Origin of the sequence: Sheuella amnicola, from assembly GCF_010499255.1 — a bacterium.
Classification (GTDB): domain Bacteria; phylum Pseudomonadota; class Gammaproteobacteria; order Burkholderiales; family Burkholderiaceae_B; genus Zwartia; species Zwartia amnicola.
In genome coordinates, this window is sequence record NZ_JAAGRN010000003.1 from 1 (window position 1) to 57,671 (window position 57,671).

Here is a 57,671-nt window from a genome sequence, read left to right on the forward strand (position 1 = left end):
CATTGGGTAGAAAGAATCGGGGCTTGCTGAGTTTGATGCGTCGACATCAATGGAAATTGACTGATCAACAGCAAGACAATCTTGCAAAGTATCTGGAGCAGTACCCTGTGCTCGAATCACTTTATCGCGCCAAACAGCGGTTAAACAAAATGCTCTTGATTAAAAATCTTCAGGCTAAACACGCTAAGAGAATTCTGCCCAAACTATTAACGCTCATCGGGCAATTGGCACATAGCCCAGCCAAATCTCTGGCTGCCACCTTGACCTCATGGATTGAGCCCATTGTGCGAATGTGGCGCTTCTCCAAATCGAATGGAATCACCGAAGGATTCCACACTAAAATGGAAATGATGTCCCGTAGGGCCTATGGCTTTAGGAATTTTGAAAATTACCGCTTGAGAGTCTTGGCTCACTGCGGTTGGAACGGCGTTTTTTACCGTGTTTGATGAGTACCCTTCCCCCGATAATGGGGAAGAGCCAGGAAAATGCCTGATTTAAAAAACACCAACTAGTTTCTCGAATTTCATTATCAGCATGAGAATAATTCTCAAATTATTAAAATTATATAGTTGAATTGTACGTTGAGTGCCCTGAGAAACCTAATACATGCTGAGGTTAATTCACAAATTGATTCCAATAGGAACAAATAACCAATTCATCTGCATCTTCAAATATCAAATTAACACTTAAATCCATTAACAAAGGGTTAACCCTAGTAATTAAAAAGGTACAACCCGTTTACATTGATTGCGAATTAATCCCTTTAAAGGATGTGCCGTGATCGAAGAAAGTTCGTCCACAAAACGATTAAGCCTAGGACGTTGGCCGTTGCGGATTTTCGTCATGTTGGTATATGCAATCATGCTGTGCCCCCTCTTCTTCGTCATCGCTTTGAGTTTTTTCAAGGACTCGATCCTGTTCTTTCCCCCCTCCGGTTATACGCTTTCCTGGTATCAAAACGCATGGGAAAATCAATCATTCATCAATGGCTTTATTTTTAGTCTTCAGATCGCATTGATCTCGGCCCTGATTGGCGTCAGCTTAGGGGTCATGGCTGCGCTTGGAATCGTCAGATTCAAATTCTCAGGGGCGCAATACATCAATACGCTACTCCTCTCCCCCCTGTTGATGCCTGGAATCGTTACGGGCATCGCTATATATCTCTTTTATCTGCGGACAGAAAATTTTCTGGATCAGGATATTGTCGGCACTATAGGCGGCTTGGTTTTAGCGCATATTTGCCTGACCATCCCTTGGACGGTCAGGCTGGTTTCTGCCAGCATGCATGGATTGGACGGCTCGATTGAAGAAGCTGCGAGAAATCTGGGGGCGAATAGTCGCGTTGCATTTTTCAGAGTCACGCTTCCGATGTTGCGTCCGGCTATTGTTGCTGCTGCTTTATTCAGTTTCATCGTTTCTTTCGAAAATCTTGAAGTTTCCCTGTCCCTTGTCGGTCCGGGCAATACGACACTTCCGATCGCAATCATGCAATATCTGGAATTCAATCTGGATCCGACGATTGCAGCTGTGTCGACAGTGCAGATACTTTTGCTCGGCGTCATCATGCTGGTGACCGACCGGTTCGTAAAACTCAGTCAGGTGGTTTGATCATGGCGAACGTTTCGTTACTCAATCTCAAGAAACAATTCGGCGGATCAGTCGCTGTATCTGATTTTTCGCTAGAAATCGCAGATGGAGAACTAGTCGCATTTCTAGGTCCAAGCGGATGCGGTAAAACAACAACGCTCAGAATGATCGCAGGCTTTATCGAACCGACCTCCGGACGAATTCTCATCGGCGAAGCAGACGTGACAAACACCCCTGTCCATAAGCGCAATACGGGTATGGTATTTCAACGATATGCATTATTTCCGCATATGACTGTTGCACAAAATGTTTCGTTTGGCCTTGAAATGCACAAAATCGCTGCAACCGAACGAGATAAGCGTATTCGGAATGCGCTCGACATGGTTCGAATGAGTGAACTTAAAGATCGCTACCCCAGGCAACTCTCCGGAGGACAGCAACAACGTGTTGCGATCGCGCGCGCTTTGGCTATAGAACCAAAAGTATTTTTACTGGATGAACCCTTATCCAATTTGGACGCGAAGCTTAGGCTTGAAGTTCGCGAAGAGATCAGAACGCTGCAAAAACGCTTGGGGTTGACGACGATATTTGTCACGCATGACCAGGAGGAAGCTTTAGCCATCTCGGATCGGATGGCCATCATGCACGATGGCAAAGTCCAGCAAATCGGTACACCGCAATCAGTTTATGAACAACCAACCAATCTGTTTGTGGCTGACTTTTTAGGAAAAATGAATTTCTTCAATGGCGCCCCGACAGGTGATCGACAATTCTTGACAGAACATGGCGTGACCCTCAAGGTCGGGCATCTCAAGCCCGACACCACCATCATCGGCATCAGACCGGAGAGGACAGAACTCTGGTCCGAACCCAATGCCGGTAATCATGTACCCGTATCCGTTCAAAACATCTCATATCTTGGCGCACATATTCATGTCCAACTGGAAGGTCCGGGCAGACAGCGTCTCACTTGCCAGATTCCAAACACAAGGGAACAGCGCAAAGATACGCTTCTAAAAACCGGCGCCAATCTTTACCTTGGATTCAAGGACACGGACTGCGCAATTTTCAACGAGCGGAGCCATCGATGAGATCGCTCAAAAGCGCAGACACCAATCAGTCAGGAAGCCGGCTTGGAATACTGCTGGCATTTCCATCATCGCTAGTCGTCTTTATCATCATCATGATTCCGATCTTGCTGATGTTTCGCTACAGCTTTAATCACCATGACCCTGTAGATATAATGCGCGAAGGATTTACGCTTGACAATTACATCAAATTCTTCAGTGATGCGTATTACAGAGGTGTTTTCTTAGACACACTGAAAATTGCAGCCATTTGCACATTTCTGGCTCTAGTGATGGGTTTTCCGGTTGCGTATTTTCTGGCCAAAACCCAAACCAAGCATAAAAGCCTGCTCATTATTCTGCTTGTGTTTCCGCTCATGGTCGGCAACGTGGTACGTGCAGCGGGATGGATGGTTGTGCTTGGAAACGCCGGGGTGGCTAATTCAATCCTGATATGGACTGGTTTGATTGATCAGCCGATCAAACTGCTTTACACCCCATTGGCCGTCGTCATTGGAACAACCGCGGTTGTTCTTCCGTACATGATCCTCACCTTGCAAAGTGTTCTAGAAGGAATCGACTTCACTGTTGAAGAGGCCGCTCAAAACCTTGGGGCAAATTTTTTCACTACTTTTTTCCGAATTGTCCTGCCGATCGCTGCACCCGGAGTGGCTGCCGGCACTATGCTTGTATTCATTCTTTGCATGAATGCATACGCTACTCCCGTCCTGCTGGGCGGCAGCGGCATCACCATGATGGCGCCATCCTTATACGGACAAATCGCCAAAGCCTCAAACTGGGCGTTTGGCTCAAGCCTAGCTCTGATTCTAGTGATCGCAACCATGATGATGGCACTATTTTCCAGCTGGATGATTCACAGACGGTATGTCAAAACCATGGCCTCCTGATACAGCGTTCAGGCGGCAACACTTCGAACCCACATAATCTGACAGAAAGGCAACCATCGATGGCTACCACAACCCTCGGAGTCAAAGTCGAAGATTCATTGCGTGAAAGACTTAGACTGGCTGCCTCGCGTATCGGAAAAACACCTCATTGGCTTCATAAACAGGCACTTCAAGCCTACATTGAAAGAATCGAGCGAGGAGAGATCCCTCCGGAATTGAATCATGCTCTTGAAGATCGTTCGCACCATTTTTCAGACGGCAACTTTACGGAAACAACTCATGCTATTCCATTCATGGAGTTTGCCCAAGACATTCAGCCTCAATCGGTTCTGCGCGCGGCCATCACTGCCGCTTATCGTCGTCCGGAACAAGATGCATTGCCACAATTACTTGAGGCGGCTCGCTACCCTGATCAAAACCGAGTGCAGGAATTAGCAGCAACCTTAGTAGCATCGCTGCGGAAAAAAAGAAGCAAAGGCGGCGTTGAAGTTCTTTTGCAAGAGTTCTCGCTTTCTTCGCAAGAGGGTATCGCTTTGATGTGTCTTGCCGAAGCCCTACTCCGGATACCGGACATCGCGACACGCGATGCATTGATTCGAGACAAAATTTCCCGAGGCGACTGGAAGTCCCACATGGGTGGTTCGCCATCGCTGTTCGTCAACGCCGCGACTTGGGGCCTCATGCTGACGGGCAAACTGGTATCGGTGAGCAGCGAAAAGTCCTTATCCAACGCGATTACGCGACTGATTTCCAAGGGAGGAGAGCCTTTGGTGCGCAAAGGCGTGAATATGGCCATGCGCTTAATGGGCGAACAATTCGTTTCCGGACAAAGCATTACAGAGGCTCTTGCAAATAGCGCAAAAAGCGAGGCTAAAGGCTTCGGACACTCGTACGATATGCTTGGCGAGGCGGCGATGGACGCCGCAAGCGCGAAGTTCTATTACTCTCTTTACGAGCAAGCGATTCACGCAATCGGTAAACATGCCGCCAAACGCGGAATTTATGAGGGACCGGGAATTTCGATCAAACTTTCGGCACTGCACCCACGATACAGTCGCGCCCAACGCGAGCGGGTCATGTCGGAGTTGCTTCCTGATTTATTGTCACTTGCACGATTGGCCCGAAGCTATGACATCGGTTTGAATATCGATGCTGAAGAGGCCGACAGGCTTGAGCTGTCCCTTGATCTTCTCGAAGCACTGTGTTTCGATCCCTCGCTTGCTTCCTGGCACGGCATAGGTTTTGTCGTTCAAGCTTATCAAAAGCGCGCACCATTCGTCATAGACTATCTGATAGATCTTGGGCGGCGCAGCCAGCATCGACTCATGATCCGACTTGTCAAAGGCGCATACTGGGATTCGGAAATCAAACGCGCCCAACTGGATGGCCTTGAGGGCTATCCGGTCTTTACAAGAAAGGTCTATACGGATGTTTCTTATCTGGCATGCGCTCGAAAATTGCTCGGATCCCCCGACGCTATCTTTCCTCAATTTGCGACGCATAATGCCCATACAGTCGCATCAATATTTCACATGGCAGGCGAAAACTTTTACAAAGGTCAGTATGAGTTCCAATGTCTGCATGGAATGGGCGAACCCTTGTATGAAGAAGTCACTGGCCCCATATCTGAGGGTAAGCTCAATCGTCCTTGCAGGATTTACGCGCCTGTGGGCACACATCAAACGCTCTTGGCGTACTTAGTCAGGCGATTACTTGAAAATGGCGCGAATACGTCTTTCGTTCATCGCATCAACGATGAAACCATTCCGATTTCGGCGTTAATTGAAGATCCCGTCGATCAGGCTAAAAAAATCCTTCCGCCTGGTCAGCCTCATGAGCAAATTCCGCTGCCGCGTGAACTATTTGGATCAGCATCCTCGGGGGCGAGAAAAAACTCCTACGGATTTGATCTGAGCAATGAGCATAGGCTGGGATCACTAGCAGCTGCCTTGCTACAAAGTACTGAAAACAACTGGAAGGCTGCACCAATCATCTCTGAACAAGACGATTTACTAGCGTCTGAACGGTTCATGCCTGTACATAATCCAGCCGATAGGCGTGATATTGTCGGGTATGTTGCATACGCCAGTCCTAACGAATTGGCTATCGCCCTCAAAATCGCCAAACGGACCTTTCCAATCTGGCAAGCGACACCCGCAGAGGAAAGAGCGCAATATTTACAGCACAGCGCAGAACTACTTGAGTCAGAAATGCAATCGATCATCGGCCTCATTGTGCGTGAGGCAGGAAAAACACTACCTAATGCCATAGCTGAAATCAGGGAAGCGATAGATTTTTTGCGCTATTACGCCGATCAGGCTAAAGAGCACATCAATAATGCAACTCATAGGGCGATCGGACCTGTCCTTTGCATAAGTCCTTGGAACTTTCCACTTGCCATTTTTATCGGGCAGATCGCTGCGGCGCTTGCCGCAGGCAACGTGGTTCTGGCGAAACCTGCCGAACAAACATCCTTGATCGCAGCTCAAGCGGTCCGGATTCTGCACGAAGCCGGCATTCCAAGAAATGTTCTGCAACTGTTGACAGGCCCGGGAGAAACCGTCGGTGCTGAACTCGTTGCGGCACCTGAAATCTGTGGCGTGATTTTCACCGGATCGACTGATGTTGCCAAAATCATCGCGCGGAAACTTGCGTTGCGTCTGAACGAAGATGGTCAGCCCATCACATTCATTGCGGAAACAGGTGGCATCAACGCAATGATCGTTGACTCCTCCGCCTTGCCGGAACAGGTTGTTGCCGACACGTTGACGTCAGCGTTCGATTCAGCCGGTCAGAGATGCTCCGCGTTACGTTTGTTGTGCCTGCAGGAAGATAGCGCGGATCATGTTCTGGAAATGCTGCACGGCGCCATGCGAGAGCTCACTATGGGAAATTGTGATCGCTTGGCTACAGATATTGGACCGATCATTGACGCCGATTCACAAAAATCAATCGCTCATTACATTGACCAGATGCGCTCAAACGGACATGTAGTCACTCAAATCAATCTTGGTGACCAGTGTGCGAATGGATACTTCATTGCACCCACTGTGATCGAACTCAACTCGATCGATCAATTGAAAAAGGAAATCTTCGGACCCGTTCTGCATGTTGTGCGCTACAAACGACAAAATCTTGACCATGTGATCGAATCGATCAACCTACTCGGTTATGGATTGACGTTCGGCATTCACTCTAGGATAGACGAAACCGTGAAGCATGTCCTGTCAAGTATCGAGGCAGGCAACATCTATGTGAATCGAAACATTGTTGGAGCTGTTGTTGGCGTGCAGCCTTTTGGCGGATCTCGTCTATCCGGCACAGGCCCTAAAGCCGGTGGGCCAATTTATTTGTATAGATTACTAAGCAATTACCCGGCCAATTTGCCGATTTCGGTGAACAGTCATTTTCAAGGATCGGTTGAAACAATACTTGCCGGACCGACTGGAGAGCGCAACACTTATAGGTTGAGCCCGCAAGGCCATATATTGTGCATCGCATCAACAGAAATCGGATTTGAATCGCAAATGAAACTTGTACTCGAATCAGGCAATCGACCGATCTGGATCGAAAGCGAAAAAGTCTCGATGTGGATGAGGAATAATCATATCGATCAATCTTCGTGCCAGCTCATCGCCGATCAGGCGCTTGAACAAACCAATTTCCAGTCAGTATTATTTGAAGGCGATACTGATGAGTTAAAAAATTTAAATTTCCGAATTGCAAATCGATCGGGACCGATCGTCACTGTGCAAAGCAAGTCCTCCGATGCATTAGCCTTGGGCGAACACTACAGGATTGATTTATTACTACGCGAACAATCCATCAGTACGAATACAGCGGCTGCCGGTGGCAACGCTTCACTGATGACGATTGGTTAAGTAAGTCCTAGATAAAAAAATAAGCGAATTTTCGAATACTCAAAACCTGGAGAAAATATGGCGAACTCAAGCATGACTGACAACATCGATGTCGGTGAAGAAATTACCAAATTGATGTTCGAGCCTAAAGGCATGAACCCCGCAATACCTGCCACTAGTCGGGACCGGGGTATGGGACCATACAATCGCCTGGTATTACGTGGCGCAACAGTGATTGATGGCACAGGTGCCCCACCTTCAGGGCCCGTTGATATAGTGGTCGAGGGTGGTCGAATCACTGAACTAAAAATCGTCGGCTCTCCAAATAAGGCAATCAATCCGGCAAATAGGCCTGCACCAGGCGATCATGAAATCGATTGCCATGGTAAATGGGTTACTCCGGGGTTAATTGATTGTCACGCCCACGTTGGTACGCCTTGGCATGGCATGAGCGGTCAAGTTCCAACAGCAGACTATGTCTATAAACTCTGGCTGGCACATGGCGTAACTACCGTTCGCGAGATGGGATCAATGAACGGAATGGGCTATATGCTTGCTCAACGTGAAGCATCCGAAAAAAATGAGATCGCAGCACCCAGATTGATACTGCACGCCTACTTTCCAGCAGTCAATGAAAGAATCAAGACTATCTATACGCCGGAACAAGCTAAGGAATGGGTGCGACGCATTAAAGACCGCGGCGCCGATGGCATCAAGTTCTTTGGCGCACCTCCGGCAATCATGAAGGCGGCGTTGGAAGAGGCTACAAAACAAGGCCTTAGGACGGGATGCCATCATGCCCAAATGGCCGTCACGCGCGTAAACGCGTTAAAGTCAGCTCAATGGGGTTTAAACAGTTCTGAACATTATTACGGAATTCCAGAGGCGTTATTCGAGAACAGGATCGTTCAGAATTTTCCTGCTGACTACAACTACGGAGACGAATATTTCCGCTTCTCCGTCTCCGGACAAATGTTTATGCAGGCCGCACAACCCGGTAGCAGAAAATGGAATGATGTTCTGGAACAATTTCTGGAAACCGGACATACCTTCGTTCCAACATTCGGAATATATGACGCCAACCGCGATCTCATGCGTGCCCGAAGAGCCGATTGGCATGGCGACTATACCGTGAAGACCATCTGGAAATATTTCCAACCCCAACGTGGCGGTCACGGAGCATACTGGTACCGATGGAGTACCACAAATGAAGTGGAATGGAAGCAAAACTATCGCTTATGGATGCAATTCGTCAATGAATACAAAAATTTAGGAGGCCGGGTTTGCACGGGCAGTGACTCCGGATTTATTTATCAAATTTTTGGGTTTGGCTTGATACGCGAACTCGAATTGCTTCAAGAGGCTGGATTTCATCCTATCGAAGTCATGCGATCTGCTACATCAATGGGAGCGGAACTTCTCGGCATTGACGATGACACAGGATCAATCGATTTAGGTAAACGCGCAGATTTACTTGTACATGATCTAAATCCACTCGAAGACTTCAAACTGATGTATGGCACAGGAGCGATTCGTCTAAATGATGAGACAGGTAAAGCCGAATGGAAGAGATCCTTACGTTACACGATTAAAGCGGGTCTGATCTTCGACACTGAGCAATTGCTTGCCGATGTCCGTGATATTGTGAATCAAAGTTGGAGCGATGACGACCATGACCGACCGCCAAAGCGTTGATTTAATCGTCTTGTGCGGTTTTCTAGGAAGCGGCAAAACAACTTTGCTTGTTGATTTTTTACGACAAGACCATTTACACGATACGGCAATCATCGTAAATGAGTCGGGTGAAATCGGCATTGATGGCGCATTGGTCAACGAAAGCACCAATGATTCCAGCATGACTCTTCTGGCAAATGGTTGTGTTTGCTGCTCATTACGCAGCAATTTAGTCGATACAGTTATCGAATTACTTGAGACTCCTCGTCCTGAAGGCGCGCCTCCGTTATCGCGCATCATACTGGAGACCAGCGGAATTTCGCGTCCGGGTCCTATTCTGGCATCGCTTTCCGACGAATACTTGGCGCAACGTGGATTGAGAGTCAGCGTAATTTCGACTTTTGACGCCGAATTCGGTGAAATCAGACATGATCAATTCGACGAGGCCGCCGCGCAACTCGCAGCTGCACAAAAAATCGTTTTCACCAAACTGGACAAGGTTAATGACGATACGATAAGTAAACTGCATGCACGAGTCGCGCAGATTAATCCATTAGCCGAGTTGATTTATGACAGAAATCGCGCAAAACTTGTTCAAAATGCATTCCTAAACAAACCTGAATTCGAACGCAGTCTTACCGACATGGCTGTCATTGCGATGACATCTGCATCAATCGATAAAGGGCACTCACGTATTCATGTCTTGAAAGGAGTTGCAACGAGTGAGCTCGATTGGGATGACTTGTCCTGTTGGCTGGATGACCTTGCTGGCATTTGCGGTGAAAAACTATTGCGCGTGAAAGCACTCGTGCACGTTTCGGACTGCGAGGAACCCATCCTGATTCAAGGAGTTGGGACGACTTACGGTATGCCAAGACGCATGACACAACAGCGATCCACTCCCGATATCATCGTTGTTATCACCCGCGACATCCACTGCGACGAAATCATGAGCCTTTTACCAGAGACGAAAATATTTTTAACTTCCTTAAACGTATCATCCGGTAATCAAACCAAGGACAACCGTCCGCTTTTTTCCAAAGAGGTTTCGCATGCAATCAACTAATATGAAGCGACGTTCTTTTCTGCAATCTTCATCCGCATTACTAGCTGCTTCGGGATTACCTCTGCTATCAGGCAACGTTCTTGCACAAGAAAGCAATGTAATCGTCGGAACTTGGGGGGGAGACTATCAGAATTTATTGCAAAAAATCGTCAACCCCATTTCGGGATCAAGTATTGTTTTCGATACAGGCAACGCTGTCGCCCGTGCAACAAAAATCCGTGCAGAAAAAAACTCTCGTCGAGGATCAATGGATGTCGCCCTTTTACAGGATATCGACATGTACGATTTATCCCTTGGCGGCCTGCTCGAACCTGTCACGGAAAAAAATACTCCTAACATTGCGAACGCGTACGATCAATTCAAAACCGGGTACTCCATTCCCCATATTTTCAGCGCGATGGTTCTTGTCTACAACAAGGAAAAAATCCCCACACCTCCAGACTCGTTCGCTGCCGCAATCGATCCTAAATTCAAGGGACGTGTCGGATTCTCGGACATTCTTCATATTGCCAACACATTATTCGTTGGGTTAGCCAATGGTGGCAATACCTCAAGCTTTAATGCCGGAATGAAATTTCTTGCCGAAATCCGGAAAAACGATCCAAAAGTTTTTCCTTCAAACGAAGCAGTGGCGGCGGCACTCAAATCCGGCGAAATTTGGATGACCTGCATGTGGAAGGCTCGTGCACTTCAATGGCAAGATGCAGGTTTGCCGTTAGGATTTGTCCTTCCAAAAGAAGGCGCTGTCGCGGTCACATTTGAAGGTGGCGTACCGAAAAATGCTCGAAACAAACCTGGTGCATGGAAATACCTTAACGCCATGATGGATCCCAAAGGACAGGTTGAATTTGCCAAAGCAATGGGATATGCCCCCACAGTTCGCAATGCCGATTTACCTGCTGATTTAAGGGCACGTGTCAGCTTCACCGATAGCGAACTCAAGCGTGTGTTCGCTTACGATTCTAAAAACTTGATTGCTCAAAAATCAGAAGTGCTTGAGTATTGGAACAAATCATTCAAGGCAGGAATGTAATAGGAATCCTCATGTCTGATCACGATCTGGCCGGCACTGCCTGGCAAATTAGTCCAAGCCAATATTTGAGCTCGCGGCCTGAAGAGTTCGGCCTGCCGGATCGTCCGGATTCGCTTTACATCACTATGCGGGATGGATGTCGCATTGCGATCGATGTCTACCTGCCACAAGGGATAAATCCAGGTGCGACGTTTCCCGCAATTACCATTTTCACACCCTATTTTCGCCGCTTCAAAACGATTGAAAAAAGTGTGGAACCGAGTCCGAATGCCGCGAAATATCGTGACTTCTTTGTCCCGAGAGGGTACGCATTAGTCGTGATTGATGTCAGAGGAACGGGGGCAAGCTTTGGTGTTCGAGAATCCCTTCGTTCACCAAAAGAGCGAGAGGATTCCCGTGAAATCGCCGACTGGATTATTGCGCAACCTTGGTCCAATGGCATAATCGGTTCGACTGGAATTTCATATCTGGGCGCAGCAGCATGCTTTCTGGCAAGTACTGGACACCCGGCAATTAAAGCAATTGCCCCACTCTTTTCGGTTTCCGACATATACAACGAGCAATTATTTCCAGGGGGGATGCTGTCTCGCGTCTGGAGCAAAAGTTATGATGAATTGATGGTAGCACTCGATCATAATGATGCCGAAAAAATTTCGCACTTTCCGTACTTCAATGATCCAAGGCTTAATGGTCCCCAACCAGTCGACGACGATATAGATGGTATTGAACTGCAAGCTGCAATCCGGGAGCATAAAGATAATTTCAGACTTCATGACATGATGCCAGAGCTCGCCTTTCGCGACGAAGGCCCTATTCATGCCCCTGAGCTCAATACGGATGCCTGCAGTCCTTTTTACTATCAAAAAAAGGGCACTATAAGCGGTGTACCAATATATTCAATATCGGGATGGATGGACGGCGGCGGTTACGCTAATGGGTCAATCACTCGCTTTCTAACTATGGCGGGTCCTCATGATCGTTTATTACTTGGCCCTTGGGATCATGGGGCACGCACAAATGTATCGCCATTCAGAGAACAAATTGCACCACAATTTTCAATACTTGCTGAAGTACTGCGCTTTTTCGACGAACATTTGCTGGGTATGAATACCGGAATCGACAAAGAGGATAAGGTGCACTACTTCAGCATGCATGAAGAAGCATGGCGCGGAACCAACCACTGGCCTCCTAGAGCGAGCAAGCGTCTTTACCTGACGCATGACGACTCCCTATCAAATCAGCAACCTACTCATGCAAGTCTAAAGTCATATCAGGTGCATTTTGAAACTACGACCGGTAGTCAAACTCGTTGGGAAAGATTAGGGGCCGCCAATGTCACTGATTATTTCTTCGACTGGAGTGGTCGCGATCAGTCACATCTGAAATTCACTTCGACACCTCTTGATCATGACATCGAATTAAGCGGACACATCATAGCCAGCATTAATCTTTCCAGTTCCGAGCGGGATGCTGCCTTGTTCGTCTACGCATCCGAGGTAAAACCTGACGGCACAACCATTTATATTACCGAGGGAATGCTGCGCGCCCTGCATAGAGCACAATCCAAGTGTCCCGAAGAGTACATCACTACTTGGCCGTATCGCCGATTCTTCAGATCCGATGCAAAATTACTGCAACCGGACAGGGCGGAAAGATTGGAGTTTGCTCTTTTACCAACCTCCTGGACTCTAAAAAAGGGAAATCGGCTCAGAATTTCCATAGCAGGCGCGGATGCGGATCATTTCCCTCAAATACCGAATGGAATGCCTCCTTGTCTAAACCTGATACTAGGAGGTGAAAACGGCTCTTTTGTTGAGGTACCGATACTTTAATAAGCACCCTCCACCAAAGAGATTTTCGATCTATGCTTGCGTGCAATCCTGCTCGTGGAGCGTATACATGCTTATCCAACGTTTTTTCCAACATATCCCTTGCGCAATTGCATTGATCCTGACGGTCTTTGTCTTGCCGGCCTCTTATGCCGCTTACCCTGAAAAACCTATCCGCCTTATAGTTCCATTCGCTCCGGGGGGCGGCACAGACCAAATATCCCGTGCCCTGGGTGCCGGCCTTGCTCAGCAACTTGGCCAACCCGTCGTGATCGAAAACAAGCCAGGTGCCGGCACCATCATCGGGATGGATACGGTTGCCAAAGCTACGCCCGATGGTTACACCATCGTCATGGCAACTTTCGCGCATGCAGTCAATCCAAGCCTGCAAACCAACCTTCCTTATTACAATGATTTTTCCTTTTCCCCTATCGCGCTGATTGCACGGGGTCCGAATGTACTTGTGGTGCGATCGGACAGCCCCTTCAAAAGCGTGAATGAAATCATTAATGCAGCCAAGGCGTCCCCCGGAAAATTAACATACGCATCACAAGGCAAAGGGACCTCAGCACATTTGGCCGGTGAAATGTTCAACAATCTGGCGAAAATCGATATGACACATGTTCCATATCGTGGTGCAGGACCGGCAATGACTGATGTTCTCGGTGGTCAGGTCGATATGATTTTTGGTACAGCAGCTGCAGTCGCACCTTTACTGGCAAGCGGAAAATTACGAGCTCTGGGAATCACGAGTGCCACGCCGTCTCCGAAATTTCCCGGCATGCCTGCCATTTCCGAAATCATTCCCGGCTACGCTGTCGAAAGTTGGTACGGGCTATATGCTCCTGCGAACACCCCAGTCAATGTAATTGATGCCCTCAATACAGCTACCAAAAATGCCGCCGCAAATCCAGAGTTCATCAAAAAAATTGAGCAGGAAGGCCTAACGATTAAAGCCACTACACCCGAAGAACTCGAGGAATATGTATTAGGCGAGCAAAATCGCTGGCAAAGAATCATTCACGAAAACAAAATTCAACTCAATTGAAATACAGCGATCAATTCAATCTTCTGGAGTGCCGTATGGAATACAAACTGCTTACTATGCAAGTGCAAGCCGCCATTGCCACAATCACGTTCAATCGTCCTGAAAAACGTAATGCCATGAGTGACGATATGCGCACCGAATTCATTCATGCTCTCGAACATGTAACCGCAGACAAGGGCATTCGAGCGTTGATCATCACCGGAGCCGGCAAAGGATTTTGTGCTGGCGGCGATGTTGCCGGAATGCAGAGGCGAATGAGTGCACCAACCGGAGAAATCGGATTCAATGGCTGGCATCGTCAACAACGAGTTCATCACACTCAAAGCCTCCTACACGACATGCCCAAACCAACCATTGCGGCAGTCAATGGTGCAGCATCCGGACTTGGCGCAGATACAGCACTGGCATGCGATTTCATCATCGGCAGCGAATACGCCAATTTCACCTGGTCCTACATCAATCGCGGCATTATTCCGGATGGGGGCGGGATGTACTTTCTGCCGCGTCGAGTTAGCCTGTCTATTGCCAAACAACTTATATTCTCCGGTCGTAAAGTCGATGCGCAAGAAGCACTTTCGCTTGGCATCATGGATCGGATGACAACCTCAACGAATTTGTTGACTGATGCTCAATCCTGGGCTGAGGAATTGAGTCAAGGATCCGGCACGGCTCTCGCTCTAAGCAAATCCATCCTGAATCAGACTTACGAGTCATCGGCGCACCAAGTGTTCGCTCAAGGCAGCCAAGCTCAGGGAATCTGCTATACCAGCACCGAGCATCGGACGGCCGTACTTGCCTTTCTTGCCAAAAACAATCCAAAAATCTGAATTCAAATGAATCAAATCTCCCGCCTGATGAATCCTCGCAGGGTCGCCGTGATCGGCGCATCCGCAGACACTTCCAAAACAGCCGGACGCCCTGTGTCCTACCTGCTCAAACATGGATTTGCGGGTGAGATTTATCCGGTCAACCCGAAAACGACTGAAATATGCGGCTTACCTTGCTATGCAGATATCGCATCCATACCGGAAGTGCCTGATGTGGGTGTCGTCTTATTAGGTGCAGAACGAGCGCATCAGGCGGTGCGTGAATTATCCGAAAAAGGATGTGCAGCAGCGATTGTGCTTGCAAGCGGCTACACGGAAGTCGGTGAAGACGGCGCGAAACGACAGCAACAATTGCGTCAAGCTGCAGGCCGTATGCGTATTCTGGGGCCAAATACGATCGGCCTGGTCAACATCACGGATAACGTAGTGCTATCGGCATCAGGTGCGCTTGAGATGGATCGTTTTCCGTCGGGATCCGTTGGGGTCGTTTCTCAAAGCGGCGGTATTCTGGGAGCGCTGCTTTCACGTGCCGCAGCTCGCGGAATCGGCTTATCCAAACTGATATCGACCAGCAATGAAGTGGACCTGGAACTCGCCGACTTCATTGACTGGCTTGTCGAAGATCCCGCCACTAAAGTTATCGCCCTGTATGTCGAATCGATTCGCGATACAAATCGATTTCGTTCGGCGGCGCTGCGAGCACTGCACGCCGGTAAGCCAATCATCGCATTCAAGATCGGACGCTCCGAGGCGGGCGCGAAGGCAGCTATCTCTCATACCGGTGCCCTCGCCGGAGCCGACAGCATGTACGACGCACTGTTCAGGCAAATCGGCGTGATTCGCGCGCATCGTTTTGATGATTTGCTCGATATTCCCTCGGCCTTGGTAACAGGTCGCAAGCTTTACGGCAAACGCATTGCTATCCTGACCTCAACAGGCGGGGCCGGTACGTTGGTATCCGACGACTTGGGGGTAAGAGGTTTCGAGACACCCGCTCCGGATCCGGAAACCGCCGACAAGCTGCGCGCATTGCAAACCGGAGACCATGCCGCGCTGGATCGCAATCCTATCGATGTCACACTTGCCGGCCTGAAACCCGATTTATTACGCGGGGCCATCCGAGCGCTACAAAGCAGTCCGACCTATGATGCGCTTGTGATCATCGTCGGATCCTCCGCCCTAGCCATGCCAGAATTAATGTCTAATGCGATCAAGAGTTGCCTGTCGGATTCCGACAAGCCTGTGCTTGCCTATGTCAGCCCCTACGCGCCTCACGTCGCGTCGATCTTGACTCAAAATGGAGTCCCGGCGTTTTCATCACCAGAAAGCTGCAGCACGGCACTCACAGCATTACTACACGCCACAAACATACCGAAAAGTACATTACCGAGCATATCGATCAAGACAATCGCTTTACCCGAATTGCCAAAGGGCGCACTTAATGAAGAAGAAGCCAAACGCCTCTTTGCGACATTTGGCATCCCCTGTACGCGTGAAATGATTGTCCGGGATTTGACTCAGGCGCAAAATGCCGCAAAGCAAATCAATGAAAGTGTTGCCCTTAAGATACTCTCATCCGAAATTCTGCATAAAAGCGATGTAGGTGGCGTCGCCATCAATTTATCTGCCGATGAAATCGGCAAAAAACTGACCGAAATGACTAAAACAGTCGAATCAAAAACCGGAATCACGCCGGATCGGTTTCTCATTCAGGAAATGGTACGCGGCGGAACCGAAATGATTCTGGGCATGCATCGCGATTCTCTAGGATGTGCAATTTTATTGGGCATGGGGGGAGTTGCTGCAGAACTCTTCAAGGACACGACCATGAGATTGCTGCCGATTGCCGGAGGCCTGACACGCGAAGAAGCTCATGCCATGATTAAAGAACTCAAAACATGGCCATTGCTGGATGGATACCGTGGTCGGCTTAAAGCAGATATCGAAGCGTTGATCGATGCCATCATGGCATTTTCGGAAATGGTGGCACAACTCGGAGAAAAACTCGTCGAGGCCGAAATCAACCCTCTGTTCGTGCTTGATAAGGGGCAAGGTGTCAAGGCGGCCGACGGCATTGCCATCCTGGCCTGATCCTCAAGCAGAAAAGTCGCAACACATCTGACTGAGCATGACGATTGATGCGAGAAAATTACTGGGCTGATGACGTCGATACATGGCGACATAAGTTGTCGCAGGCAATGCCGGTGTGACTTGCAGTTCTTGCAATTGCTCCGGACCGGACCACAACCGCATGCATTTCCTCGGCAAATAACTGATACCGATTCCCGAGCGGGTCAGCCCCATCAGCGCGATCATGCTGTTGGTTTCGATAAATTGCGTGGAAGAAATGCCCTTGGCCTTAAGCCAGCGATCATAGATAAGCCCTGTTCCCGATCGCGCGCCTTGCGTCAGCAGATTGTAGTTTGCTAGATCAAGTAATCTGATGGGACCGGATTCTTTAACATAGCCCGGCTTGCACATCCATGCGTTTTCAACCTGACCTATTCGGGTCGCTACCGCATTATCGCGCTCGAAAGCATCGGGCACGAATATCAAATCCGTTTCATCGGACATCAGTTTGTCTCGCAGCGTGACGCTCGACTCAACCTCCGGTTCAAGCGTGACGCGCGGATAATTTATACGAATTAATTCGATCAACTTCGGCAGCCAGGTCATCGCAGTCAACTCTGTGACCCCAAGCCTTAATCTTCTTTCGATCACACTCGGATTCAGTAACTGCTCGATTGCCGCATCGCGCTGCGCCAAAAGTTTTTTGGCCAACACAAACATTTCTTCCCCCTTTTCGGTCAAAGTCGCTTTGCGTGAATGCCTTTCGAACAATGGAATGCCAAATGCTTCCTCCAGTTCATGAATCCGCTTTGAGATGGCCGATTGAGTGGTGTTCAGCTTTTTCGCTGCTTGAGCAAAACCGCCAAGTTCAGCGATCCAATAGATCGCGTCGAGCTGTTTAAAGGTCAACATTGCTAATTACCTAGTACTAACCCTAGTCTATACATGAATTTTTAGAATCAATAATCATACAAAAAAATCACTTTTTTTAATCTGATAATGTCACGATACTTTCATCTTTCCGAATAAATAAGATTAAAAATGACTTTTCCAATCGCGGATCGACTTCAGGTCGTCAAACCCTCACCAAGCATGGCGGCAAAAGTCAGAGTAGATGCCTTGCGCGCAGCGGGTGTTGAAGTGATCGACTTCACGATCGGCGAACCCGACTTTCCGACCCCCGATCACATTGCTCAAGCCGGAATTACTGCAATCAATCAAGGCGTGACTCGATACACGGCATCAACCGGAACATTGGCTTTACGCCAGGCAATCGTTGATAAATTACGCAACGAAAACGGTCTGGACTACACAGTCGCAAATATCATCGTGGGTGGCGGTGCAAAACAGGTGATATTCAGTGCATTTGCCGCGACAATTAATCCTGGTGATGAAGTCATCGTGCCCGCGCCTTACTGGGTTTCCTATCCGGACATGGCGCTTCTGCATGGCGGACGTCCGGTCTTTGTAACGTGCCATCCTGCAAACGGATTCAAGCTCACCGCTCAAGCGCTCGAAAACGCAATCACGCCTCGCACACGCTGGCTTGTTCTGAACACGCCAAACAATCCGACCGGTGCGGTTTACACGCATGACGAACTCGTCGCCTTGGCCAAGGTTCTCGAAAAACACCCGAATGTTTTGCTCATGACCGACGAAATATACGAGCATTTCGTCTATGAAGGCGTCAAGCACGCCTGTCCTGCTGCGGTAAGCAATGTTTTGCGCGACCGAACCCTGCTGATCAATGGATTATCGAAGTCATATGCTTTCACTGGCTGGCGAATCGGATATGGCGCAGGTCCCGCCGATTTGATTAAGGCGATTAACCTACTGTTGTCACAAAGCACCTCGTGCGCCAGCGCCATCAGTCAAGCTGCGGCAGTTGTTGCTTTGAGCGGCCCCCAGGAGTGCGTAAGTCAAAACGTTTCGAACTATGAGATCAGGCGCAACCTAATCGTTAAACTTCTGAATGACATCCCCGGAATATCCTGCCTGAAACCGGATGGCGCATTTTATGTATTTCCCTCTGTGGAAGGTTTACTGGGACGCAAAACACCGGACGGCAAAAAATTGACCTCCGATATCGATGTGATGAATTATTTTCTGGATTCAGCCAAAGTAGCCACCATCGACGGCACCTCCTATGGCTTATCGCCATATTTGAGACTCTCTTTTGCCACAAGCATCGAGACGATCGAAAGGGGCTGTCGTGCAATGGCTCAAGCGGTTCAATGTTGTACCGATTAACATTTGCAATTACCAAAGGAAAGGAGCATTAGATGCGTAAATATGTACTTACGGCGGTCGCAGCCGTCACGATGTCTTTGATCAGCCATGCCGCATTAGCTGATCAACTTGCTGATATCAAAAAGAAAGGCACTCTGGTCTGTGGCGTACTCGGCACGTCCGAACCTTTCAGCTTCCCAAATCCGCAAACCCGTGAAATCCAAGGTTACGACGTTGATTTCTGTGCCGCCATCGCAAAAAGCCTGGGCGTCAAACTCGAGATCAAACCTGTCGCTGTCGCTGCACGCATACCTGAACTAGTCCAAGGGCGTATCGATGTGATTGCTGCCAACCTGGGTTGGACACCAGAGCGTGCAGAACAGATCGTTTACAGCGACTCCTACTACGCCGCGCTTCAAAAAGCCGCTTCCAAGCGCAGTTCGAACTTCAAGTCCGCGGATGACCTGGCTGGAAAGCGCATCAGCTCGACCAAGGGATCCACGTCAGAAGCAGCGATCAAAACAAAATACCCCACCGCCATTTCGGTCACATTCCAGGATCCACCCACCGCATTCCTGGCCATGCAACAAGGTAAAGCCGATGCATTCGTCGTTTCCGAGATGATGCTGCTCAAGCTCAAACAGCAATCCGAGGCCACATCACCGATTGAAATCCTTGAACCGCAACTGGCCGACGAGAAATGGGGCATCGGCATGCGTAAAGGCGAGACCGCACTGATCAACCATGTCAATAGCGTGTTGCAAAAGATGGAAGCTTCGCAAGAAGCGACAGAAATTTTCAACAAGTGGATGGGTGACAAGACCGAGTTCAAAATGAAGCGCGGCTTCAAAATCGAACCGATCAAAGGCTAAATCCTTTCACGGTGATTCAAGTATATGAATGCTTCACTCTTCAGCATGAAACGACGCTATGAGCATTAATTTAGATTTTGGAATGCTGATGCGTTCGGACCACATCTCGGCAATTCTGTCCGGGGTGCGGGTCATGCTGGAGATGACGCTTCTGACGTGGTTGATCGCAATGGTTGTCGGCGTACTGTTGGCAACCTTGCGCATGACTAACTCTAAAATATTGCAATTCATTGTTGCATCGTACGTCGAGTTTCATCAAAACGTACCCATGCTTGTGCATATTTTTCTCTGGTATTTCGGATTTCCTGCATTGCTGCCGATCGTGGCCCAACAGTGGATCAACGGACACGACAGTGGCTTTTACTTTGCTTGCATCGCTGTCGGACTGGTCATGGCCGCCTACATTTCAGAGGCCCTGCGTGGTGGCATCCGATCGATTCCACACGCGCAATACGAGGCTTCTCGCGCGCTTGGCTTAAGCTACCTGCAAACAGCACGCAAGGTGATTTTTCCTCAAGCGTTTCGAATCGCTCTGCCACCAATGGTCAGCCATACGGTCTTACTGTTTAAAAATACCAGTTTAGCCATGGCAATCGGGGTAGCCGAACTGACTTATGTGACACGGGAAATCGAAAACACGACATTCAAGACTTTTGAAATTTACCTGCTGTCCACCATGATTTACCTGGCCATATCACTCATGATCCTGGCTACCGGCAGTTGGCTCGAAGCGCGTTGGCGCCTGATTGAAAGGTGATCTGATGCAAGATATCTTTACAATCCTGAAAGACAATGGCCTGCTGCTTTTAATCGGGCAATATCCTAATGGCCCTCTCGGCGGACTTGCCATCACCTTTCTGGTCTCGGTCCTCGGAATCAGCCTAGCGTTTCCTCTTAGCGTCTTAATGGCACTGGCCCTCACCAGCCCAATCAAATGGGTTCGCAGACCTATTGTCACGATCGTATATTTCCTGCGAGGCGTCCCTCTGGTGATGCTGATTTTCTGGGTATATTTTCTTGTCCCGCTCATCATCAAGCAACCGATCAGCGGTGTTGCGACAATGTTGATTACCCTGGTTTTCTATCAGGCGGCGTATCTTGCCGAAATCGTTCGCGCGGGCATTCAGGGTTTGCCGCGCGGGCAAACCGAGGCCGCTCGTGCCTGCGGTTTGTCTTATATGCAGACGATGCGCAAAGTGATTTTGCCCCAGGCGATCTACAACATGATTCCATCAATGATCAGCCAGTTTGTCTCCACCATTAAGGAAACATCGCTTGGCTATGTCATTAGCATGAATGAGCTGACTTTTGCAGCAAGCCAAGTTAACAACACTTTACTGACCAAGCCATTTCAAGTGTTCTTAATTTTGGCGATGATTTATTTCGTTCTGTGCTTTTCGCTCACGACACTGGCTCGATATGTCGAAAAGCGGATTGCCCAAAAGCGTAAAGGCATCCGCCCAACCACGGCTCGGACTGATTCTCTCGCGACGGCAAACTAACCTACTCCTTCTTCATCCATATACCGGAATACACCATGTCGGCTTCGGACACCTTGATTAAATTTTCTGACGTCAATAAATGGTACGGGGAATACCATGCTTTGGCCGACATCAACGCCCATGTGCGTCGTGGTGAAGTCGTCGTCATTTGCGGTCCATCCGGTTCGGGCAAATCAACGCTGATCCGCACGGTCAACAGATTGGAAGAAATCCAGAAAGGAACCATCGAAATCGATGGCGAAGATATCCACCGCCCCGGTCTGGACATCAATAAATTCCGAAGCAAAATCGGATTTGTCTTCCAAAGTTTTAATCTTTTCCCTCATTTATCTGTTGCCGAAAACATCATGCTGGCCCCAACGACGGTATTGAAACTGGGTAAAGCGCAATCACGTCAAAAAGCGCAGGAACTGCTTGAACGAGTAGGTCTTGGCAATAAAATCGATGCTTACCCTGGTCAATTATCCGGTGGGCAGCAACAGCGCGTGGCTATCGCGCGCGCTTTGGCCATGAATCCTCCTGCGATGCTGTTTGACGAACCCACCAGTGCACTTGATCCTGAAATGGTCGGAGAGGTCCTGCAAGTGATGAAAAGCTTAGCTCGAGAAGGCATGACCATGATGTGCGTCACACATGAAATGGGGTTTGCCCGGGAAGTTGCCGATCGAGTCTGGTTCATGGACCACGGCAAATTGGTCGAAGAAGGGACCCCTGAGTCGTTCTTTTCCAATCCAATAAGCGATCGAGCAAAGAAGTTTCTATCCGATCTACGATCCCACTGAAACGAATTCACCTCCTTCATCATCCCTTAAAATATCCACGAAAATTGCCCGGCAATATCTATTGTCACGGGCGAAATGGATTTTTTGAGAACGCCTACGATGATGAACCTCCCACCGCATCAACTCACGATGACCGTGTTGATGACCCCCGATACCGCCAACTTCTCCGGCAATGTCCACGGGGGTACGATTCTTAAATTGCTCGACCAGGTTGCGTATGCCTGTGCCAGTCGTTACGCACGCAAATATGTCGTCACGATGAGTGTGGATCAGGTGATTTTCAAGCAACCGATTCATGTCGGTGAGATGGTGCACTTTCTGGCTTCGGTGAATTACACCGGCAAGTCATCAATGGAGATCGGCATCAAAGTCATTGCCGAAAATATTCAGGATCAGGTGGTTCGCCACGTCAACAGCTGTTTTTTCACTATGGTTGCAGTGGACGATAATCGCCAACCTGTAGAAGTTCCCGCGCTTAAACCATCGACTCCCGAAGAAATCAAACGCTTCGAGGCTGCGAAAGCGCGCAAGGCCTCCAGGCTAGCCTTACAAAACAAGACTGAAGATATTTTCAAACCAATTGACAAAACATAAATAAAGAAAAGTTCGCTTATCCGACAGAATAAAAATTAAGGCGCAAATTGAGTAACTTAAATCGCGACATAAGAGAAAATAAAAAGCGAGCACTTACATCTGTTGTCGGTCTGACAACCCCTGTAGCCATGGGCTACATTCCACTAGGCGCCGTGTTCGGTTTTTTGTTCGTTCAGGCTGGCGGGGATGGCTGGATGGCCATTCTGGCAAGCATCATCGTCTATGCCGGCGCAACGCAATACATGATGATCCCCATGCTCGCTGCAGGCATGTCCGTAGCGACCATAGCTTTCGCGACACTCATCGTGAACTCCCGTCATATGTTCTATGGCCTGTCTTTGCTCAACAAGTTGCCTGAGCAACGATCACTGCGCTGGTATCTGATTTTTGCTCTTACAGACGAAACATATTCCGTTCTGACCACATTGCCAGAGGACACTCAACGCAAGCTCATGGCACTGATTGCGATGCTGAACCAGGCCTGGTGGATCATCGGAACGACCATTGGCGTCATCCTGGGCGCACAATCGCGCATATCACTGTCCGGACTTGACTTTTGTCTGACGGCTCTTTTTGCAGTGCTCACCGTAGAACAATGGCGAAAACGCACAAATAGCAGCCCCTTATGGATCGCACTGGGATCATATGCCATAGCTTACGCACTCGCTCCAAAGCACGCACTTGTCATTTCCATCGGATTGAGCATAAGCGTCAATTTACTGATTCAGGCAAGAGTTGCACCCAATGCGGCAGGGTCGAAATAATGGATCATTTTTACGTTGTTACCGTCATCTTCGCAATGGGTCTGGTTACATTCGCCCTACGTGCACTTCCGTTCATTGCGGCTCAATGGTTGCAAAAACACCCCATGATAGAACGCCTCGGGCAATCACTGCCCCTGGCGATCATGTCGCTTTTACTCATTCATTCCGTGATCGGGTCATCAAGCGAACATGATGCCGGTCCGTGGTTCGAGCTGATCGCGATTACTTTGGTTGTACTTCTGCAGTGGTTTAGCAAAAACCCCTTGCTCAGCATTCTTGCGGGGACCGCCTTGTATGTGTTACTAAGAAATCTCGGCGTCCACTAAGGAGACAACAAATTGAAAAAAATAATCGGAAGTCTGATCGGCGTTTTAACTCTGAGTTCGAGCTTGACTGTGCAAGCACAGCAGCCCACGGGACAGCAACCGGCAAAACAACAACAACCCCCCTTACCTATCGCTACACCTCAATCACAGGGATTTTCAGCCGAAGGAATCAAGCGAATCGATGCATTCATGAAGCAGGAGATTGCTAACAATCAGATGCCTGGTGCAGTATTGGCCGTAGCCAAAAACGGCAAACTCGTCATTTATGAAGCTTACGGTTATCGAAACAAAGCGACGAGCACGCCGATGACCAAGGACACAATTTTTGAGTTGGCGTCCATGACAAAAATAATGACCGCCGTCAGCGCACTCACTTTTTATGAAGAAGGTAGCCTGACTCTAAAAAGTCCGGTCTCGCGTTGGTTTCCTCAATTCAAAAACATGAAAGTGGCCAAGGTTGCTGCCGATGGAACCATGACAACCGAAAATGCGAAAAATCAAATCACCATCCAGGATTTGATGCGCCACACAACGGGCCTAACCTATGGCGGTCGGGGCGACACGCCTGTTCATAAACAATTTCCGGCTGGTTCGGTTGTATCTGCATTGACACTGACCGGTCCGGAATTCATGGAAAAGCTCTCCTCCGCCGCTCTACTTCACGAACCCGGAACAGTCTGGAATTACGGTTTCGGGCTCGATGTGCTGGGCCTGATCCAAGAGAAAATGACCGGCAAGCCACTAGGTCAAATCATGCGTGAACGCATATGGGACAAAGTAGGCATGGTCGACTCCGGCTTTGCCATTAACGATAAGAACCGAGACCGCTTCGCTCACCCATTGCCAACCGACCCCATTACAGGCAAGCCTCAGTCTATGGACATTTTGTCCAAGCCTCTTAAGTTCGATTGTGGGGGCGGTTGTGCATACGGAACTGCTGCCGACTATCTTCGTTTCGGTCAAATGCTGATCAACGGCGGGACGATCGATGGAAAACGAGTCTTAGGGCCTCAGACCGTCGCGTTCATGACATCAAACCACCTTGGTAAAGACATCAAAAACGAGTTGACCGCCACGGAAGCCGGGCGCGCGGGTTACGGGTTCGGTCTAAGTGTCGCGGTTCGAATGGACAGAGGCATTGCGGCGATTAACGGCAACGTCGGTGACTACACCTGGAACGGAGCTTATGGCACGACCTTCTGGGCTGATCCGAAAGAGAAAATGGTTGTCGTGATGATGGCAGCGACCCCCGGCGAAATCCGCAAAGAATATCGTGAGCGGATTAATGCCTTGATCTACGGAGCGCTCGAAAAATAATCCTGTCTGTTTTCGAACGACTCAACTCAATCCTGTGTGCAACATTCATGTCGCATACAGGGTTGAACTTTTAGCGCATTTCGAATAATTCCTGATGAAACCGATTAGCCGGCAAGCCCGCAGCATTAAAATCAAGTCGTAGCGATCGACCAAATTCAGATGGGCCACAAAACCAGACATCGGCCTGATTCCATTGGGCAACAAGTTCCATGATCCGATTCGCGTCCAAACGACCATCGCGCTGACTAGTGATCACGTGCAATGTAACTCCTGCGACTTGGGCTTCGTTTTCGATCAGCTTAACTGCCTGGTCATCGAGCATCGAAGTGACGTAAAAAAGGTCGATTTGTTTGCCATCCGGATTGCTCTGCAAATGTTGCAGTCTTGAAATAAAAGGCGTGATTCCGATACCCGCCCCAACCCAGATTTGCCTGGGTTGATTTCCGCGAAACGTGAATTGACCATAGGGGCCTTCGACTTTGACAACATCTCCAATATGAACCGATTTGGACAAGTTGCGCGTGTAATCGCCCAATGCCTTGATAATGAACGTAATCTTCCCATCGTTCGCCCAAGCCGATGCAATGGTAAATGGATGCGCACCTTCTTGTTCATGTAGAGTCAGAAAAGCGAACTGTCCGGACCGATGGCCCGGCCAGCGATCCCTGAACTGAATATTGATCTCGGTCGTTTTCAACGCGTCGAAAGATCTGATTGAAGCCACTTCTCCAATCCGTTGACGATGTATGGCCACTTTTCGAAATAAAACCATAACCGCCCCATACACACCCGAAGCGAGCAAGACAGCCAACATGAGACCAACAGGGCTTTTCCAGTCGGAATAATTCAGCAGAACAACCGAATGCCATGCCAATAATAGATAAACCAATGCAAGCAATCGATGTGTTTTAAAAAAATAGCGATAAGGGAACCACTTTACGAGCGCAATCACAATCAATATGATCGCGGCGTAAAACGACCACTCGCCCAAATCTTTTGCCAATCCCCGCTGTCCGGAAAAGAATTGCTGTAATAAATCCGGATCTGGGATCTTGCTCTTAGGCCCCTTAGGTTGCCGTTCGAGCAATCCAAGATTAGTTAACCATTTTGGACCTTTGATAATCAGCCAATGAGTGATCGCCAAAGTCAGTCCGGCGATACCCATCCATTTATGCAAGCGATACATCTTGTCCAAGCCGCCCAACGTCGATTCGAGCCAGCTTGGCCGCAGAGCCAACACCATCCCGACACTCATGACGCCAATGCCAAGCAATCCACTGTACTGGATCAGCAAGTCACGCCAAGCTCTGAAGTTATTTGTTTGATTAAAAGCATTCCAGTCCGTGACAATCCAAAATGCGCTAATGACAAACAGGACAAAAAATAAGCTGAGTTTGATATTTTTCAAAATAAAAATGCAGAAATTCCATCGGCTTTGTTTTATGCCGAATCATTAAAAAAAAATCCACCGGATTGGAATTAATCCTATCCACTGAATTTCCATCGATTTTTCCCTTCTTTTTTGGCTTCATACATCATATGGTCAGCCTGATTCAACACTGCGGTTGCGTTGACATCGTTAAGCGGACACAGAACTACTCCGATTGTCGCGCCGACATGTCGCCTCAAATCACCCAGATTCAAAGGCGCATTGATCGCACCGATGACACGATCCAACAAGCGCTGAATTTCTTCGCGCGTTTTAATGCCAGTCAAAATCAAGATGAATTCATCTCCGCCAAGTCTGATAACGGTATCATATTCGCGAAGCATCATACGCAAGCGTTCCGCGATTTTCACCAGCACAACATCTCCGACATCGTGACCTAGCTCGTCGTTAATCGCCTTGAATCCATCCAGATCGATAAAACAAACTGCCACAAGCGTGCTATCTGTTTCGGCAATAGCGATTGCATTTTTAAGCGATATTTCATACATCAATCGATTCGGCAATTTAGTCAACGAGTCATGAAACGCCGCGTTGGACAAGTCGTTGTTTTGTTTCTCAAGAGCGGTTTCCCGCGCACGCATTCGACGAAAGGATCGACCGAGCACGACTGAAAGCACAGCCATTCCCAATATAAAAATAACGGTCGTAAAGATCAGGGCATTTCTTTTGAGCGAGTAAAGAATCTGTTCGCTCACCCTATCCGAAATCTCAAGATACAGCCATCCTGCGCGCACACCCGGGTTGATCGCGTACCAAACTTTGGCCCTGGAGTCTTCTTCGAACTGAATGTAGGGATCGACTCCGACATGCTTCGGCATGCTTAAAGTCGCTTGGCTAAAGTTGATAACAACTTTGTTCTTTTCGTTACGTCTCATCGAAGCGAGAACTTTGCCGTTCAAATCAGCAACGCTCGCCTGGACAATGCTGGTGTTGGAGAGGACTTGACGCAAACTTGTCTCAAGCTCGCCATAATCCCTGGTGACGATCGAATCAGAAACGGCAATGGCGAGTCCCTTGGCCAACTCTCCGTATGAATATTCCTGCGATTGTTTAACTAATGCGCTGATATTCGTATATGTCCATGCACTATTCACAAGCATAAGCATTGCCACAACGCTAACTGCCCAGGCGATCAACTTGGGCAGCTCGTTGGGATGCGTTAACTTTCTTCGGTCAGTTTGTGCCATTTACAACGAACTTTTCAACGCCGATTTTCTCAAGCGGCAGATAATCGTCTTTGTAATTCACTTTTACGGGTTCGGGAATTTGAATTTCATCGAGCATCTTGCGACCGGCATCGGTTTGAGCCAAGTCGAGAAAGGCCTGAATCACCTGATCCCTTAATCTTTGCGAAATGCGAGGATTGGCCGAAAAGGGATGGGGCATAAACACGGGAGTCCTGTAAAGAATCTTTACTTCATTCTTTATTTCTACCGGTTCGCGATTGTATGTGTTATTAACTCCACCACCAGCAACGACGTCCCCAATAATAATTGAGCGGTATACATTGTTATGGGATTTAACATAAATCGGCTCAATTTCAATTCCTTCTTTAGCCAATATGCTGCGCACGAGCAAGGAAGCTGCAAATGCATTCGGGGAAGGAAAAGCTACCTTTTCGCCCTTCAATTGTGAAAGCTTGGTCAAGGTACTGTCAGCCTTCACCAAAACGATTCCTTCAAGTTTTATTTTCGAGTCGGCGATAAGCGGAATATAGCCCTGTGACTTATATGCCATGACTTGATGGTAGGGATTCATGAAAGCAAAATCAGGCGTGCCTTTAATGAACTCAGACTCAAATTCAGGGATCGTCGCGGGAACAAACAAATCAAAGCAAAGTCCAGTCATTTTGCCGATCTGCTGAAGAACGGGAGCCCATTTCGTATACATTTGCGCTGCCGGCAGCTGCGGTACCACGTAGACCGTATAGGTATTCTCGACCTTGACTTGATCTTTATTACAAGCCTGGGCCACTGACAACGAAATCGAAGCCAGAGTGACGAATAAAATCTTTTTGATAACCATGCGGTAGGTTAAATCATTTTGCGCCCCCGTTCATCGCATGGAAATACAAATTCCTATTTATTTTTGAGTCCCTTATGGTCAAATTCCAAATAATGGGAGAAATAAATGCTCATTAGAAAAAAAACATCCCAGAGAGCCAGGTGATTTAACTCCCAAGTACCTGATGCCCTACCAAGCTTGTTTTAGCAATTCGACATAATCCTGATGGGTCAAAACAAATGGATTGGTCTTATGCGCATTATCGGCAAGAGCAGCTGTGGCGATATCGTTAAAAATCTCCTGTTTAACTCCTAAATCACTTAAGCCTTCGGGCAAACCAAGACGTTGATTCAGTCTGGCAAAAACAAGAGGTAGCTGAACGTCCACGGGCAAGCCCATGGCAGCCGACATGATAGACATTTTGTCCAGAATATAAGGGGCGTTCATACGCAACACATGAGGCAACATAATCGCATTGAGCGTTCCATGGTGATAGCCAAGCGCCCCCAATGCGTGAGACACAGAGTGCACGGCACCTAACCCCTTTTGAAAACAGATTGCCCCCTCAAGTGCACCCATCATCATGTTCCATCGCGCATCGCGATCGCCACCCTCATAGGTTGCCCGTTCAATCGATGAGAACATCCGCTTGATTCCATCAATCGCAATCGCATCTGCCGGTGGATTCACCATAGGCGAACAAAATGTTTCGACGCAATGCGACATTGCATCCATTCCGGTTGCAGCCGTCATGTATTGAGGCAGTGTCAAAGTGAGTTCAGGATCACATATCGCAGCAGTGACAATTTGCGGGCAACCAATTCCGGCCTTGACTCCATTACGAAAAACAATGACAGCGGAACGACCGACTTCACTGCCGCTTCCTGCTGTCGTAGGCATCAATAACAAGGGAGGAGGCTGGTGAATCGGACGCGGGGCAGGATGACGATTGCAGTATTCCCACAACGGCGCAGCTTGCCCGGCGAGCACAGCAACAGCCTTGGCTAGATCCATGGTCGCGCCACCACCGATTCCGATCACGCCATCGCATTTTTCTGCATGAAACATTGCTGTCGCCAATTCGACCGCATCTTCCGTTGGATTGGGCGGCGTGCGATCGAAAATTACTTTAGTTAAGTCATCAGTCAAACTTTCTGTCGCCATTGCAAAAACACCGGCGTCAATCACACCTCGATCCGTAACGAATAATGGACGCGACATTCGGTTGGCCTGCGTTTCGGCAAGCAACTTCGATCGCTCGCCATGACCGAAATGAACCTTGGTGTTGAAAGACAAAATGGACATGCGGATTAACTCACTGTGATGTTTGAAGTTCGAATCAAGTTTTGCAAAAGTTCTCGTTGACGATCCAGCCATACGACAAAATCCTGCGTATTGTTTGCGACCGGAACCTGTCCTGCCTGTTCCATCGCTGATATCAAGGCGGGATGGTTCGCTGCGCGCACAATTGCCTGTTGCATTTTAGGCAAAATTAAATCAGGCGTACCCGCAGCAGCGAACAACCCATACCAATCATCCATGTCATAGCCCGGAAAGCCACTCTCGGCCAGCGTGGGCACATCAGGATAGACCGGACTGCGATTGGCGCTTGTCACCGCCAACAAGCGGACCTTTCCTGCGCGATAGGGCCCACGGGCTGAAGAAGCGGTAATTAATATCGAGTCGATCTGCCCGCCCATAATGTCCCTGGCTGCGTCGGCGCCACCTCGATATGGTGTATGAATAAACTTGACGTCCGCCCTTTGTTGCAGCAGAGCCAACGCCAGATGGGCCATGCCCCCTGAGGGAGGCGTTCCGCAGGATACTTTACCGGGATTAGCTCGTACGTATGCCAGAAACTCCCGGATGTTTTGCGCAGGAAAGTCTTGTCGCACCGCAATCACCTGAGGGGCCCTAGCTCCCATCGTGATAGGCAAAAATGACTTTCGGTAATCGAAGGCCAAATCCTTGACAAGCAAGGGATTCGTCAGGCAATTTGCCGCATCCCAAATAAACGTATAGCCATCCTTTGGCGCTTGAAGCACAGCACTAGCCGCAACGACGGCATTGCCACCCGTACGGTTTTCGATTACGACATTCTGACCAAGAATTTCGGTCAGTTGCACGGCAAAGGCGCGCGCGGATGTATCGGCCGCTCCCCCTGCAGAAAATGGCACCACGATATGTATAGCCCGGTTAGGCCATGCAGATTGCGCATAACCTGATCGCCCGATCAGAAAAGCGGCAGCACCAAACATCAACGCAGTTCTGCGAGCAGGCTGAAAATCGCTCAAGCCCGGATCGCGTTTTTTACTTAGCCTAGATTGCATCATGTCCCTCCATCCCGTATGAATATGTTTTTGGAAAATTGCTTCAGCCCGCGTAACTGCGATGATGCTAAATACGCTCATTCGCTTTATGATCTGCCAACAACTTCATTTAAAACAAAGAGACGACCGTCATGACCATCCTGACACCCTTTATCCGAAAAGTTGCCATGCTACTCATGCTCGGCATCTTGCCATGGAGTTCGGCACTTGCACAGACGTTTCCGTCCAAACCCATCCGTCTAGTCGTACCCTACCCGCCGGGTGGTGGAGCCGATGGCAATGCCAGACTGCTCTCCCAACCGATGGCGACTATTTTGGGTCAACCGATTGTTGTCGAGAACAAGCCAGGCGCCAGCGGCATTCTTGCCGCAACCAACGTGCTTCAATCCCCTGCCGATGGATACACATTGCTATTCGACACCTTTCCTTATGTCGTTAACGCGGTGATGCACAAGTTATCTTTTGACCCTGTAAAGGATCTCATTCCGGTATCACAGGCGATCAACATGCCCTTGATCCTCGTGGTGCCCTCCGATACGCCTTTCAAGACTCTCCAAGAGTTGATGACCTATGCTAAAGCCAATCCGGGCAAACTGAACTATGCCTCTTACGGCGCGGGGGGTGCCGCCCACCTGGCAGCAGAGATGCTCGGGCGCGATGCGGGCATTGACTGGGTGCACGTTCCTTACAAAGGAGGTGCGCCTGCCATGGCAGACGTGCTGGCCGGTCGTGTTTCGGCATATTTCACCAACCCGATCACGGGACTGGCACATATCAAGTCAGGCAAAATCAGACCACTTGCCACAACAGGACTTCAACGCATGCAAGTGTTACCTGACGTTCCGACCATTGCGGAAAGCGGATATAAGGATTTCGACGTTGTAGAGTGGAACGGCTTTTTCGTACCCAAGGGGACGCCAGAGGACGTCATTCAGAAGTTAGCTCAAGCAATCAAGGCAGCGACGCAAGCGCCCGAAGTCCGTAAACGCATGATCGATACCGGAGTCGAGCCTGTAGGAAACAGTCCTAAAGAATTCGCGGCCTTTTTGCAAGCCCAGATCACAAAATGGGGAGCATTGGTCAAGACCAACAATATCAAGGCAGACTAAAACTCAACCCAGAGAAAATCACGACTAATTCACGCTGTCTAAAACCCTTATTGCTTCAAGGAATATTGAGCGTCATATCCGATAAAATATCAAAACAATATTGAAACAATTTCACTAATAGCAATCGTTGTCGTTATGCGCAACTTAAATGCATTACTCGTTTTCACAAAAGTAGCGGAAACGTGCAATTTCACCATCGCGGCACAAAGGCTTGGCCTGACCGCGTCAGCTGTCAGTAAATCGATCGCGAGACTGGAAGAGGAACTTGGCGTGAAGTTGCTGAACCGATCCACAAGATTGGTTAGCCTCACGGATGAAGGTGCTACTTTTTTCGAACGTTGTCGCAGCATTCTCGCCGAGGTAGATGACGCGGAAAGCGCCATCATGAGAAGCAATGCCACGCCTAAAGGCGTGCTCAATGTTCAAATGCCGGTCGCACTGGGGCGCAGACTCATCGCGCCCAAATTGCTCAGTTTTACCCGACAATATCCCGAGCTTGTTCTGAACGTCGAGATGAGCGATCGCCTGGTCGATCTGCAATATGAAGGGATCGATGCGGTTGTACATGTGGGGCCGGTAGCCGATACACGCGTCAACGTCAAAAAACTCTGTAACTTGCGCTTTGCCGCCTTCGCTTCACCCCAGTACTTGAAAAAACATGGCACACCCACCACCCCGGGAGACTTGGACAAACATCAATGCATGGCATATCTGATTCCCCGCTCCGGTCAGCATCGTCCATGGCTGTTCTCGAAAAACGGGCAAATATTCGAACAGTCCGTTGTCGGTGCTTTGAACATCAACAATGCAGAATCATTGCTTGAGGCAGCCATCGCTGGCGGGGGCATCACAATGATCAGTCACTTCATTGCCGCTGAAGCCTGGAAATCCGGCCAGTTGACGCGCATTCTGGGAGACTATGTCGTTGAAGGCCCCGAAGTCAGCGTACTTTATCAAGCACGCCACAATACGCCGGCAAAAATCAAAGCCTTCATCGACTTTCTAACCGGCGTCGTACAAGATATCGAATCACAACAATCGCAACATCTTTCCTGAAGCTTCACTTCATCTCACAACAAACATAAAAGGCAAGAAATGAAAACATATCGCATCGCGACCATCCCCGGTGATGGCATCGGCAAGGAAGTCATCCCGGAAGGACGAAAAGTGCTCGAAGCCCTAGCCGCGCGAAATCCGTCTTTGAAATTCGATTTCGAAGATTTCGATTGGGGTGGCGACTATTATCGGGCGCATGGTGTGATGATGCCGGAAAACGGCTTGGATGCCTTGCGCAATAAAGACGCTATCCTGTTCGGATCCGCCGGTGATCCCCACATTCCCGATCACATCACATTGTGGGGCCTTCGCCTGAAAATTTGCCAAGGCTTTGACCAGTATGCAAACGTACGTCCCACCCGCATTCTTCCAGGCATTGATGCCCCACTGAAGCGCTGCTCTCCCGAGCAACTGAACTGGGTCATCGTTCGCGAGAACTCTGAAGGTGAATATTCCGGTGTCGGCGGTCGGGCCCACCAAGGCCATCCGATCGAAGTCGCCACCGATGTCAGCATGATGACCCGAGCCGGTGTGGAACGCATCATGCGTTATGCATTCAAATTAGCACAATCGCGGCCCCGCAAGCTTTTAACCGTGATCACCAAATCCAATGCCCAGCGTCACGCTATGGTGATGTGGGATGAAATCGCCGTTCAAATCGCGAAAGAGTATCCGGACGTCACATGGGACAAAGAGCTGGTGGATGCCGCGACTGCCAGAATGGTGAACCGTCCCGCGACGATGGACACGATCGTTGCGACAAATTTGCATGCGGATATTCTAAGTGACCTGGCCGCGGCCCTTGCCGGCAGCCTGGGCATCGCCCCAACCGGCAACATTGATCCTGAGCGCCGTTATCCCTCGATGTTCGAGCCGATCCACGGATCCGCTTTCGATATCATGGGCAAAGGCCTGGCCAATCCAATCGGCACCTTCTGGTCGGTGGTAATGCTGCTGGAGCACATAGGAGAACAAGCCGCTGCCGATAAGCTCATGAATGCCATCGAGTCCGTCACAGCGAATCCGCGCCTTCATACCCGTGACCTGGGTGGCTTGGCTACCACTTCTCAGGTCACTGCAGCAGTCATCGAGAAGCTTGGCTAACTAAATAGCCAAGCTTGAGTCCTACTTGTCCTTGCCCATGACAAGGTCAGGTAGGATGGTGACGACGTCTGGAAAAATCGTAATGATCAGAATACAAACGACCAGACACATAAAGAAAGGAATAGACGCTTTTGCGATCGTATTGCTGTCCTTTCCGGTCATATTCTGCAAAACAAAGAGATTGAATCCGACAGGTGGAGTGACTTCTGCGATCTCCACCAACAGTACGATAAAGATACCGAACCAGATCAGATCGAAACCCGCTTTTTGAATCATGGGCAACACAACCGCGGCAGTTAGCACGATCATGCTGATACCATCCAAAGCAGTGCCAAGGATCAGATAAACCACCACCAGACAACCGATCAAAGCGTAAGGCGACAGGTTCATGCCATTGACCCACTCAGCCAGCTCGCGTGGCACTCCGGTAAACGCCATTGTTTTAGTCAGGAACGCGGCGCCCGCAAGGATGATCATGATCATGCAGCTGGTGCGCGTCGTGCCCATCAGGCCTTCCCAGAAATTTTTCCAGGTTAGTGAACGACTATATGCTGCGATCGCTAAAGATCCGAACACTCCATAGGCTGCGCATTCGGTCGCAGTGGCATAGCCGGCAACCAACACCCAGACGATAAAAATGATCAAAGCGCTGCAAGGTATCAGGTTTCCGCTTTTCTTGATCTTTTGCCAGAACGTCGAGGGCGGATCGGCGGCTGGGACTTGCGAAGGGTTGCGTATGGACCACCAGGCGATATAGCCCATGAACAAAGCCATCAGAATCGCAGAAGGAATGAAGCCTGCCAGGAAGATACGGATTATCGACGCATCAGCGGCTACTGCGTATACAACCATCGTAATCGATGGAGGAATCAAAATCCCAAGCGTACCGGAAGTCGCCAACGCGCCAAGGGCAAGGTTTTCGTTGTAACCGCGTTTTTTGAGCTCGGGTAAAGCCACCTTGGAAATCGTGGCGCAGGTTGCCGCGGACGAACCGCTGACCGAACCGAAAATACCGCAACCCAAAACAGTGGTATGCATCAATCGACCAGGTACGCGATTGAGCCAAGGTCGCAACCCTTCGAACATTTCTTCGCTCAATTTCGTTCGGAACAGAATTTCTCCCATCCAGATAAAAAGCGGCAAAGCAGCGAGCTCCCAGGAAGCATTCGTTTCCCAGAAAGCGGAAAAAAGGTTTTTGCCGGGCTGGGTGCTCACAAACAGAGCCTGCCCTACCCAACCGCAGATAGCCAAAGTCATCGCGATCCAGATTCCGCCAGAAAGCAAAATCAACATCACGATCAATAAAAACAAACCAACGCCTAATGTATCCATAATGATCTCTGATTCGTGAGCTTAAACATCGGACGAAAAATCGCCTTGAGCGTGCCTCTGCTCGACTGCAACGACGTATGTAGGTCGATTTCCTCTTGCGACGATGACAAGTTCATCTATCACCGCAATAAAAAACAACCAGGCTCCGATCAAAAACGACAGCTGAGGGATCCACATCGGAATCGGCAATAAACCGCCTGCCATATCCTTGAATTCCCAGCTTTCATAAGTAAAAAGAGTTGCCCAACAAGCAAGATAGCCAACTGCTGCAGCCGCAATCGCCAAGGAGAACAACTCCGTTCGCTGGCGATCTCGGGGATTGAGTTTTTCTATCAACAAAGTGACCCGCACGAAATCGCCATGCTTAAAAGCGTGGGACATAGCCAGAAACGCCGCCGCCGCGCAAAGCCAGGCCACGATATCGTTCACGGCGCCTGTTTTAAAGCCAAACTCTCGAAATACGCTTTGACCAATCATCAGGATACAAATCGCCAAAACGCAGAGTGCGGCAATGCCGCCTGCCACGAGGTATAAAAAATCAAGAAACTTTCTCATGAAAGGGGCAATGCCTTGTCTAATGAAATGAAAGGTGAATGAAACCGGATTACTTAGCCGCCGGTACCAGTTTGCGATATTGGGCGATCAGCTCGGCGCCTTGAGGTGCCGATTTCTTTTCCCAGTCCGACAACATGATGGCGCCGATCTTGCTCATATCGGCAGCAAACGTTGCCGATGGAGGCTGAACATTCATGCCTTTGTCACGCAAAACCTGCTTGAAGGCTGCTTCCTTTTCCTCGCTGATTTTCCAGCCTCGAGCTTGGGCATTCGCTGCAGCCTTGGTGACAGCATCCTGGGTTGCCTTATCGAGCGCATTAAAAGCTTTCATGTTGATCAGGACAGCATTCTTAGGAATCCAGGCCTGATTCTCGTAGAAGTATTTCAAGCTCTCATAGGTTTTCGAGTCGATGCCGGTCGCACTGGATGAGATATACGTTTCAACCACGCCTGTCGCCAAAGCTTGGCTCAATTCGGCTGCCTGAATCGTGACTGGTTGCAGATTCATCAGCTCGGCCATTTTGGAGGTGGCGGGTGAATAAGCGCGCCACTTCATCCCTTTCATGTCTGCAAGGGCATTGACAGGTTTTTTGGAGTAAATACCCTGAGGCTGCCAAGGCACAGTGTAAAGAATTTTCATACCCTGACCGGCAAGATACTTGTCGAGTGCGGGTAATTGGACATCTTGCAAAGATTTTGCGTTGGCGTAGCTCGTGGCCAAAAACGGGATGCCATCCATGCCGAACAAGGGGTTTTCGTTTTCGTAATTCACCAACAGGATTTCACCCAGCTGAGCCTGTCCGCCTTGCACTGCACGCTTGATTTCGGTCGCCTTAAACAAAGATGCGTTCGAATGCACATTGATCTTCAATTTTCCACCGGTTGCCGCATCAACTTCCTTGGCGAAGAACTCTAAGTTTTCGGTGTGGAAATTAGCGGGCGCGTAGGCTGAGGGCAAATCCCATTTAGTCTGTGCATGCGCAAACCCGGCTATGCCCAGGCATGCCAATGCAGCGGCTAAACGTGCGAGTGTTGAACGATTCATAACGACTCCTGTGAGGGAAAAGAAAGTAATAATCAAAGGCGAACAAATGAATTAGTCGAGCAGGTTAAAGCATAATGACACAGTAAATTACAAAAATTAATTCAAACCTATGGTTTTCCCTATACTGGTGCCGCTAAGCGTTGGATCTTTTTGAATGCACCGGCACACGCACCACCATGGAGCAAAAATGACTGCGAGATATGAGCTGCTTTTGCGAGGCAACAGCCTGAGTTTCAAGGGCGGATTTTTCGGCCTGTGCAATGTCGCCTTGGTCACAACCGATGAAGGAAAACGCATTTTGTTCGACACCGGTCATTACTGTGTGCGCAAAGGCTTGCTTGCCGGCTTGAAAGAACGCAACCTGGGCCCATCGGACATTGATCTGGTGTTTTTATCCCACTTGCATTTCGATCATTGTCAAAACCTGGATTTATTCAAAGGCGTGACAGTTTGCGTCGGTCAAACAGAGCTTGACTACGCTCGCAAGCCTCATCCTGACGACATCTTCGTTCCCTGGAAAATACACGAATTGCTTGCCGATTTTGATGTCAGGGTTTTACCTAAAACAGGCGAAATTGCCAAAGGCGTCGAACATTTCGAAGTGCCCGGGCATACCTCCGGATGCCAGGCATTGCGCTTCACCCAGCCAGACGGCAAGCGTGTTGTGCTCGCCGGCGACGCTATCAAATACGCTAAAGAAATCATCGCCCGTGTCGGGGATATGTGCTTTGGCTCGACCGAAGACTCTCGACAATCGATAGCTAGAATTTGTGAAGGAACAGACATTGTTGTACCGGGGCATTTTCCCGAGATTTTCAGGCGCGACGGCGTCTGGCTCTGGGATGAGCCTGCCTCGATCGAGTTAATGCTGCGTTAGCGGCGAGTAAATGATCAAATTCATGACATAATTTCCCTCGGGGACGAATAGAGAGCATAAAAATGCCAAATCAAACATCGCAGCAAACCCCGGGTCCGTTTTCCGGTCTGGTGGTGGTAGAACTCGGGCACAGCGTTGCTGCGCCCTTTGCAGGTCAGATTTTCGGCGAGCTGGGTGCTCGCGTCATCAAGATCGAAAAATCAGATGGCGACGACTGTCGCAAATGGGGCCCACCTTTTTGGGAAGGCGCCTCGACTTTTTTCCAAACGCTCAATCGCAACAAGGAGTCTGTCGTTTGCGACCTGCGTGACGCAGATCAACTCGAAGCCCTCAAGCAACTCATCTGCGACAAAGCGGATATCGTGATTCAGAACTTGCGGCCCGGGCATGTCGAACAGCTCGGTCTCGATGGCCCGAGTTTGCTCAAGCGCCAACCTCGTCTGATTTATTGCAATCTAGGAGCGTTCGGACGTGTGGGTCCATTGAAGGATCGACCAGGATATGACCCGTTGATGCAGGCCTTCGGAGGCATCATGAGCACAACCGGCGAACCCGGTCGCCCATCCGTTCGCGTTGGTGCATCGATTGTCGACATGGGAACAGGCATGTGGAGCGTCATCGGCGCCTTGACTGCCCTGCACGAACGCAATACGACCGGACACGGGCGTGTTGTGGACGTCTCGCTATTTGAAACAGCGGCCTCTTGGGTATCGCTGCTTGCTTCACAGTATCTGGGCAGTGGCGTCGTTACCGAGAAACAGGGATCAGGTGCCCCGGGCATCGTCCCCTACAAGGCTTACGCGACGCAGGACGGAGAAATCATTATCGCCGCCGGCAGTGATGGTTTATTCAAGTCTCTTGCCAAAGCGATCGGTCATGCCGAATGGCTTGACGATGAACGTTTCAAAGATAATCCTAGCCGGGTAGCCAACAAAGATGCGCTATACGGCATGATCGACCAGACAATTGCCGCGCAACCGACAAAGCACTGGATTGAAGTCCTGGAAGCTGCCGGAGTGCCCTGCTCCCCGGTCAACAATCTGGCCGAGATGATTGGGCATCCGCAAACCGAAGCTCTCGGACTTGTTCAGCCTGTACCGGGAACAGGCATGCGATTCATCGGACTGCCCCTGAGCTTTGACGGTGTGCGTCCGGCCCCAATATCCGCTCCTCCAAAGCTTGGTGAGCACAATGCATTGCTAGCGCAAAGGAAAACATCATGACCGCATTACCCGCATATGAAACAATCGCCACCGAAATGGTCGGCCAGCATGTACTGAAAGTCACGCTCAACCGTCCGCAAGTCGGCAACTCGATCAACACCCAGATGGGTCATGACATGCTTGATCTATGGAACAGATTGACGGCAGATGCCGGGGAAGTCAGATGCATTGTGCTGACGGGTGCCGGAGAAAAGATCTTTTGTGCCGGTGGCGACCTGAAGGAGCGCAACGGCATGACCAAGCGTCAGTGGACACTGCAGCATGAGTTGTTCGAACGCATGTACTGGACTCTTGTTGATTTGCCTGTACCGGTGATCGCGGCGGTCAACGGTCATGCCTACGCCGGTGGACTAGAAATGGCATTGTCCTGCGACTTTATCTACACCAGCAATGCAGCCCGCTTCGCCCTGACCGAAGTCACGCTCGGCATCATGCCGGGTGCCGGCGGCACACAAAACCTTCCACGCGCTATCGGAGAGCGTCGCGCGAAAGAAATCCTCATGACCGGCAAACCATTCAGTGCCCAGCAAGCCGACGCCTATGGACTGGTCAATGCGGTCTGCGAACCCACTGAGGTTCTCGCGCGCGCTTTGGAAACGGCTGAAGTCATTGCCGGCAACGCACCGCTCTCTGTGCGTCAAATCAAAAAATCCGTGCGCTACGGCGGTCAAATGGAATTGCGTACGGCTTTCCGTTTTGAAATCGAAGCTTATAACCACTTGATCGGAACCGAAGACCGGCTTGAGGGTGTTGCCGCCTTTAACGAAAAACGCAAAGCGAACTTCAAGGGATGCTGAAATGAGTCACGCAGGAAATAAAATCACACTTCGCGAAGTGGGCTTGAGAGATGGCTTGCAAATCCATCCAACATTCATGCCGACAGCAGATAAACTCGCCTGGATTGCTGCGGAAGCCGCGGCCGGCATGAGCGAAATCGAAGTCACCTCTTATGTGCCCCCAAAACTGATTCCGCAATTTGCCGATGCCGCAGAAGTCACCGAAGGCGCCTTGAAAATTCCGGATCTGATCGTTGCAGCCTTGATTCCCAACTTAAGGGGCGCGCAAAGGGGCATCGAACTCGGTGTTCATAAGCTGAATTTCGTCATGTCGGTCAGCGAGACGCACAACATGAAAAACGTTCGCCGACCGCCCGAGGACTCGGTCACAGACTTTCGCGCCATAGTCGAGCTCATCAAGAGTCAACCCGAAGGCAAGCGGCCACACATCGTGGGCGGTTTATCAACTGCGCTTGGTTGTTCGTATGAAGGTCGCGTAGCCACCTCGCAAGTGGTCAAATACGCCAAACAACTTGTTGAAGCAGGCGCCGATGAATTGGTCATTGCCGATACGGTGGGTTATGCGGATCCTAGGCTGGTGAAGGAAGTGTTCACTGCCGTGATCTCTGAAGTAGGCCCCATTACGATTGGCGCCCATTTTCATGACACGCGCGGCACGGGGCTTGCCAACGTTGCTGCGGCATTGGATTGTGGCATCACTCATTTCGACGCGTCGCTCGCGGGCCTGGGTGGCTGCCCGTTCGCACCTGGCGCCAGCGGCAACATCGTTATGGAAGACCTTTGCTTCATGCTCGACTCGATGGGCCTGGAAACAGGCATCGACATCGAAAAGCTGATCGAAGTGCGCAAGATCATCTCGAAATCATTGCCGGACATTGCCATGCAAGGCGGTTTGGCCAAGGCAGGCCTTCCCCGCAACTATGTCACCGTTGCGCAACGAATGGCCGGCGTTACTCATGCAAATTAATTATTCGGAGAATTTTTAATCATGACCGGATTAACCCAATCGATGGCGAACTTTGTCGCCAACCCTACTTTTGGCGAAGATGAAAAAGCCGCATGCGAAATTGCAAAAACGGGCTTGATGGACACGATCGCCACGATGATGGCTGGACACGAGGAACCCGTCGTCAAAATCGTGCGTAAATTCGTAGGTGCACCGCCTGCAAAGGGTGAAGCGCCTGTTCCCTTCACCGGCGAAATGTATTCGGCCGCCGATGCCGCAATGATCAACGGCACCGCCGGACACGCCCTTGATTATGACGATGTGGCGCTATCCGGGCATCCAAGCACCGCCATCGCACCTGCCATCCTGGCTGCCGGATATGTACTGAACTCCAGTGGACAAGATATTCTGCGCGCCTATGTCATCGGCTACGAAATCTGGGCTGAACTCAGCACGCGTGAAAAAGATCAATTCCATCTGAAAGGATGGCATCCCACTGGCGTGTTTGGCGCGGTTGCCGCGGCAGCCGGAGTTGCTTATCTGAACCGGTTATCGGTGGATGATGCGCGTCAGGCACTGGCGATATCGGCCAGTCTGGCAAGCGGGCTGGTTGCCAACTTCGGAACGATGACCAAACCCTTTCACGCAGGTCGCGCGGCTGCGCACGGCATCGAAGCTGTCCGACTCTCTCAACTAGGCCTCACCTCTGCTGCCGATGTATTCGAACATCCGGCCGGTTTTCTGCACGCGCTTTCACCTGCGGGCCACGTCGATCGCACCAGGGAAGCTAACCAATTGGGAAAAACATTGCGCATTCTGGATAGCGGAATTTCAATCAAACGCTACCCGGTCTGTTACTCAGGCCATCGAACCATCGACGGTGTTCTCGCAATCACCGAACGAGAAAACCTGAAAGCCGATGATATTAAACATGTCCACCTGACCATGGGTCCGGCTCAGGCATCCATGCTGCGCAACCATCATCCCGTAACCGGCCTGGAAGCTAAATTCAGTGCCGAGTTCGCAGTTGCTTCGGCCATAGTCGCTCGTGAAGTCGGCCTATCCCAATTAACGGATGCATTCGTCACTCGAAAAGATGTCAGCAACCTGTACGGTAAAGTATCGATAGAGGTAGTCAATACTGTTTGCCCGCTCGACTCCGCATTCTCACTGACGGATCGGGTGGTGATCGAAACAACGGATGGACGTAAATTCGATTCAGGCGAAATTCGATTCCCCTTCGGCAATGCCAAAAACCCGATCGATACCGCAGGCCTGAAAAAGAAATTTATGGATTGTGTTGCGACGGGACGTGCGCAAAATCCGAACATGCGCGGTGCTGATGAAGGTCTGTACGATCGTCTAGTGAATCTCGAAAACATGCAGAATATTCGCGATTTGTTCAAATGAACTCCGACCCTGTGCCCGGGATCCTGAGCAGCTTTGAATGCAAGCAGGAAAACCTTTTGCCGATATTGCATGCCGTGCAAGAGGTTCTGGGCCATATTCCTTCCGATCGTGTTGAGGTGATTGCACGCGCGCTCAATATTTCGCGCGCTGAAGTACACGGTGTCATCACCTTTTATCATCACTTTCGATCAACACCGATTGCTCAGAGGCACTTGCAAATATGCAAAGCCGAGGCATGCCAGTCGATGGGGGCGAACGATCTCTTCGATCACGCGCTGCGGCGATGCGGATCGAAGTCGGACGCCCAAGGCGCAAGCGTCGCCCTTGACGCGGTATATTGCCTGGGTTTATGCGCCATGTCACCGGCATTGATGATGGACGGCACGCCTCATGGCCGCGTCACTACCGATGCCCTGGATAAACTACTGGACTTGGGACGGTAGAATTCATGAGCCTGACCGTATTCGTGCCTTGCGACGCAGCCTCCGTTGCGGTCGGTGCGAATCGGGTAGCCGACAAACTGGCTTGTTTTGCAGACGAGCGCGCGCTTGATCTGAATATTATTCGCAACAGTTCATATGGGCTATTCTGGCTTGAACCCCTGATTGAAATTGAAACACCATCGGGCCGAATGGCGTTCGGGCCGGTTTCACCGGACGACCTCGATAGTCTGATAGAGGCAGGTGTTTTTAGCGCTAAAAACGACTTTTCCAATCAGGCCGCCGATATGTGCGCGACCGAATCCGGAAACACAATACATCCCCTGTGTCTGGGACTGACTCAAAATATTCCCTATCTTCGCAAACAACATCGTCAAACTTTTTTCAGGCTGGGAATTACACGCCCGCAATCATTATCCGATTACATCGCACACAATGGCTTTAAAGGCCTGAAGCGCGCGTTGTCGCTTCAGCCCGAACAAATTATTCAAGCCATTCTGGACTCCGGTTTACGCGGAAGGGGCGGAGCGGCCTTTCCCACCGGAATCAAGTGGCAAACCGTACTAAATACGCCGTCGACCCAAAAATACATAGTATGTAATGCTGATGAAGGGGATTCAGGTACGTTTTCCGATCGCATGATCATGGAAGGAGATCCCTTCTCTTTGATTGAAGGGATGATCATTGCCGGCCTGGCCACGGGCGCGACGAAAGGCTATATCTATGTCCGATCAGAGTATCCGCAGGCATTTTCAAGTATAGGACAAGCTATTGGACTGGCCGAACAAGCCGGCTATCTCGGTCAAACGATCATGGGACATGATCGCGACTTTACAATCATCCTGCGAAAGGCGGCCGGGTCCTATGTCTGCGGCGAAGAAACCGCTTTACTCGAAAGTCTGGAGGGTAAGCGCGGAATCGTCAGATCAAAACCCCCACTTCCTGCGATTAAAGGCTTATTCGGTCAACCGACCGTAATCAACAATGTCATTACGCTTGCCGGCGTGCCCAACATACTCGCGCAAACCGATTCGGCATCCTCTGGCCATCGAGTCGGAACCTCCGGTGAAACATTGCCTTTTCAACTGGCCGGCAATGTCAAGCGCGGCGGAATCGTCGAAGTCCCCTTCGGAATCACATTACGGGAGCTGGTTTTCGATTTTGGCGGCGGCACTGCCAGTGGCAGACCGGTCAAAGCGATTCAAGTCGGAGGTCCCCTGGGCACCTATGTCCCCGAAAAAGACTGGGATCTGCCAATGACTTATGAGAACTACAAGGCAATCGGCGCAACACTTGGTCATGGTGGAATCGTTGTTCATGATGACACTGCCGACATGTCCAAGCTGGCCCGTTACGCCATGGCATTCTGCGCGCTTGAATCCTGCGGCAAATGCACGCCTTGCAGAATCGGCTCGACGCGCGGGGTGGAAATCATCGACAATATCCGAACCGACCGGAATCGCGACCGGCAGATAACGCTGCTTCGCGATCTTTGCGATACGATGAAAGATGGATCGTTATGCGCGATGGGAAGCATGACTCCCAATCCCGTGCTTTCCGCTTTGAATCATTATCCGGCGGATTTCGGACAGCAAGATGCTCAAGATCACGACTGAAACCGACTTTGGTACCCCTGCTAGCGAAGCATGCGAGCTGATCACGCTTGAAATCGACGGTCAGCCCGTAACGGTGCCCGCGGGCACGTCATTGATGCGGGCAGCTATGGCGCTTGGCAACGCCATCCCTAAACTATGCGCAACCGACAGTCTGGAGGCATTCGGGTCCTGTCGCCTATGTCTGGTCGAAATCGAAGGACGCACAGGGTATCCCGCGTCATGCACGACTCCGGCTGAAAATGGCATGCGGGTGCGAACACGCACCGAAAGACTGGATACCCTGCGCAAAGGGGTCATGGAGCTCTATATCTCGGAGCATCCCTTGGACTGCGTCACCTGTTCTGCCAACGACGATTGTGAGCTGCAAGACATGGCGCAAGCGACCGGCTTGCAAAACATACGCTATGAACATGACCCCACCGGTCACACCTGCGCTGATCAAGACGCATCCAACCCATACTTCACGTTCGATCCTTCGAAATGCATTGTTTGCAGCCGCTGCGTTCGAGCCTGCGAAGAAACTCAAGGGACCTTCGCTTTGACAATCAGTGGGCGCGGCATATCGTCCCACGTTTCGCCCGGACAAGACCAAAGATTCATGGAGTCCGAGTGCGTCAGTTGTGGTGCGTGTGTTGATGCGTGTCCGACTGCAAGCTTGCGGGAAAACTCCCTGATCCGGATGGGTCTGCCGGATAAGAACACCATTACGACCTGCGCCTACTGCGGTGTCGGGTGCGGCTTAAACGTACAAACCAAAGGTACGGAAATCTCGCGAATCACGCCATGGAAGGCCGGAAAAGCCAATGAAGGTCACGCCTGTGTCAAAGGACGATTTGCCTGGGGCTATGCAACGCATAAAGACCGCGTCACTCAGCCCATGATCAGGGAAAAGATCACGGACCCATGGCGAGAAGTATCCTGGCAAGAGGCGGTGGATCATGCAGCCCGAAAATTCAAGGAAATCCAGAAGCGCTACGGCCGCACAGCGGTAGGCGCCATCACCTCATCACGCTGCACCAACGAAGAAAACTTTCTGGTTCAAAAACTCGTCAGAGCTGCGTTCGGCAACAACAACGTCGATACATGCGCACGTGTCTGCCACTCACCCACCGGCTACGGACTGGGTCAAACCTTTGGAACTTCTGCCGGTACGCAAACCTTTGAGTCTGTCGAACATGCGGATGTCATTCTGGTCATGGGCGCCAACCCGACAGATGGTCACCCCGTATTCGCATCTCGACTGAAACGTCGATTGCGTGCCGGGGCCAAGTTAATCGTGATCGATCCGAGGCGTATCGATCTGGTTCGATCCCCCCATATTGAGGCGGATTACCATCTAGCACTGAGACCCGGCACAAACGTGGCGTTAATCACCGCGATTGCCCATGTTCTGATCGACGAAAACCTGCTGGACAAGGCTTTTATCGCTGAGCGCTGCGACTTGAAAACATTTGAAGACTGGTGCGCATTTGTCGGTCAGCAGGAAAATTCACCAGAGGCCACGGAAAAGATCACCGGCGTGCCTGCCGAATTGGTGCGCGGCGCCGCACGGCTATTTGCCCGAGGTGCGAACGATCAAAAATGCTCTGGTCCAGCAGGCAGGGCAAACAGTGCGATTTATTATGGCTTGGGCGTCACTGAGCACGCTCAGGGGTCGACAACGGTCATGGGCATCGCAAATCTGGCGATGGCCACAGGCAATATCGGCCGACCCGGGGTGGGCGTCAATCCGCTTCGCGGACAGAACAACGTGCAAGGTAGTTGCGATATGGGAGGATTCCCCCATGAACTACCTGGTTACCGGCATATATCGGACTCGACGACGCGCACGCAATTCGAACAAGCATGGGGCGTCGATCTGGATGCCGAACCTGGTTTACGCATTCCGAACATGATGGATGCGGCGCTAGATGGAAGTTTCAAGGGACTATATTGCCAAGGTGAAGATATTGCGCAATCCGACCCCGAAACCCGACACGTGGGCATGGCACTCGAAGCGATGGAATGCGTGATCGTGCAAGACATCTTCATGAATGAAACGGCCAAATACGCCCATGTCTTTTTGCCGGGATCGTCGTTCCTGGAAAAAGACGGTACTTTCACTAATGCCGAAAGGCGCATTAGCCGTGTGCGCCGAGTGATGCAGCCGCTTGCGGGCCATGCGGACTGGGAGGTTACGCAAATGTTCGCTCAAGCCTTAGGCTATCCGATGCATTATGGCAATCCTTCTGAAATCATGGACGAGATTGCAGCATTGACGCCAAGTTTCGCCGGCGTGAGTTTTACGCGACTGGATCAGCGTGGTAGCGTTCAATGGCCTTGCCATGATCAAACTCCGCCTGCCGGAACAGAGATCATGCATAGTGATAAGTTCGTTAGAGGCAAAGGGCGTTTTATCGTCACAAAATATGTTGCGACTGATGAAAAAGTGACTCGCAAGTATCCCCTCATTCTGACCACAGGTCGCATCCTGTCCCAATACAACGTTGGTGCGCAAACCCGACGCACGGCCAATGTTGCATGGCATCACGAAGACTTGCTTGAGATCCATCCGCATGATGCCGAGGATCGCGGCATTCGCGATGGGGATCATGTCAGCATCGAAAGTCGCGCAGGTGACACGGTACTGCGTGCGCACATCACCGACAGAATGCAACCAGGCGTGGTCTACACAACCTTTCATTTCCCCGAATCCGGGGCAAACGTGGTCACAACGGACAATTCCGACTGGGCGACCAATTGTCCCGAATATAAAGTGACGGCAGTTCAAGTCAAGCCTGCAGCCCATCTATCGAACTGGCAAACGGAGCATCGCCGGCTTGATGACCAGCAATCCGCGCTTTTGCACCGGCATGATGCACATCCTGTTGAAGGCTCGGCTGATGCTAAAAAATGAATATGTAGCGACTGTGCTGCGCGTAAAAAATGGAATAGCTCAATACAGCACCGACGTACTAGCCCCGGAATGTCCGGTCGCGATTGAATGCAATGGGATTAGCCATGCGGTCATGCTTGTCACTCCATCAGATCTTGAGGATTTCGCACTCGGATTCGCGTTGACCGAGGGAATTATTGATCAACCGCAACAACTGTATGAAACACAAATCGATGCCACCGAACAAGGATTCTCAATCAAGCTACGAATTGCCGGAAGTTGTTTTGCAAGGTTAAAGGAAAAGCGACGACTTCTGATCGGAAACACAGGATGCGGAATTTGCGGAACGGAAAGCCTGTCGCATGTGTTAAGGCCTTTGGATTCGATTGGTCCAACTCAACATCTGTTTGACATCAATTTGATAAAGGGGATTCTGAACGAGTTGAATTCGCAACAATCTTTGCAACATTCGACCGGTGCGACCCATGCGGCGGCGTGGTTTGACCGACAAGGACATTTAAAATTTGTGCGCGAAGATGTCGGTCGACACAATGCACTGGATAAAGTAATCGGTGCCGCAAGACGCCGGGATCAGGATAATAATCCGGACGGCCCTCTTGTCGTCACGAGTCGCGCCAGCATGGAGATCGTTCAAAAAGCAATCGTTGCAAAAGCGCCGTGCCTGATTGCGGTATCCGCGCCTACCTCAATGGCCGTGCGACTCGCAAATCAGTACGGATTATGTCTGATTGGTTTTGCACGGGAAAACTCTTTTAATGTCTACACGCATGCCGAGAGTCTGATGGGGCTTCCCACTTAAGCGAATCTATCATTTCACTGAGCACACGCCCCATGGATACTGGCAACCTTGTTCGAATGGCAAACCGGATTGGAGATTTTTTCGAGGCAATGCCAGACCGCGATCGGGCTTTGCACGACGCGATCGAGCATCTTCGTAAATTCTGGGAACCGAGAATGCGCCAGGAACTAAGACTTCATGTCGAAAGAACAAATGGAAAGGGCCTCAGTCCTTTTATGACTGAAGCCCTTTCAAAACATCCATTTTGAATTTCCCGCCGACATCAATAGAGCCGGCAAAACTACCCTGCCTTGCCGGATGTTTTATGAGAAGGAAGCAAGGCCACAAAAAGCAGCGTGCATATTGCCAAGCCACCCATTCCGATCATTAATGTTTGAAAGCCGAGGCTTTTTACGGCAGGGCCAAGCATCCAGACAGCACTCGAACTGATTCCGAGTGATACTGCCAGACGGATGCCTGCGACACGCGATCTGGAGTGATCGTCGATAAAGCGCACGATCAGCACGTCCACAAAGGGGACCGCGCCGAAAATGAAAATCATGACACCCAGCATCGCAGCGAAAAACCACCAGCCTTCGGCATACGCGCTGAGTATGAGCAAAGGGATCTGGCACAACACGATTCCCATGAATATTGGCTTGATCTCATAGTGATCGAGCATTTTTCCGACCAGCACTTGCACAAGCGATGCAACCGTATAAATGACCGCCAACAAAGTACCCAACAACGCCGGATCGTTGATGACTCCATCAAAGCGCTCCGCAATCAACTGATTATTACCGTTGGTGGTCAGATTGAACAGGATGCTCCCGGTCGCTGCGGTCACTGTCATGACAATCAGCGCACGCGTCACTACCGAGGCAGGTAGTGAAACGTTTGAACGTCCTTTGCGCTTGGCAGGCGCCTCGGTTTCGATCGGACAAGCGTATTTGAACCAAACACCGCAACCGATCGCAATCATTGCCGGGACAGCGAAAGCAGCGCGCCATCCCACCCATTTAATCAAGAAACCGGTCAACATCGCCGCCAGCGCCACGCCAAGATTTCCGGCCAGCCCATTAACACCAATCGCCAATCCCGGCTTTGCGGACTGCTGCACCAGCAAGGGAATGCCGACCGGATGATAAATCGAAGCGAACACACCCACTAGAGTCAGCGCCAAGGCCATTTGCCAGGCAGTCTGCGAAGCCGAAACAAGCAAGGCCGACAAACCGATACCGATAAAGAAAATCAGCATCATGTTGCGCCTACCCCAGAGGTCGCCTAATCGTCCCGAAGGGATGGAACCGAGACCAAACATGATGAAGGCTCCGACGCCATACGGCATCAAATCTTCCCAACTATTGAAACCGAAATCGGTCGCCACCACGCCGACCGAGGCGGCGAAGATCAATAAAAACATATGATCCAAGGCATGTCCGATATTCAACAACAACTTGACCGAACCGGAGTGATCAACTGAGGTCGGTGCCGGTGCGGACATGACTTACGCCCTGCCTATGATGGATGCGGTCAGCATGAGCTCTTCAAGCAAGGCAAGGGACACGTCTCCCGAAACCGAATACGGATCAAGCTCCGGGCGTTCGGAATATTTCAGAACAATTGAGGTATTGAGTTTTGTTAGATTCACCTGCCCCATTGTCCAGCCGCCAAACCGACGCTCAGTGATTTCGGAGTAGTGAAGTAACACCACGTCCTGGTGGCGTTTGTCGTGCAAAATATGTCCGTACAATTCATTCACCGCTTTGCGGCCACCCTCGATTGCCTGAAGATAAATTCCGCCTCCATAGCAAAGGATTCCGGTGATGCCATGACTGGCGTTGAACTTTCTGGCTGAATCCAGTATCGACTGAGTGGCGACTTCATCAGAGGGGTCGACCGAGCGGCTAACATAGAGCAAACGTACCAGCATGATTAAGCCTCGCGAGGAATAAGGGAAAGAAACTCGCGGCGCAAGTTCGGATCCTTCAGAAACGCGCCACGCATTACCGAATTGATCATCCGGCTGTCTGAGTCTTTAACACCCCGCCAGGACATGCAATAGTGTGTCGCGTTCATGACCACGGCAAGACCGTCTGGCTGGGTTTTTTCCTGAATCAGGTCTGCCAGTTGCACGACCGCCTCTTCCTGAATCTGAGGCCGACTCATGATCCAGTCGGCCAATCTCACATACTTGGATAGACCGATCACGTTGGTGTGTTCGTTAGGCAAAACACCAATCCACACTTTTCCGATCACCGGACAAAAATGATGGCTGCACGCGCTTCTCACGGTGATCGGACCGACGATCATGAGTTCGTTCAAGTGTTCAGCGTTTGGAAATTCAGTGATCTTTGGTTGATCGGCGTAGCGCCCGCCAAATACCTCTTTCAAATACATTTTGGCTACCCGGCGGGCCGTATCATTGGTATTGTGATCGGACTCTGTATCAATCACCAGGCTTTCAAGCACGCCTTTGAACTTGTTTTCAACTTCATCCAGGAGTCGTTCAAGTTCTCCCGGCTTGATGAAGTCGGAAATATTATCGTTGGCATGAAACCGTTTGCCTGCTTGTTGTAATCGCTTACGAATAGCTACGGAAACGGGGGTTCCCTGATCCTGTTCAGTATCGCTCATATTTTTGATCCGACGAAGTAACGCCTTATTCTAGAGCCATTTCTGCATGAATAACGCCTGACCCGTAGCCTCATTCAAAGCATATTGCTCAAAACCGAAACGTTCATAAGATTTCTGAGCGACACGATTGCCGCTCAGCACTTCCAAAGTCAACTTGCAACAGTTCATGGCGATCGCATATTCCTCCAGCGCTTTAAGCAGCGTTTGTCCGACCCCCCTACCCCTGAAATCTGGATGCACGGCTATATCGTGCACATTCATTAGCGGTCGAGCCTTGAAGGTCGAGTAACCAAGAAATGCATTCAACAAACCAACGGGATGATGATCGACTGAAGCAATCAGGCTCATCGCACCGGGATGATCCGCCAAATCCCGGCAAAGCCGTGACTTCACCTCTTCGCTAAGTGGATCGCCGCCACCCATCTCGTCTCTCGCGTACATATCCAGCAACGTCAGTAAATCCAGCTGATCGGTAGGGTTAAGATAATCGACGAGACGCACGGAAATGTTGCACTGCATGAAATCCTCTTCCAATCCGGCTACCAGCGCCGGGGTCATTTCGGTTATCAGAATGGTATAACAAACGCTCATTCAAGCGATGACCCTAATGACGGGTCGGAAATTATTCATAAAAGTGTCATGTCAAATTACCCCACTCCGGAAGTACTCATCAGTGAAGTCGGACCGCGCGACGGACTGCAGTCAGTCAAAGGGATCATGCCAACAGTTGATAAATTCCGTTGGATCGATGCCCTTGTTGCGGCCGGTCTGCGAGAAATAGAAGTCTGTTCGTTTGTTCCCGCAAAAATGTTGCCGCAAATGGCAGACGCGGCCGAGGTCGTCCGTCATGCCCTGACCCACCCCGGTTTGACGGTCATGGCATTGGTTCCAAACCTGCGAGGCGCTCAAGCCGCCATAGCAGCCGGAGCACATAAAATCACTCTCCCCGTATCGGCAAGTGCTGCGCACTCTCTAGCCAACGTGCGCAAAACCCGTGAGGAAATGGTTCAGGAAGTCAGGGCAATCGTGGATCTGCGCAATGCCCAGACACCTCACGTCAAAGTTGAAGCCGGTATAGCAACAGCCTTCGGCTGCACTATTCAAGGCAAAGTGGATGAAGACGATGTCGTCTGGATGGCCGAGGCAGTGGCTGAAGCTGGCGTCGATGAAGCCGGCCTGTCCGATACCACCGGCATGGCCAATCCCGCTCAGGTTCGCAGACTTTTTACCCGAGTGCGCGCGGCCATTGGCGACAAAACAGGTGCGGCGCACATGCACAATACAAGAGGCTTGGGGCTGGCAAACTGTCTAGCCGCCTACGATGTCGGCGTTAAAACCTTTGACTCATCCCTTGGAGGGCTAGGCGGATGCCCTTTCGCACCCGGGGCATCCGGCAACGTGGTCACCGAGGACCTGGTTTTCATGTTCGAAGCCATGGGTGTGCGCACCGGCATCGATCTTGAAAAACTATTAGCGGCCCGTGAACCATTAAAAGCCGGACTACCGGGAGAACCAATCTACGGCATGACACCCGATGCGGGTTTGCCTAAGGGTTTCGCACAACGTTCTGACAACGGGGCTACGCATGGCTGAGCAATTACCTCTGGAAGGCATTCGGGTGATCGAATTCACTCACATGGTCATGGGACCGACCTGCGGGATGATTCTGGCCGACCTGGGTGCTGAAGTGATCAAGGTAGAGCCAATCACCGGAGACAATACGCGCAAATTACTGGGATCGGGTGCGGGATTTTTTCCGATGTTCAATCGCAACAAAAAAAGCATCTCCGTGGATGTGAAGGATCCTCGCGGTCGGGAAATCATTCTCAAACTGGTTGCCGGCGCCGATGTCTTTAGCGAAAACTTTAAAAGTGGCACGATGGACAAGCTTGGATTCGGATCCGAAGCGCTGTCCAAACTCAATCCCAAACTGATTTATGTGTCCCATAAGGGATTTTTGCCCGGTCCATACGATCATCGCACCGCTTTGGACGAAGTGGTGCAGATGATGGGAGGACTGGCCTACATGACAGGTCCGGAAGGGCGCCCTTTGCGGGCGGGTACCAGTGTCAATGACATCATGGGCGGAATGTTCGGAGCCATTGGAGTTTTGGCGCAATTGCAGCAACGCGCAAGGACCGGCAAAGGAGGCGAAGTCGCCAGCGCACTGTTCGAAAACAATGTCTTTCTGGTCGCTCAGCACATGATGCAATACGCCGTCACCGGTGTTGCCGCCAATCCCATGCCCGACAGAATTAGCGCATGGGCTGTTTATGATGTATTCAAAGTCAAGGACGGCGAACAAATCTTTCTGTCCGCCGTTAGTGATACCCAATGGGAAATCTTGTGCAAAGAATTCGGGTTTGACGATTTGAAGGCCGACCCCCGACTAGTCACGAACAATGATCGGGTCAAATTACGCGACTGGCTCATCCCTGAATTACGTGAAAGATTCAAGGATTTCAGTGCTGCCGAATTATCGTCGCGCTTCGAAAAAACAGGACTGCCCTACGCTCCGATCACCAAGCCGCAAGACTTGTTCGACGACCCGCATTTGCTGGCGACAGGAGGCCTGACACCAGTCACCATCGCCGCCGACAACACCGGCGCCGGAAAAGAAATCGAAACGCGCGTCGCGCTTTTGCCCTTGACTCTGGATGGCGAAAGATTGCAACTCAGAAATGCCCCCCCTAAGCTCGGCGCCGATACGATCGATTTGCTCAAAGAAATCGGCTACAGCCAAACCGAAATCAATCAATTGCGTGACGACAACATTATTCGCACGCAGCTTCAACACTGAACGGAGTCGTTTTCATGGATTTACATTTGAATGGACAGCATGTCCTGATTACGGGCGGCAGTAAAGGGATTGGTCTGGCTTGCGCAAAAACATTTCTGGATGAAGGGGCGAAAGTCAGCCTGGTATCGCGCGACCACGCCACACTGGTTCTTGCGAAAAAGCATTTGATGGATCATTGTCCGGAAGCCGACAGTCGTATCGGCATCTACTCTGCCGATCTCAAAAATGCGCAATCGGCGGCCAACGCGCTGGATCAAGCCGAACGCGATTCCGGTCCGGTGGATATTCTTGTCAACTCGGCGGGGGCGGCTAAACGCGCCTCAGTAGACGACTTGACCCCGGAGAAATGGCGCGAGGCAATGGACGCAAAGTTCTTCACTTACATCAATATGATAGATCCTGTGATCAAGCGAATGGGAGCACGTCGCTGCGGCGTCATCGTCAATGTCATCGGTGCCGGTGGAAAATCCCCATCCGTTCTGCACGTATCGGGCGGCAGTGCGAATGCAGCTCTCATGCTGGCAACTGCCGGATTAGCCGCTGCGTATGCGCCGCACGGCGTGCGTGTGAACGCTGTCAACCCGGGCCCTGTTTTCACTGAGCGCCTAAAAGAAGGTATCGCCGTCGCGGTCAAGCATCAGAACATCACAGAGGAAGAGGCGCTCAAGAACACAACGGAAAAAATCGCACTCGGTCGAGTTGCTGATCCGGCCGAAATCGCCGATACCGTGGTTTACCTCGCCTCGGATCGCGCTAGCTACGTTACAGGCACGATCATCACGATGGATGGCGCGGCCCACCCGATCGTGGTTTGAAAAATCCCGGGGGAAAATCCCGGGTAAAGTTTCACGATTGAATCATCTGAATATACTGTTCGATGATTTTTCTGAAGCTTTCGTCGGATTTCAGACCCAAATCCCGAGTACGCCTGCAATCAAATCGCGATGGCCAACCTCCGACGATCCGGGCGATGGCAGGGTCAGGCTTGACGGTGACCAAAGCGGCGACCGACTTGCCTGCGACATCCTCAAGCGCCTGCAACATCTCGCCCACCGTGACAGTCAACGCGGGAAGATTCAATGCGGTTCGGCCACCAAAGGCCTCCCGGGTCGCTTCAACAACCTTCAAAATTCCATCGATCGTTGTGGCAGGCGAAGCCAAAGCCACAGCAGTCGACAATTCGACCGGACAGACTGACGCCACGCCCGCAAGCGGTTCGCGAACAATTCCCGAGAGAAAGCTGGATGCCGCGCCGTTGGGACGCCCCGGACGAACGGACACCGTCATCAATCGCGCAACTCTCCCGTCGATATAGCCTTTGCGCGTATAGTCGGCGATGAGTTGTTCGCACACGAATTTATGAATTCCATAGCTCGATTGCGGCGTGGGCAATGTTGTGTCTTGCACAATACTCGGCAAAGGCAAGGCAGGATCGGAACCAAATACGGCAACCGAGCTTGAAAAGAAAAATAGCGGCGCCTGGCCGGTGCGATGAAACTGGGCGCGCAACCCATCCAAAATCAATCTGGTCGCATCCAGATTGGATCGCAAACCCAGATCGAAATCAGCTTCGCATTCGGCCGATACCGCCGAAGACATGTGAAACACAGCATCGAAATCTTCTTTGAATAATTGCGGAGCATTGGCCAGCAAATCACCCGTATTGACGCGCAGCAAAGAGTGGCCCACAACCGACGGATGTGACGGTGCAACTAGATCGGTTACGGTGATCGATGCAATCGTCCGACCGCGCAGCTGACCTCGCTCGATCAATGCACGTGTCAGCATCGTTCCGAGAAATCCCGCACCACCTGTTATCAGAATTTTCATTGTCATCTCTATTAAATAGTTGATTTTTTTACCAGGAAATTCCGAATTGCTGGCGCAACGAATCGATCGCCTTATCGGACAAGGGCGATGCACTGCAATTGCCGCGCAGCCATAATTTTGCCGTTTCTTCCAGCTCTTCCAGCGTCGCCATTGCGCTTGAGGGAGAATCATTCCAGACTTGCGGACCTAATCGGTCGCACATGACCGCTCGAAGCGTCAATCCGCGCCCATGATGGCTTGCGATCGCTTCGGCCACCAGTTCGGCCACGCGCGCATCGCCGGGCTTGAAATAAGGAATCAGCGGAACATGGCCGACCTTCATGACGTAATACGGCGTCAGTGGCGGAACAATATCCTCATCTCTCCACACTCCACGCAAGGTCAAATCCACAAGCCATGAGGAATGGGTATGAATCACGCACATCGCCTCGGATGAAGCCTGATAAATACGTCGATGCAACACTAGTGTCTTGCTGGCACGATCGCCCGAAATTTGCTGCCCCTGAAAATCGACATGTGCAAGCTTATCCGGCGAAAGAAATCCTAAACACGCATCGGTGGGCGTAATCAGAAAACCATTTGGTGCGCCATTGCCATCCACTCCCGGCAGCCTTACGCTGATGTTGCCTGTAGAACCATGCACGTATCCGCGATCGAAAAGGCTTTTACCGACACGACATACCTCTTGTCTTAAAAAATCGACTGCTTCGCTTGAAATATCCATGCTTAATTCGCTAACCTGTCGAACGCTTTGGTGAAAAAATCGGGCGTGCCGAAATTGCCTGATTTCAATGTAATGTGAATGCCATTTGCCGCGCACCACGGCACACCGGGATCGATCTGGTCGCCGATTTGCAGCTGATTCATGCCAAGCGCCTGCACAACTGCGCCTGATGTCTCGCCACCCGCGACCACCAACTGCCCCACCCCTAATTCGATCAACCCCTTGGCAATGTTCGCAAGAGCGTTCTCGACCAGTTCGCCCGCCTGTTGGACGCCCAATTTTTCCTGAACCACCTTAAGCGCTTCAGGTTGCGCAGTCGAATAAATCAAGACCGGCCCACCCTGCAAATGTTGCGCAGCCCATGTCAATGCAAGCGAAATCTGGCCCGGATTGTTAAGTAGCTCAAGCGGATCGAGCACGAATGCCGGTTGCCCCCGCGCAATGAAATCAGCAACCTGCGCATTGGTCGCACGCGAGCAACTTCCCGATATCACAGCCTGCAAACCTCGCGCCGCAGGCAAAGCGCAGGCGCTCGGATTGGGCGCAAGCCCGAAATTAGCCGGCAACCCGATTGCAACACCCGAACCTGCCGTAACCAATGGCATACCCGCCAATGCTTTACCCAGGCAATACAAATCATCGTTGCTAAGCGCGTCCACGATCGCAATGCCGACACCTTCTTTTTTCAGAACGGATATGCGTGCGCGGATCGCGTCTTCACCCTGGGCAATTACTTTGTAATCAATCAGTCCGACACGATGGCGGGTCTGCGCTTGAAGGACTCTAACCAGATTGGGATCTTTCATCGGCGTCAAGGGGTGATCCTGCATGCCGCTTTCGTGCAGCAGCACGTCACCAACAAAAAGATATCCCTTGAACACCGTGCGACCCGCATCCGGAAAGGCTGGCGTAGCAATCGTGAAGTCGGTTGCGAGCGCATCCATCAATGCATCGGTGACAGGACCGATATTGCCCTTTGCGGTGGAGTCGAATGTCGAGCAATATTTGAAATAAAACTGCTGCGCTCCCTGTGCCTTGAGCCAATCTAGAGCCCGAACGGATTGTCGGGCCGCTTCGTGGGGATCAATGGTGCGGGATTTGAGTGATACCACCACCGCATCGACTTGCGCATCCAGCGGTTCATTGGGCACACCCACGGTCTGAACCACGCGCATGCCGGAGCGTACGAGATTGTTCGCCAGATCCGTCGCCCCGGTGAAATCGTCGGCAATGCAACCTAGCAGTATTTTGTTCATGTTCGGCTTGGATACAAAAGTAATAGGTTGAAAATTCAAGTGAAAAATTTTCAACCATTATTACTCGATATCGACCGAAAAGTACGCGTTGCCGAATTACT

54 protein-coding genes (1 of these 54 running past the window's edge) are annotated in these 57,671 nt (G+C 50.6%); 37 read left to right on the forward strand and 17 right to left on the reverse strand.

Translation table 11 applies throughout. From position 1 onward, the window contains the following. The 12 genes from G3I67_RS04870 to G3I67_RS04925 all read left to right on the forward strand — a co-directional run. Window positions 1-446, forward strand: a 446-nt coding sequence (locus G3I67_RS04870; protein ID WP_203583549.1) for a transposase, incomplete at its 5' end; no start/stop codon positions are given. Window positions 447-843: 397 nt separating this feature from the next. Continuing rightward, window positions 844-1,608 carry an ABC transporter permease gene (locus tag G3I67_RS04875; RefSeq protein ID WP_163652146.1) on the forward strand — a complete coding sequence of 255 codons (765 nt, stop codon included), beginning with the start codon at window positions 844-846 and terminating at the stop codon, window positions 1,606-1,608. Between the two features lie 2 nt (window positions 1,609-1,610). Continuing rightward, complete coding sequence (locus tag G3I67_RS04880) at window positions 1,611-2,678, forward strand: ABC transporter ATP-binding protein (RefSeq protein WP_163652148.1); 1,068 nt, start codon at window positions 1,611-1,613, stop codon at window positions 2,676-2,678. Further along, window positions 2,675-3,562 (forward strand): ABC transporter permease, encoded by an 888-nt coding sequence (locus G3I67_RS04885; protein ID WP_163652150.1) that lies wholly within the window; start codon window positions 2,675-2,677, stop codon window positions 3,560-3,562. The genes G3I67_RS04880 and G3I67_RS04885 overlap by 4 nt, the downstream gene beginning before the upstream one ends. Before the next feature lie 59 nt (window positions 3,563-3,621). Continuing rightward, a complete protein-coding gene (putA, locus tag G3I67_RS04890; RefSeq protein ID WP_163652152.1) occupies window positions 3,622-7,443 on the forward strand; it encodes a trifunctional transcriptional regulator/proline dehydrogenase/L-glutamate gamma-semialdehyde dehydrogenase in 3,822 nt (1,273 codons plus the stop codon). A gap of 57 nt (window positions 7,444-7,500) precedes the next feature. After that, window positions 7,501-9,117, forward strand: a complete 1,617-nt coding sequence (locus tag G3I67_RS04895) for an amidohydrolase family protein (protein WP_203583550.1) — start codon at window positions 7,501-7,503, stop codon at window positions 9,115-9,117. Continuing rightward, window positions 9,095-10,162 (forward strand): CobW family GTP-binding protein, encoded by a 1,068-nt coding sequence (locus tag G3I67_RS04900; protein ID WP_163652154.1) that lies wholly within the window; start codon window positions 9,095-9,097, stop codon window positions 10,160-10,162. The genes G3I67_RS04895 and G3I67_RS04900 overlap by 23 nt, the downstream gene beginning before the upstream one ends. After that, the gene (locus G3I67_RS04905; RefSeq protein WP_163652156.1) at window positions 10,149-11,195 is read left to right on the forward strand and encodes an ABC transporter substrate-binding protein; all 1,047 of its coding nucleotides are present in this window, start codon (window positions 10,149-10,151) and stop codon (window positions 11,193-11,195) included. Before G3I67_RS04900 ends, G3I67_RS04905 begins: the two co-directional genes overlap by 14 nt. A gap of 11 nt (window positions 11,196-11,206) precedes the next feature. Beyond that, complete coding sequence (locus G3I67_RS04910) at window positions 11,207-13,027, forward strand: CocE/NonD family hydrolase (RefSeq protein WP_163652158.1); 1,821 nt, start codon at window positions 11,207-11,209, stop codon at window positions 13,025-13,027. A 67-nt stretch (window positions 13,028-13,094) separates the two neighbouring features. Then, window positions 13,095-14,072: a tripartite tricarboxylate transporter substrate binding protein gene (locus G3I67_RS04915; RefSeq protein ID WP_163652160.1), complete on the forward strand. Its 978-nt coding sequence runs from the start codon at window positions 13,095-13,097 to the stop codon at window positions 14,070-14,072. A gap of 35 nt (window positions 14,073-14,107) precedes the next feature. After that, a complete protein-coding gene (locus tag G3I67_RS04920; protein WP_163652162.1) occupies window positions 14,108-14,899 on the forward strand; it encodes an enoyl-CoA hydratase/isomerase family protein in 792 nt (263 codons plus the stop codon). 6 nt (window positions 14,900-14,905) lie between these two features. Next, window positions 14,906-16,990, forward strand: a complete 2,085-nt coding sequence (locus G3I67_RS04925; protein WP_163652164.1) for an acetate--CoA ligase family protein — start codon at window positions 14,906-14,908, stop codon at window positions 16,988-16,990. Window positions 16,991-16,993: 3 nt separating this feature from the next. Here G3I67_RS04925 and G3I67_RS04930 read toward each other — a convergent pair whose 3' ends face one another. Further along, window positions 16,994-17,881: a LysR family transcriptional regulator gene (locus G3I67_RS04930; protein WP_203583551.1), complete on the reverse strand. Its 888-nt coding sequence runs from the start codon at window positions 17,879-17,881 to the stop codon at window positions 16,994-16,996. Between the two features lie 129 nt (window positions 17,882-18,010). Between G3I67_RS04930 and G3I67_RS04935 the strand changes: the two genes are divergently transcribed. From G3I67_RS04935 to G3I67_RS04975, 9 genes are all read left to right on the forward strand, one after another. After that, window positions 18,011-19,219: an aminotransferase class I/II-fold pyridoxal phosphate-dependent enzyme gene (locus G3I67_RS04935; protein ID WP_163652166.1), complete on the forward strand. Its 1,209-nt coding sequence runs from the start codon at window positions 18,011-18,013 to the stop codon at window positions 19,217-19,219. A gap of 32 nt (window positions 19,220-19,251) precedes the next feature. After that, on the forward strand, window positions 19,252-20,070 hold the full coding sequence (locus G3I67_RS04940) for an ABC transporter substrate-binding protein (RefSeq protein WP_163652168.1): 819 nt from the start codon (window positions 19,252-19,254) through the stop codon (window positions 20,068-20,070). A gap of 58 nt (window positions 20,071-20,128) precedes the next feature. Next, on the forward strand, window positions 20,129-20,827 hold the full coding sequence (locus G3I67_RS04945; protein ID WP_163652170.1) for an amino acid ABC transporter permease: 699 nt from the start codon (window positions 20,129-20,131) through the stop codon (window positions 20,825-20,827). A gap of 4 nt (window positions 20,828-20,831) precedes the next feature. Continuing rightward, entirely contained in the window at window positions 20,832-21,572 is a 741-nt protein-coding gene (locus tag G3I67_RS04950; protein WP_163652172.1) for an amino acid ABC transporter permease, read from the forward strand. A gap of 53 nt (window positions 21,573-21,625) precedes the next feature. Then, on the forward strand, window positions 21,626-22,354 hold the full coding sequence (locus tag G3I67_RS04955) for an amino acid ABC transporter ATP-binding protein (protein ID WP_163652840.1): 729 nt from the start codon (window positions 21,626-21,628) through the stop codon (window positions 22,352-22,354). A 102-nt stretch (window positions 22,355-22,456) separates the two neighbouring features. Further along, on the forward strand, window positions 22,457-22,948 hold the full coding sequence (locus tag G3I67_RS04960) for an acyl-CoA thioesterase (protein ID WP_163652843.1): 492 nt from the start codon (window positions 22,457-22,459) through the stop codon (window positions 22,946-22,948). Window positions 22,949-22,995: 47 nt separating this feature from the next. Continuing rightward, window positions 22,996-23,712: an AzlC family ABC transporter permease gene (locus G3I67_RS04965; protein ID WP_235931697.1), complete on the forward strand. Its 717-nt coding sequence runs from the start codon at window positions 22,996-22,998 to the stop codon at window positions 23,710-23,712. Further along, on the forward strand, window positions 23,712-24,038 hold the full coding sequence (locus tag G3I67_RS04970) for a branched-chain amino acid transport AzlD family protein (protein WP_203583552.1): 327 nt from the start codon (window positions 23,712-23,714) through the stop codon (window positions 24,036-24,038). The genes G3I67_RS04965 and G3I67_RS04970 overlap by 1 nt, the downstream gene beginning before the upstream one ends. A gap of 12 nt (window positions 24,039-24,050) precedes the next feature. Next, on the forward strand, window positions 24,051-25,355 hold the full coding sequence (locus G3I67_RS04975) for a serine hydrolase domain-containing protein (RefSeq protein ID WP_163652174.1): 1,305 nt from the start codon (window positions 24,051-24,053) through the stop codon (window positions 25,353-25,355). A gap of 70 nt (window positions 25,356-25,425) precedes the next feature. Here the strand turns inward: G3I67_RS04975 and G3I67_RS04980 are convergent, their stop codons facing one another. The 5 genes from G3I67_RS04980 to G3I67_RS05000 all read right to left on the reverse strand — a co-directional run bounded on the left by G3I67_RS04980 (window position 25,426) and on the right by G3I67_RS05000 (window position 31,142). Next, window positions 25,426-26,763: a ferredoxin reductase family protein gene (locus G3I67_RS04980; protein WP_163652176.1), complete on the reverse strand. Its 1,338-nt coding sequence runs from the start codon at window positions 26,761-26,763 to the stop codon at window positions 25,426-25,428. A 77-nt stretch (window positions 26,764-26,840) separates the two neighbouring features. Further along, the gene (locus tag G3I67_RS04985) at window positions 26,841-27,992 is read right to left on the reverse strand and encodes a GGDEF domain-containing protein (RefSeq protein WP_163652178.1); all 1,152 of its coding nucleotides are present in this window, start codon (window positions 27,990-27,992) and stop codon (window positions 26,841-26,843) included. Beyond that, on the reverse strand, window positions 27,979-28,830 hold the full coding sequence (locus G3I67_RS04990; protein ID WP_163652180.1) for a phosphate/phosphite/phosphonate ABC transporter substrate-binding protein: 852 nt from the start codon (window positions 28,828-28,830) through the stop codon (window positions 27,979-27,981). The genes G3I67_RS04985 and G3I67_RS04990 overlap by 14 nt, the downstream gene beginning before the upstream one ends. A 168-nt stretch (window positions 28,831-28,998) precedes the next feature. After that, window positions 28,999-30,114: an iron-containing alcohol dehydrogenase gene (locus G3I67_RS04995; RefSeq protein WP_163652182.1), complete on the reverse strand. Its 1,116-nt coding sequence runs from the start codon at window positions 30,112-30,114 to the stop codon at window positions 28,999-29,001. A gap of 5 nt (window positions 30,115-30,119) precedes the next feature. Further along, on the reverse strand, window positions 30,120-31,142 hold the full coding sequence (locus G3I67_RS05000) for a Bug family tripartite tricarboxylate transporter substrate binding protein (RefSeq protein WP_163652183.1): 1,023 nt from the start codon (window positions 31,140-31,142) through the stop codon (window positions 30,120-30,122). Window positions 31,143-31,270: 128 nt separating this feature from the next. Between G3I67_RS05000 and G3I67_RS05005 the strand changes: the two genes are divergently transcribed. From G3I67_RS05005 to G3I67_RS05015, 3 genes are all read left to right on the forward strand, one after another. Further along, on the forward strand, window positions 31,271-32,248 hold the full coding sequence (locus G3I67_RS05005; RefSeq protein ID WP_163652185.1) for a Bug family tripartite tricarboxylate transporter substrate binding protein: 978 nt from the start codon (window positions 31,271-31,273) through the stop codon (window positions 32,246-32,248). Window positions 32,249-32,383: 135 nt separating this feature from the next. Then, on the forward strand, window positions 32,384-33,304 hold the full coding sequence (locus tag G3I67_RS05010) for a LysR family transcriptional regulator (protein WP_163652187.1): 921 nt from the start codon (window positions 32,384-32,386) through the stop codon (window positions 33,302-33,304). A 39-nt stretch (window positions 33,305-33,343) separates the two neighbouring features. Next, complete coding sequence (locus tag G3I67_RS05015) at window positions 33,344-34,408, forward strand: tartrate dehydrogenase (protein WP_163652189.1); 1,065 nt, start codon at window positions 33,344-33,346, stop codon at window positions 34,406-34,408. A gap of 21 nt (window positions 34,409-34,429) precedes the next feature. On the opposite strand, the gene G3I67_RS05020 is transcribed toward G3I67_RS05015, so the two are convergent. The 3 genes from G3I67_RS05020 to G3I67_RS05030 are packed head-to-tail and all read right to left on the reverse strand — an operon-like array spanning window position 34,430 to window position 37,340. After that, the gene (locus tag G3I67_RS05020) at window positions 34,430-35,740 is read right to left on the reverse strand and encodes a TRAP transporter large permease (protein WP_163652191.1); all 1,311 of its coding nucleotides are present in this window, start codon (window positions 35,738-35,740) and stop codon (window positions 34,430-34,432) included. A gap of 21 nt (window positions 35,741-35,761) precedes the next feature. Beyond that, window positions 35,762-36,295 (reverse strand): TRAP transporter small permease, encoded by a 534-nt coding sequence (locus tag G3I67_RS05025; RefSeq protein WP_163652192.1) that lies wholly within the window; start codon window positions 36,293-36,295, stop codon window positions 35,762-35,764. Window positions 36,296-36,344: 49 nt separating this feature from the next. Beyond that, on the reverse strand, window positions 36,345-37,340 hold the full coding sequence (locus G3I67_RS05030) for a TRAP transporter substrate-binding protein (protein WP_163652194.1): 996 nt from the start codon (window positions 37,338-37,340) through the stop codon (window positions 36,345-36,347). Between the two features lie 187 nt (window positions 37,341-37,527). Between G3I67_RS05030 and G3I67_RS05035 the strand changes: the two genes are divergently transcribed. From G3I67_RS05035 to G3I67_RS05080, 10 genes are all read left to right on the forward strand, one after another. Continuing rightward, window positions 37,528-38,217: an MBL fold metallo-hydrolase gene (locus tag G3I67_RS05035; RefSeq protein WP_163652196.1), complete on the forward strand. Its 690-nt coding sequence runs from the start codon at window positions 37,528-37,530 to the stop codon at window positions 38,215-38,217. A 62-nt stretch (window positions 38,218-38,279) separates the two neighbouring features. Further along, on the forward strand, window positions 38,280-39,440 hold the full coding sequence (locus tag G3I67_RS05040; RefSeq protein ID WP_163652198.1) for a CaiB/BaiF CoA transferase family protein: 1,161 nt from the start codon (window positions 38,280-38,282) through the stop codon (window positions 39,438-39,440). Beyond that, window positions 39,437-40,237: an enoyl-CoA hydratase/isomerase family protein gene (locus tag G3I67_RS05045; protein ID WP_163652200.1), complete on the forward strand. Its 801-nt coding sequence runs from the start codon at window positions 39,437-39,439 to the stop codon at window positions 40,235-40,237. Before G3I67_RS05040 ends, G3I67_RS05045 begins: the two co-directional genes overlap by 4 nt. 1 nt (window position 40,238) lies before the next feature. After that, window positions 40,239-41,204: a hydroxymethylglutaryl-CoA lyase gene (locus G3I67_RS05050; protein WP_163652202.1), complete on the forward strand. Its 966-nt coding sequence runs from the start codon at window positions 40,239-40,241 to the stop codon at window positions 41,202-41,204. Window positions 41,205-41,225: 21 nt separating this feature from the next. Beyond that, window positions 41,226-42,593, forward strand: coding sequence for an MmgE/PrpD family protein (locus tag G3I67_RS05055; protein WP_163652204.1), 1,368 nt, complete (start codon window positions 41,226-41,228; stop codon window positions 42,591-42,593). After that, window positions 42,590-43,036: an NAD(P)H-dependent oxidoreductase subunit E gene (locus G3I67_RS05060; protein WP_163652206.1), complete on the forward strand. Its 447-nt coding sequence runs from the start codon at window positions 42,590-42,592 to the stop codon at window positions 43,034-43,036. Before G3I67_RS05055 ends, G3I67_RS05060 begins: the two co-directional genes overlap by 4 nt. 5 nt (window positions 43,037-43,041) lie before the next feature. Further along, window positions 43,042-44,649 carry a formate dehydrogenase beta subunit gene (locus G3I67_RS05065; protein ID WP_163652208.1) on the forward strand — a complete coding sequence of 536 codons (1,608 nt, stop codon included), beginning with the start codon at window positions 43,042-43,044 and terminating at the stop codon, window positions 44,647-44,649. Next, window positions 44,630-47,545 carry a formate dehydrogenase subunit alpha gene (gene fdhF, locus G3I67_RS05070; protein WP_163652210.1) on the forward strand — a complete coding sequence of 972 codons (2,916 nt, stop codon included), beginning with the start codon at window positions 44,630-44,632 and terminating at the stop codon, window positions 47,543-47,545. The genes G3I67_RS05065 and fdhF overlap by 20 nt, the downstream gene beginning before the upstream one ends. Further along, complete coding sequence (gene fdhD / locus G3I67_RS05075; protein WP_163652212.1) at window positions 47,532-48,344, forward strand: formate dehydrogenase accessory sulfurtransferase FdhD; 813 nt, start codon at window positions 47,532-47,534, stop codon at window positions 48,342-48,344. The genes fdhF and fdhD overlap by 14 nt, the downstream gene beginning before the upstream one ends. A 56-nt stretch (window positions 48,345-48,400) precedes the next feature. Beyond that, window positions 48,401-48,592: a formate dehydrogenase subunit delta gene (locus G3I67_RS05080; protein ID WP_311197051.1), complete on the forward strand. Its 192-nt coding sequence runs from the start codon at window positions 48,401-48,403 to the stop codon at window positions 48,590-48,592. A 32-nt stretch (window positions 48,593-48,624) separates the two neighbouring features. On the opposite strand, the gene G3I67_RS05085 is transcribed toward G3I67_RS05080, so the two are convergent. The 4 genes from G3I67_RS05085 to G3I67_RS05100 are packed head-to-tail and all read right to left on the reverse strand — an operon-like array spanning window position 48,625 to window position 51,518. After that, window positions 48,625-49,827 (reverse strand): MFS transporter, encoded by a 1,203-nt coding sequence (locus G3I67_RS05085; RefSeq protein ID WP_163652216.1) that lies wholly within the window; start codon window positions 49,825-49,827, stop codon window positions 48,625-48,627. A 3-nt stretch (window positions 49,828-49,830) separates the two neighbouring features. Next, window positions 49,831-50,256, reverse strand: a complete 426-nt coding sequence (locus G3I67_RS05090) for a BLUF domain-containing protein (RefSeq protein ID WP_163652218.1) — start codon at window positions 50,254-50,256, stop codon at window positions 49,831-49,833. Window positions 50,257-50,258: 2 nt separating this feature from the next. Next, window positions 50,259-50,960 (reverse strand): GTP cyclohydrolase I, encoded by a 702-nt coding sequence (gene folE, locus G3I67_RS05095; protein WP_163652220.1) that lies wholly within the window; start codon window positions 50,958-50,960, stop codon window positions 50,259-50,261. A 30-nt stretch (window positions 50,961-50,990) separates the two neighbouring features. Continuing rightward, window positions 50,991-51,518, reverse strand: a complete 528-nt coding sequence (locus tag G3I67_RS05100; RefSeq protein WP_235931700.1) for a GNAT family N-acetyltransferase — start codon at window positions 51,516-51,518, stop codon at window positions 50,991-50,993. An 81-nt stretch (window positions 51,519-51,599) separates the two neighbouring features. Here G3I67_RS05100 and G3I67_RS05105 point away from each other — a divergent pair, with 81 nt between their 5' ends. The 3 genes from G3I67_RS05105 to G3I67_RS05115 are packed head-to-tail and all read left to right on the forward strand — an operon-like array spanning window position 51,600 to window position 54,575. Beyond that, a complete protein-coding gene (locus tag G3I67_RS05105; RefSeq protein WP_163652222.1) occupies window positions 51,600-52,553 on the forward strand; it encodes a hydroxymethylglutaryl-CoA lyase in 954 nt (317 codons plus the stop codon). After that, a complete protein-coding gene (locus G3I67_RS05110) occupies window positions 52,546-53,760 on the forward strand; it encodes a CaiB/BaiF CoA transferase family protein (RefSeq protein WP_163652224.1) in 1,215 nt (404 codons plus the stop codon). The genes G3I67_RS05105 and G3I67_RS05110 overlap by 8 nt, the downstream gene beginning before the upstream one ends. A 14-nt stretch (window positions 53,761-53,774) precedes the next feature. Further along, window positions 53,775-54,575 (forward strand): SDR family oxidoreductase, encoded by an 801-nt coding sequence (locus tag G3I67_RS05115; protein WP_163652226.1) that lies wholly within the window; start codon window positions 53,775-53,777, stop codon window positions 54,573-54,575. Window positions 54,576-54,606: 31 nt separating this feature from the next. On the opposite strand, the gene denD is transcribed toward G3I67_RS05115, so the two are convergent. The 4 genes from denD to G3I67_RS05135 form a co-directional block, all read right to left on the reverse strand. Further along, a complete protein-coding gene (gene denD, locus G3I67_RS05120) occupies window positions 54,607-55,590 on the reverse strand; it encodes a D-erythronate dehydrogenase (RefSeq protein ID WP_163652228.1) in 984 nt (327 codons plus the stop codon). A gap of 28 nt (window positions 55,591-55,618) precedes the next feature. Beyond that, complete coding sequence (locus G3I67_RS05125; protein ID WP_163652230.1) at window positions 55,619-56,314, reverse strand: class II aldolase/adducin family protein; 696 nt, start codon at window positions 56,312-56,314, stop codon at window positions 55,619-55,621. A 2-nt stretch (window positions 56,315-56,316) separates the two neighbouring features. Continuing rightward, window positions 56,317-57,570 carry a 3-oxo-tetronate kinase gene (gene otnK, locus G3I67_RS05130; RefSeq protein WP_163652232.1) on the reverse strand — a complete coding sequence of 418 codons (1,254 nt, stop codon included), beginning with the start codon at window positions 57,568-57,570 and terminating at the stop codon, window positions 56,317-56,319. 96 nt (window positions 57,571-57,666) lie between these two features. Beyond that, a protein-coding gene (locus G3I67_RS05135; protein WP_163652234.1) for a DoxX family protein crosses the window boundary here: on the reverse strand, window positions 57,667-57,671 show its final stretch. It continues 409 nt past the right edge of the window; the window shows 5 of its 414 coding nt (coding positions 410-414); the start codon falls outside the window, past its right edge; its stop codon occupies window positions 57,667-57,669.

Coding starts and splice junctions, on each gene's coding strand:
- G3I67_RS04945 (WP_163652170.1), top strand. CDS start 20,129: ATGAGCATTAATTTAGATTTTGGAATGCTGATGCGTTCGGACCACATC.
- G3I67_RS05015 (WP_163652189.1), top strand. CDS start 33,344: ATGAAAACATATCGCATCGCGACCATCCCCGGTGATGGCATCGGCAAG.
- G3I67_RS05040 (WP_163652198.1), top strand. CDS start 38,280: ATGCCAAATCAAACATCGCAGCAAACCCCGGGTCCGTTTTCCGGTCTG.
- putA (WP_163652152.1), top strand. CDS start 3,622: ATGGCTACCACAACCCTCGGAGTCAAAGTCGAAGATTCATTGCGTGAA.
- G3I67_RS05125 (WP_163652230.1), bottom strand. CDS start 56,314: ATGGATATTTCAAGCGAAGCAGTCGATTTTTTAAGACAAGAGGTATGT.
- G3I67_RS05085 (WP_163652216.1), bottom strand. CDS start 49,827: ATGTCCGCACCGGCACCGACCTCAGTTGATCACTCCGGTTCGGTCAAG.
- G3I67_RS05100 (WP_235931700.1), bottom strand. CDS start 51,518: ATGACCCCGGCGCTGGTAGCCGGATTGGAAGAGGATTTCATGCAGTGC.
- G3I67_RS04900 (WP_163652154.1), top strand. CDS start 9,095: ATGACCGACCGCCAAAGCGTTGATTTAATCGTCTTGTGCGGTTTTCTA.
- otnK (WP_163652232.1), bottom strand. CDS start 57,570: ATGAACAAAATACTGCTAGGTTGCATTGCCGACGATTTCACCGGGGCG.
- G3I67_RS04910 (WP_163652158.1), top strand. CDS start 11,207: ATGTCTGATCACGATCTGGCCGGCACTGCCTGGCAAATTAGTCCAAGC.
- G3I67_RS05020 (WP_163652191.1), bottom strand. CDS start 35,740: ATGGATACATTAGGCGTTGGTTTGTTTTTATTGATCGTGATGTTGATT.
- G3I67_RS04925 (WP_163652164.1), top strand. CDS start 14,906: ATGAATCAAATCTCCCGCCTGATGAATCCTCGCAGGGTCGCCGTGATC.
- G3I67_RS05115 (WP_163652226.1), top strand. CDS start 53,775: ATGGATTTACATTTGAATGGACAGCATGTCCTGATTACGGGCGGCAGT.
- G3I67_RS04970 (WP_203583552.1), top strand. CDS start 23,712: ATGGATCATTTTTACGTTGTTACCGTCATCTTCGCAATGGGTCTGGTT.
- G3I67_RS05025 (WP_163652192.1), bottom strand. CDS start 36,295: ATGAGAAAGTTTCTTGATTTTTTATACCTCGTGGCAGGCGGCATTGCC.
- G3I67_RS05110 (WP_163652224.1), top strand. CDS start 52,546: ATGGCTGAGCAATTACCTCTGGAAGGCATTCGGGTGATCGAATTCACT.
- G3I67_RS04995 (WP_163652182.1), bottom strand. CDS start 30,114: ATGTCCATTTTGTCTTTCAACACCAAGGTTCATTTCGGTCATGGCGAG.
- G3I67_RS05105 (WP_163652222.1), top strand. CDS start 51,600: ATGTCAAATTACCCCACTCCGGAAGTACTCATCAGTGAAGTCGGACCG.
- G3I67_RS05050 (WP_163652202.1), top strand. CDS start 40,239: ATGAGTCACGCAGGAAATAAAATCACACTTCGCGAAGTGGGCTTGAGA.
- G3I67_RS05080 (WP_311197051.1), top strand. CDS start 48,401: ATGGCAAACCGGATTGGAGATTTTTTCGAGGCAATGCCAGACCGCGAT.
- G3I67_RS05045 (WP_163652200.1), top strand. CDS start 39,437: ATGACCGCATTACCCGCATATGAAACAATCGCCACCGAAATGGTCGGC.
- G3I67_RS05055 (WP_163652204.1), top strand. CDS start 41,226: ATGACCGGATTAACCCAATCGATGGCGAACTTTGTCGCCAACCCTACT.
- G3I67_RS04940 (WP_163652168.1), top strand. CDS start 19,252: ATGCGTAAATATGTACTTACGGCGGTCGCAGCCGTCACGATGTCTTTG.
- G3I67_RS04915 (WP_163652160.1), top strand. CDS start 13,095: ATGCTTATCCAACGTTTTTTCCAACATATCCCTTGCGCAATTGCATTG.
- folE (WP_163652220.1), bottom strand. CDS start 50,960: ATGAGCGATACTGAACAGGATCAGGGAACCCCCGTTTCCGTAGCTATT.
- G3I67_RS04935 (WP_163652166.1), top strand. CDS start 18,011: ATGACTTTTCCAATCGCGGATCGACTTCAGGTCGTCAAACCCTCACCA.
- fdhF (WP_163652210.1), top strand. CDS start 44,630: ATGCTCAAGATCACGACTGAAACCGACTTTGGTACCCCTGCTAGCGAA.
- G3I67_RS05000 (WP_163652183.1), bottom strand. CDS start 31,142: ATGATGCAATCTAGGCTAAGTAAAAAACGCGATCCGGGCTTGAGCGAT.
- G3I67_RS05060 (WP_163652206.1), top strand. CDS start 42,590: ATGAACTCCGACCCTGTGCCCGGGATCCTGAGCAGCTTTGAATGCAAG.
- G3I67_RS04985 (WP_163652178.1), bottom strand. CDS start 27,992: ATGGCACAAACTGACCGAAGAAAGTTAACGCATCCCAACGAGCTGCCC.
- G3I67_RS05030 (WP_163652194.1), bottom strand. CDS start 37,340: ATGAATCGTTCAACACTCGCACGTTTAGCCGCTGCATTGGCATGCCTG.
- denD (WP_163652228.1), bottom strand. CDS start 55,590: ATGAAAATTCTGATAACAGGTGGTGCGGGATTTCTCGGAACGATGCTG.
- G3I67_RS05090 (WP_163652218.1), bottom strand. CDS start 50,256: ATGCTGGTACGTTTGCTCTATGTTAGCCGCTCGGTCGACCCCTCTGAT.
- G3I67_RS04990 (WP_163652180.1), bottom strand. CDS start 28,830: ATGGTTATCAAAAAGATTTTATTCGTCACTCTGGCTTCGATTTCGTTG.
- fdhD (WP_163652212.1), top strand. CDS start 47,532: ATGCTAAAAAATGAATATGTAGCGACTGTGCTGCGCGTAAAAAATGGA.
- G3I67_RS04905 (WP_163652156.1), top strand. CDS start 10,149: ATGCAATCAACTAATATGAAGCGACGTTCTTTTCTGCAATCTTCATCC.
- G3I67_RS04930 (WP_203583551.1), bottom strand. CDS start 17,881: ATGTTGACCTTTAAACAGCTCGACGCGATCTATTGGATCGCTGAACTT.
- G3I67_RS04895 (WP_203583550.1), top strand. CDS start 7,501: ATGGCGAACTCAAGCATGACTGACAACATCGATGTCGGTGAAGAAATT.
- G3I67_RS05065 (WP_163652208.1), top strand. CDS start 43,042: ATGAGCCTGACCGTATTCGTGCCTTGCGACGCAGCCTCCGTTGCGGTC.
- G3I67_RS05010 (WP_163652187.1), top strand. CDS start 32,384: ATGCGCAACTTAAATGCATTACTCGTTTTCACAAAAGTAGCGGAAACG.
- G3I67_RS04875 (WP_163652146.1), top strand. CDS start 844: ATGTTGGTATATGCAATCATGCTGTGCCCCCTCTTCTTCGTCATCGCT.
- G3I67_RS04880 (WP_163652148.1), top strand. CDS start 1,611: ATGGCGAACGTTTCGTTACTCAATCTCAAGAAACAATTCGGCGGATCA.
- G3I67_RS04960 (WP_163652843.1), top strand. CDS start 22,457: ATGAACCTCCCACCGCATCAACTCACGATGACCGTGTTGATGACCCCC.
- G3I67_RS05005 (WP_163652185.1), top strand. CDS start 31,271: ATGACCATCCTGACACCCTTTATCCGAAAAGTTGCCATGCTACTCATG.
- G3I67_RS05035 (WP_163652196.1), top strand. CDS start 37,528: ATGACTGCGAGATATGAGCTGCTTTTGCGAGGCAACAGCCTGAGTTTC.
- G3I67_RS04920 (WP_163652162.1), top strand. CDS start 14,108: ATGGAATACAAACTGCTTACTATGCAAGTGCAAGCCGCCATTGCCACA.
- G3I67_RS04885 (WP_163652150.1), top strand. CDS start 2,675: ATGAGATCGCTCAAAAGCGCAGACACCAATCAGTCAGGAAGCCGGCTT.
- G3I67_RS04950 (WP_163652172.1), top strand. CDS start 20,832: ATGCAAGATATCTTTACAATCCTGAAAGACAATGGCCTGCTGCTTTTA.